50 protein-coding genes and 7 tRNA genes (2 of these 57 cut by a window edge) are annotated in these 56301 nt (G+C 64.8%); 35 read left to right on the top strand and 22 right to left on the bottom strand.

The features are described 5' to 3' along the window. From VL52_RS01205 to VL52_RS25650, 4 genes are all read right to left on the bottom strand, one after another. Positions 1 to 929: the 5' portion of a CV39L family lectin gene (locus VL52_RS01205; protein ID WP_144410138.1), read on the bottom strand. The gene continues 163 nt to the left of window position 1, outside the view; 929 of the gene's 1092 nt are visible here — the first part of the coding sequence; the start codon lies at positions 927 to 929; the stop codon falls past the left edge of the window. Positions 930 to 1007: 78 nt separating this feature from the next. After that, a complete protein-coding gene (locus tag VL52_RS01210; RefSeq protein WP_144410139.1) occupies positions 1008 to 1226 on the bottom strand; it encodes a hypothetical protein in 219 nt (72 codons plus the stop codon). Between the two features lie 215 nt (positions 1227 to 1441). Next, positions 1442 to 1945, bottom strand: coding sequence for a hypothetical protein (locus tag VL52_RS01215; protein WP_144408700.1), 504 nt, complete (start codon positions 1943 to 1945; stop codon positions 1442 to 1444). Between the two features lie 87 nt (positions 1946 to 2032). After that, entirely contained in the window at positions 2033 to 2212 is a 180-nt protein-coding gene (locus VL52_RS25650) for a double zinc ribbon domain-containing protein (protein WP_369094632.1), read from the bottom strand. Here VL52_RS25650 and VL52_RS25275 point away from each other — a divergent pair. The 3 genes from VL52_RS25275 (at position 2150) to VL52_RS01230 (ending at position 3848) form a co-directional block, all read left to right on the top strand. Next, positions 2150 to 2545, top strand: coding sequence for a hypothetical protein (locus VL52_RS25275; RefSeq protein ID WP_235429169.1), 396 nt, complete (start codon positions 2150 to 2152; stop codon positions 2543 to 2545). The two genes, VL52_RS25650 and VL52_RS25275, sit on opposite strands and share 63 nt — an antisense overlap. A 76-nt stretch (positions 2546 to 2621) precedes the next feature. Further along, on the top strand, positions 2622 to 3077 hold the full coding sequence (locus tag VL52_RS01225) for a GNAT family N-acetyltransferase (RefSeq protein WP_046155370.1): 456 nt from the start codon (positions 2622 to 2624) through the stop codon (positions 3075 to 3077). Between the two features lie 165 nt (positions 3078 to 3242). Beyond that, complete coding sequence (locus VL52_RS01230; protein WP_046155371.1) at positions 3243 to 3848, top strand: hypothetical protein; 606 nt, start codon at positions 3243 to 3245, stop codon at positions 3846 to 3848. Positions 3849 to 3880: 32 nt separating this feature from the next. On the opposite strand, the gene VL52_RS01235 is transcribed toward VL52_RS01230, so the two are convergent. Beyond that, complete coding sequence (locus VL52_RS01235) at positions 3881 to 4645, bottom strand: SDR family oxidoreductase (RefSeq protein ID WP_046155372.1); 765 nt, start codon at positions 4643 to 4645, stop codon at positions 3881 to 3883. A 369-nt stretch (positions 4646 to 5014) separates the two neighbouring features. Here VL52_RS01235 and VL52_RS01240 point away from each other — a divergent pair, with 369 nt between their 5' ends. The 3 genes from VL52_RS01240 (at position 5015) to VL52_RS01250 (ending at position 8408) form a co-directional block, all read left to right on the top strand. After that, complete coding sequence (locus tag VL52_RS01240; RefSeq protein ID WP_046155373.1) at positions 5015 to 5887, top strand: hypothetical protein; 873 nt, start codon at positions 5015 to 5017, stop codon at positions 5885 to 5887. Continuing rightward, positions 5884 to 7383, top strand: a complete 1500-nt coding sequence (locus VL52_RS01245; protein ID WP_046155374.1) for a choice-of-anchor X domain-containing protein — start codon at positions 5884 to 5886, stop codon at positions 7381 to 7383. The genes VL52_RS01240 and VL52_RS01245 overlap by 4 nt, the downstream gene beginning before the upstream one ends. 209 nt (positions 7384 to 7592) lie before the next feature. Then, positions 7593 to 8408 carry a DUF2076 domain-containing protein gene (locus VL52_RS01250; protein WP_046155375.1) on the top strand — a complete coding sequence of 272 codons (816 nt, stop codon included), beginning with the start codon at positions 7593 to 7595 and terminating at the stop codon, positions 8406 to 8408. Between the two features lie 119 nt (positions 8409 to 8527). Here the strand turns inward: VL52_RS01250 and VL52_RS01255 are convergent, their stop codons facing one another. From VL52_RS01255 to VL52_RS01270, 4 genes are all read right to left on the bottom strand, one after another. Then, entirely contained in the window at positions 8528 to 9955 is a 1428-nt protein-coding gene (locus VL52_RS01255; protein WP_046155376.1) for a carbohydrate-binding protein, read from the bottom strand. Positions 9956 to 10059: 104 nt separating this feature from the next. Then, the gene (locus VL52_RS01260) at positions 10060 to 11337 is read right to left on the bottom strand and encodes an alanine racemase (protein ID WP_046155377.1); all 1278 of its coding nucleotides are present in this window, start codon (positions 11335 to 11337) and stop codon (positions 10060 to 10062) included. Next, positions 11334 to 12725: a D-arabinono-1,4-lactone oxidase gene (locus VL52_RS01265; protein WP_046155378.1), complete on the bottom strand. Its 1392-nt coding sequence runs from the start codon at positions 12723 to 12725 to the stop codon at positions 11334 to 11336. The genes VL52_RS01260 and VL52_RS01265 overlap by 4 nt, the downstream gene beginning before the upstream one ends. Beyond that, positions 12722 to 13120 (bottom strand): c-type cytochrome, encoded by a 399-nt coding sequence (locus VL52_RS01270; protein WP_046155379.1) that lies wholly within the window; start codon positions 13118 to 13120, stop codon positions 12722 to 12724. Before VL52_RS01270 ends, VL52_RS01265 begins: the two co-directional genes overlap by 4 nt. Positions 13121 to 13465: 345 nt before the next feature. Between VL52_RS01270 and VL52_RS01275 the strand changes: the two genes are divergently transcribed. Next, positions 13466 to 13897 (top strand): hypothetical protein, encoded by a 432-nt coding sequence (locus VL52_RS01275; RefSeq protein WP_046155380.1) that lies wholly within the window; start codon positions 13466 to 13468, stop codon positions 13895 to 13897. A 9-nt stretch (positions 13898 to 13906) separates the two neighbouring features. Here VL52_RS01275 and VL52_RS23040 read toward each other — a convergent pair whose 3' ends face one another. Beyond that, a complete protein-coding gene (locus tag VL52_RS23040; RefSeq protein WP_160298903.1) occupies positions 13907 to 17842 on the bottom strand; it encodes a bifunctional diguanylate cyclase/phosphodiesterase in 3936 nt (1311 codons plus the stop codon). A gap of 193 nt (positions 17843 to 18035) precedes the next feature. Then, the gene (locus VL52_RS01285) at positions 18036 to 20846 is read right to left on the bottom strand and encodes an EAL domain-containing protein (RefSeq protein ID WP_046155381.1); all 2811 of its coding nucleotides are present in this window, start codon (positions 20844 to 20846) and stop codon (positions 18036 to 18038) included. A 263-nt stretch (positions 20847 to 21109) separates the two neighbouring features. Between VL52_RS01285 and VL52_RS01290 the strand changes: the two genes are divergently transcribed. The 3 genes from VL52_RS01290 (at position 21110) to VL52_RS01300 (ending at position 24130) form a co-directional block, all read left to right on the top strand. Further along, positions 21110 to 22429, top strand: a complete 1320-nt coding sequence (locus tag VL52_RS01290; protein WP_046155382.1) for a TRZ/ATZ family hydrolase — start codon at positions 21110 to 21112, stop codon at positions 22427 to 22429. Between the two features lie 4 nt (positions 22430 to 22433). Further along, positions 22434 to 23132 (top strand): bifunctional 2-polyprenyl-6-hydroxyphenol methylase/3-demethylubiquinol 3-O-methyltransferase UbiG, encoded by a 699-nt coding sequence (gene ubiG, locus VL52_RS01295; RefSeq protein ID WP_046155383.1) that lies wholly within the window; start codon positions 22434 to 22436, stop codon positions 23130 to 23132. Positions 23133 to 23461: 329 nt separating this feature from the next. Then, the gene (locus tag VL52_RS01300; RefSeq protein WP_021477708.1) at positions 23462 to 24130 is read left to right on the top strand and encodes a GntR family transcriptional regulator; all 669 of its coding nucleotides are present in this window, start codon (positions 23462 to 23464) and stop codon (positions 24128 to 24130) included. Positions 24131 to 24192: 62 nt separating this feature from the next. Here VL52_RS01300 and VL52_RS01305 read toward each other — a convergent pair whose 3' ends face one another. Both VL52_RS01305 and VL52_RS01310 read right to left on the bottom strand, forming a co-directional pair. Then, positions 24193 to 24684 (bottom strand): dihydrofolate reductase, encoded by a 492-nt coding sequence (locus tag VL52_RS01305; RefSeq protein WP_046155384.1) that lies wholly within the window; start codon positions 24682 to 24684, stop codon positions 24193 to 24195. Continuing rightward, a complete protein-coding gene (locus VL52_RS01310; protein ID WP_046155385.1) occupies positions 24681 to 25475 on the bottom strand; it encodes a thymidylate synthase in 795 nt (264 codons plus the stop codon). Before VL52_RS01310 ends, VL52_RS01305 begins: the two co-directional genes overlap by 4 nt. Before the next feature lie 139 nt (positions 25476 to 25614). Between VL52_RS01310 and flhB the strand changes: the two genes are divergently transcribed. The 7 genes from flhB to VL52_RS01345 all read left to right on the top strand — a co-directional run bounded on the left by flhB (position 25615) and on the right by VL52_RS01345 (position 33261). Continuing rightward, the gene (flhB, locus tag VL52_RS01315; protein WP_046155386.1) at positions 25615 to 26781 is read left to right on the top strand and encodes a flagellar biosynthesis protein FlhB; all 1167 of its coding nucleotides are present in this window, start codon (positions 25615 to 25617) and stop codon (positions 26779 to 26781) included. Positions 26782 to 26787: 6 nt separating this feature from the next. Then, positions 26788 to 28872, top strand: coding sequence for a flagellar biosynthesis protein FlhA (gene flhA / locus VL52_RS01320; protein WP_046155387.1), 2085 nt, complete (start codon positions 26788 to 26790; stop codon positions 28870 to 28872). A gap of 13 nt (positions 28873 to 28885) precedes the next feature. Then, positions 28886 to 30322: a flagellar biosynthesis GTPase FlhF gene (gene flhF / locus VL52_RS01325; protein WP_046155388.1), complete on the top strand. Its 1437-nt coding sequence runs from the start codon at positions 28886 to 28888 to the stop codon at positions 30320 to 30322. Further along, a complete protein-coding gene (locus VL52_RS01330; RefSeq protein ID WP_186009441.1) occupies positions 30313 to 31197 on the top strand; it encodes a MinD/ParA family ATP-binding protein in 885 nt (294 codons plus the stop codon). The genes flhF and VL52_RS01330 overlap by 10 nt, the downstream gene beginning before the upstream one ends. Beyond that, positions 31194 to 31940, top strand: coding sequence for an RNA polymerase sigma factor FliA (locus VL52_RS01335; protein WP_046155389.1), 747 nt, complete (start codon positions 31194 to 31196; stop codon positions 31938 to 31940). The genes VL52_RS01330 and VL52_RS01335 overlap by 4 nt, the downstream gene beginning before the upstream one ends. 50 nt (positions 31941 to 31990) lie before the next feature. Continuing rightward, positions 31991 to 32740, top strand: coding sequence for a flagellar motor protein (locus VL52_RS01340; protein ID WP_021475887.1), 750 nt, complete (start codon positions 31991 to 31993; stop codon positions 32738 to 32740). Positions 32741 to 32817: 77 nt separating this feature from the next. Next, the gene (locus VL52_RS01345; RefSeq protein WP_046155390.1) at positions 32818 to 33261 is read left to right on the top strand and encodes a DUF2846 domain-containing protein; all 444 of its coding nucleotides are present in this window, start codon (positions 32818 to 32820) and stop codon (positions 33259 to 33261) included. Positions 33262 to 33325: 64 nt separating this feature from the next. Here the strand turns inward: VL52_RS01345 and VL52_RS01350 are convergent, their stop codons facing one another. Continuing rightward, positions 33326 to 34732, bottom strand: coding sequence for an exonuclease domain-containing protein (locus tag VL52_RS01350; RefSeq protein ID WP_235429170.1), 1407 nt, complete (start codon positions 34730 to 34732; stop codon positions 33326 to 33328). A gap of 190 nt (positions 34733 to 34922) precedes the next feature. Here VL52_RS01350 and VL52_RS01355 point away from each other — a divergent pair. From VL52_RS01355 to VL52_RS01375, 5 genes are all read left to right on the top strand, one after another. Beyond that, positions 34923 to 34999, top strand: a tRNA-Arg gene (locus VL52_RS01355). A 9-nt stretch (positions 35000 to 35008) separates the two neighbouring features. Then, positions 35009 to 35083: transfer RNA gene (locus VL52_RS01360), tRNA-Glu, on the top strand. 5 nt (positions 35084 to 35088) lie between these two features. Beyond that, positions 35089 to 35165: transfer RNA gene (locus tag VL52_RS01365), tRNA-Arg, on the top strand. 4 nt (positions 35166 to 35169) lie between these two features. Continuing rightward, positions 35170 to 35244: transfer RNA gene (locus VL52_RS01370), tRNA-Glu, on the top strand. A 180-nt stretch (positions 35245 to 35424) separates the two neighbouring features. Next, the gene (locus VL52_RS01375; protein ID WP_052729049.1) at positions 35425 to 38109 is read left to right on the top strand and encodes a TonB-dependent receptor plug domain-containing protein; all 2685 of its coding nucleotides are present in this window, start codon (positions 35425 to 35427) and stop codon (positions 38107 to 38109) included. Between the two features lie 116 nt (positions 38110 to 38225). Here the strand turns inward: VL52_RS01375 and VL52_RS01380 are convergent. From VL52_RS01380 to VL52_RS01395, 4 genes are all read right to left on the bottom strand, one after another. Beyond that, positions 38226 to 38300 (bottom strand) — tRNA-Glu (locus tag VL52_RS01380). Positions 38301 to 38304: 4 nt separating this feature from the next. Continuing rightward, positions 38305 to 38381: transfer RNA gene (locus VL52_RS01385), tRNA-Arg, on the bottom strand. Positions 38382 to 38387: 6 nt separating this feature from the next. Further along, positions 38388 to 38481 (bottom strand) — tRNA-Ser (locus VL52_RS01390). Positions 38482 to 38543: 62 nt separating this feature from the next. Further along, positions 38544 to 39770, bottom strand: coding sequence for an aspartate kinase (locus VL52_RS01395; RefSeq protein ID WP_021475890.1), 1227 nt, complete (start codon positions 39768 to 39770; stop codon positions 38544 to 38546). Between the two features lie 196 nt (positions 39771 to 39966). On the opposite strand from VL52_RS01395, the gene VL52_RS01400 reads away from it, so the two are divergent. The 10 genes from VL52_RS01400 to VL52_RS01445 are packed head-to-tail and all read left to right on the top strand — an operon-like array spanning position 39967 to position 50539. Beyond that, complete coding sequence (locus VL52_RS01400) at positions 39967 to 40866, top strand: hypothetical protein (RefSeq protein ID WP_046155391.1); 900 nt, start codon at positions 39967 to 39969, stop codon at positions 40864 to 40866. 18 nt (positions 40867 to 40884) lie between these two features. Further along, positions 40885 to 41253 (top strand): response regulator, encoded by a 369-nt coding sequence (locus VL52_RS01405; protein WP_046155392.1) that lies wholly within the window; start codon positions 40885 to 40887, stop codon positions 41251 to 41253. Between the two features lie 26 nt (positions 41254 to 41279). Beyond that, positions 41280 to 41576, top strand: a complete 297-nt coding sequence (locus VL52_RS23045; protein ID WP_052729050.1) for an STAS domain-containing protein — start codon at positions 41280 to 41282, stop codon at positions 41574 to 41576. Continuing rightward, positions 41566 to 43782: a chemotaxis protein CheA gene (locus VL52_RS01415; protein WP_046155393.1), complete on the top strand. Its 2217-nt coding sequence runs from the start codon at positions 41566 to 41568 to the stop codon at positions 43780 to 43782. The genes VL52_RS23045 and VL52_RS01415 overlap by 11 nt, the downstream gene beginning before the upstream one ends. Continuing rightward, on the top strand, positions 43779 to 45374 hold the full coding sequence (locus VL52_RS01420) for a methyl-accepting chemotaxis protein (RefSeq protein ID WP_082106992.1): 1596 nt from the start codon (positions 43779 to 43781) through the stop codon (positions 45372 to 45374). Before VL52_RS01415 ends, VL52_RS01420 begins: the two co-directional genes overlap by 4 nt. A 21-nt stretch (positions 45375 to 45395) precedes the next feature. Next, positions 45396 to 45941, top strand: a complete 546-nt coding sequence (locus tag VL52_RS01425; RefSeq protein ID WP_021475896.1) for a chemotaxis protein CheW — start codon at positions 45396 to 45398, stop codon at positions 45939 to 45941. A gap of 40 nt (positions 45942 to 45981) precedes the next feature. Beyond that, positions 45982 to 47601 carry a methyl-accepting chemotaxis protein gene (locus tag VL52_RS25165; protein ID WP_046155394.1) on the top strand — a complete coding sequence of 540 codons (1620 nt, stop codon included), beginning with the start codon at positions 45982 to 45984 and terminating at the stop codon, positions 47599 to 47601. A gap of 25 nt (positions 47602 to 47626) precedes the next feature. Next, complete coding sequence (locus tag VL52_RS01435; protein WP_231153066.1) at positions 47627 to 48256, top strand: chemotaxis protein CheD; 630 nt, start codon at positions 47627 to 47629, stop codon at positions 48254 to 48256. Then, complete coding sequence (locus VL52_RS01440) at positions 48253 to 49326, top strand: protein-glutamate methylesterase/protein-glutamine glutaminase (RefSeq protein WP_046155395.1); 1074 nt, start codon at positions 48253 to 48255, stop codon at positions 49324 to 49326. Before VL52_RS01435 ends, VL52_RS01440 begins: the two co-directional genes overlap by 4 nt. Before the next feature lie 19 nt (positions 49327 to 49345). Then, positions 49346 to 50539 carry an EAL domain-containing response regulator gene (locus VL52_RS01445; protein ID WP_046155396.1) on the top strand — a complete coding sequence of 398 codons (1194 nt, stop codon included), beginning with the start codon at positions 49346 to 49348 and terminating at the stop codon, positions 50537 to 50539. A 4-nt stretch (positions 50540 to 50543) separates the two neighbouring features. On the opposite strand, the gene VL52_RS01450 is transcribed toward VL52_RS01445, so the two are convergent. Beyond that, positions 50544 to 51533, bottom strand: a complete 990-nt coding sequence (locus tag VL52_RS01450) for a serine/threonine protein kinase (protein WP_046155397.1) — start codon at positions 51531 to 51533, stop codon at positions 50544 to 50546. A 107-nt stretch (positions 51534 to 51640) separates the two neighbouring features. On the opposite strand from VL52_RS01450, the gene VL52_RS01455 reads away from it, so the two are divergent. The 3 genes from VL52_RS01455 (at position 51641) to VL52_RS01465 (ending at position 53411) form a co-directional block, all read left to right on the top strand. After that, positions 51641 to 51895, top strand: a complete 255-nt coding sequence (locus tag VL52_RS01455) for a hypothetical protein (protein ID WP_046155398.1) — start codon at positions 51641 to 51643, stop codon at positions 51893 to 51895. Positions 51896 to 52086: 191 nt separating this feature from the next. Further along, the gene (locus VL52_RS01460) at positions 52087 to 53025 is read left to right on the top strand and encodes a cation diffusion facilitator family transporter (protein ID WP_046155399.1); all 939 of its coding nucleotides are present in this window, start codon (positions 52087 to 52089) and stop codon (positions 53023 to 53025) included. A 104-nt stretch (positions 53026 to 53129) separates the two neighbouring features. Then, the gene (locus VL52_RS01465) at positions 53130 to 53411 is read left to right on the top strand and encodes a hypothetical protein (protein ID WP_046155400.1); all 282 of its coding nucleotides are present in this window, start codon (positions 53130 to 53132) and stop codon (positions 53409 to 53411) included. A gap of 64 nt (positions 53412 to 53475) precedes the next feature. Here VL52_RS01465 and VL52_RS01470 read toward each other — a convergent pair whose 3' ends face one another. From VL52_RS01470 to VL52_RS01480, 3 genes are all read right to left on the bottom strand, one after another. Further along, a complete protein-coding gene (locus VL52_RS01470) occupies positions 53476 to 53754 on the bottom strand; it encodes a hypothetical protein (protein WP_144410140.1) in 279 nt (92 codons plus the stop codon). Between the two features lie 107 nt (positions 53755 to 53861). Then, positions 53862 to 55235: a DEAD/DEAH box helicase gene (locus VL52_RS01475; protein WP_046155402.1), complete on the bottom strand. Its 1374-nt coding sequence runs from the start codon at positions 55233 to 55235 to the stop codon at positions 53862 to 53864. Positions 55236 to 55414: 179 nt separating this feature from the next. Beyond that, positions 55415 to 56301 carry the 3' portion of a CobD/CbiB family protein gene (locus VL52_RS01480; protein ID WP_046155403.1) on the bottom strand. The gene runs 34 nt beyond the window's last position, so 887 of the gene's 921 nt are visible here — the last part of the coding sequence; its start codon lies beyond the right edge, outside the window — the gene reads right to left on this strand; the stop codon is at positions 55415 to 55417.

The raw sequence follows: 56301 nt of genomic DNA on the forward strand, positions 1-56301 counted from the left end.
GGTTGCGGCAGCGTCAGGCCGCCATGCCAGTTTCCGCCGCTATCCTGCCACGAAACCAGGTAGGCCACGCCATTGCTGCCGATGCCGAATACTTGCAGGTAGTTGCTGTTGCCGATGCCGGTGACCAGCTTGGCGAAAGTGCCGTTGTAGCCGCTGGGCTTGGGCAGCGCGAAGCCGGGGTGCCAGTTGCCGCCGTTATCCTGCCAGGCGACCAGGTAGGCGTTGCCGTCGGTGCCGATGCCCAGCACTTGCAGGAAGTTGCTGTTGCCGACACCGGTGGCCAGCTGCGTGAAGGTGCCGCTGTAGCCGCTGGGCTTGGGAAGCGCGAAGCCCGGGCTCCACTGGCCCTGGGCGTTTTGCCAAGTCACCAGGTAAGCGTTGCCGTCATTGCCCACCCCCACGACTTGCAGGAAATGGTCGTTGCCGTTGCCGGTCGCCAGTTGCTGGAAACCGCCCGCGTAACCGCTGGGATTCGGCAGCGGCATGCCGGCATGCCAGTTGCCGCCATTGTCCTGCCAAGCCACCAGATACGGCGAGGATTCCACTCTGGCGCCGATCACCTGCAAGTAATTGCTGTTGCCGATCCCGGTCACCAGGGGGCCGCCGCTGTAGCCGCTCGGCTTGGGAAGCGGCATGCCGCCGTGCCATTTGCCGCTGCCGTCCTGCCACGAAACCAGGTAGGGATTGCCATCCTCGCCCGCGCCCAGCACCTGCAGATAATTGCTGTTGCCGACGCCGGTGGCCAGTTGGAAGAAATGCCCTTTCGGATAGTCGGACGGAACCGGCAGCGCGAAACCCGCGTGCCAGTTGCCGCCGGAGTCTTGCCAGTCGGTCAGATAAGCGGTGTCCGTGATGTTGGAGAGTCCCAATACCTGAAGATAATTGCTGTTGCCGTTTCCAATAGCCAAACCATGAAATTGCGATGACATATTGCTCACTCCTTGAGTTGAAACATGCATGCGACCTGGCAGCTCAGGGCTCGACGGCCATGACCGAGCCCCGCCACTCTAGGCCGGAAAATAGTGCTCAACCCCATGCTTTAGAACTAAAAGGCAAGCAAACGCCATAATCCTGCGGTTTTCACTTAGCTGACCCAGCGCATCCATCGAAGAAAAAACAACATGCTGCGGCAGCGCATGGCTCTCCTTTTCCATGCCAAGCGGAGCGCCCATCCATTCAGGCTGTAGGCGCGCGGAGCCCAAGCGCTGCGCGAGCATCCCGTACATGCCGCCAGTCGGCATGAGACATCGGACCAGCCCCGCGGGAAGCATCCGTGGCCGGATGGCCAGCCGGACACCCTGGTATCCACTCCGCTCCCCTGAGCTCGACGAGCGGTCGCAGAGGGAATGGGCAAGCCTCCCTCACGCATGAAAAACAGCCAGTCCGCCGAAGGGCGGGGCTGGCTGTTTTGCGCCGCCATCCATGGCGGCATGGCGCATCTTCAGACGGACTCAGCCTCCAGCTGATACGCCTGCATCACCTCCAGGCCATGCGCCAACGACTGCACCTGATCCCAGCAGCCCATGTTTTTGCCGCTTTCCATGGCTCGGCAAGCTTCCGCCATCAAATCGAAGCGCTCGGGGATCGGGTCGCCATAACGGATGTTGAGCGTCCTGACATCCATCGCCAACTTCAGGCTGCGGCTTTCTTCGCGGTTGATCCGGCCAGCTTTCAGCAGCGCGCAGATCGCGGCCCTGCCTTCAGCGACGGTGATATTGCCCAAATCGAGTTTGCCAGGCACAAGCGGCGCCTCCGCACGGGCATCCGCCCTCTTCAAGCCGGTGAAAACGGCGCGCACGCGCTCAAGAATGGGCACGCGCTCAACGGTTTGATGCGATGGCTGGATGGAAAAAATCGACATGGCGACACTCCTGAGCTTGGCTGCCCGGCGGAGCTTGCCGCTTTCATGCGGCAAGGAATTCACGCCAGGCAATGCAATCATCATAACAAGTCCAGCATAGGCTCGGCCATGCTTATCTTCAATTGGTTAATATACCTATTAGAAAGTTAAATAAATATCAACCCTCTATCCCTATCGGCCAATCTCGTTTCGGCCCAATCCTGCGCCGCAGTGGGAACAGAACTTCGCCGCGGCGACAGCTTCTTGCCCGCATGATCCGCAGCGGCGCGGAACCAGCCCGGCGCCGCAATGCTGGCAGAACCGCGCGGCAGGATCATTCCCCCGCCGGCAACTCGGGCAGCTTGCCGACAGCGTCTGCGCAGGCTGTGGAGCGGAGTGGCCTTCGCGGCGGCCATGGTGCTCATCGCGGCCGTGATGGCGGCCAAACAGTTTTCCGAAATGACCCATTGCCTGTCTCCCTTTGATGTAGATAGCGCCATGAAAACGCCTGTAGCCGCTAGAGGGTCAAGGGCCTGGCTGCTCCACTCTCCATTTCCCGCGCTTCAAGCAATGTCCAACCCCATCGCAGCCCCATGGGAGCGGCCGGTAAAGCGCAACGCCGGCGCTGGCGGCGGTAAGAGCCTGCTCATCCCGCGCGCGGCTTCCCTTATCAAGCAACTGACTCGAACTATCCATTTTGAATGAGAGCTGGCATGCTATCCCTAGCCTCCGGCTACATCTCCCCCTTGGCAGAAATGAATAAAACACGGATTGAGCAAACATGATTATCAGACCTGTTGACCGAAACGACTACCAAGCCTGGCGGCCGCTATGGGATGGCTATAACGCGTTTTACGGACGCGCCGGGGAAACAGCGCTGCCGGAGAACATCACTCGGCAGACCTGGGCGCGCTTTCTTGATGACCGGGAGCCGGTAGACGCGCTGGTAGCGGAGCTTGATGGAAAAATCGTCGGCCTGGCCCATACGGTCATTCACCGCAGCACCACTCGCCTGGCCGATGTGTGCTACCTGCAGGATTTGTTCACCGCGCCGGAAGCCAGGGGCCAAGGCGTGGCGCGAGCCTTGATCGACGCCGCCAAGCAGATGGCCGCAGCCGCCCGGTGCAACCGCCTCTACTGGCAAACGCACCAGACCAACCAAACGGCCCGCGCGCTGTACGACAAGGTGGCCGAGCATCAGGGCTTCATCGTTTACGGCAGCGATGTGCCGGCCTGACGACCCCGCCTCTCCCCAGCCTCCAACAACCCCGCCCGGCCGCATCTCGCCATCCTTGCAAAAGCAACGGCCCGATACATGCCATTGTCAAATTGATCAGCTATAAGCACTGACGCGCCCCGGCTCCACGCCGGCGGGCGCCAATTTGATATCGGGATAATCCACATGAAGCTATCGTTTACCAAATGGCCGGCGCTGATCGCGCTGCTGCTGTCCATCCCCGCTCATGCCGCCACCGAAACCATCGTGCTGCTCCGCCATGGCGAGAAACCCGCCCAGGGGCTAGGGCAAATCACCTGCCAGGGACTGAACCGCGCGCTGGCGCTGCCGCAGGTGCTGACCAGCGCCTTCGGCGCGCCGGACGCGATCTTCGCGCCCGATCCCGCCATCCAGGTATCGGACTCGGGCAACAACTATTACTACGTGCGCCCGCTGGCCACGATAGAACCCACCGCCATCCGCCTGGGCATGCCGGTCAACACCGGCTACGGCTTCACCCAGACATCGGACCTGGCCGCCAAGCTGCTGGACTCGGACTACGCCGGGGCCACCATTTTCGTCGCCTGGGAACACAAGAAGATCGTCACGCTGGCCAAGCAGATCTTCTCCAACCTCAAGCAATCGGCCAATATCCCCTCTTGGTCCGACTCCGACTACGACAGCCTCTACGTCATCACCATCAATGGCTCCGGCAGCCATCGCGCCGCCTCGTTCGCCATCCGGACGCAGGGCCTCAACGGACAAAGCACGGTTTGCCCGGGACCAAACTGAGCTTGAAGCGCCTCAAACCGGCTTCGCCGCAGCTAGCCCCGCTGGATCGACACTCCGCCGTCGGCCAGCATCGCGCTGCCGGTGACGAAGCTGGCCGCGTCGGACGCCAGGAACAAGGCGGCGCGGGCGATTTCCTCCGGCCGCGCCAGCCGCTTCAAGGCATGCAGCCCCTCGACGAAGCCGCGCGCCTCCGGCGTGGGCGCGGCGGCGCGGCCCATCTCGGTGTCGGTGCCTCCCGGCAACAGCGCATTGGCGCGGATGCCGCGCGCGCCGTATTCGGCGGCGATCACCTGGGTCAGGCCGATCAGCCCGGCCTTGCCGGCGGCATAGGCGCCCATGCCGGGAAAACCGGCGGTATGCCCCACAAAGGTGGACGTGAAGATGAGAGAGCCGCCGCCCCGCGCCAGCATCGCCGGAATCTGGCGGCGCGCGGCCAGAAAGGCGCTGGTCAGATTGGTATCCAGCGCGAAACGCCAGGCCTCGGGCGTGATCTCGTGGACCGGCGCGGCCTCGCCCACCGCGCCGACGTTGTTGAAGGCGATGTCCAAACCGCCGAAGCGCCGGACCGCCTCCTCCACCGCCTGCCGCGCGGTGGACTCCTCGCGCGCGTCGCCGGCCACGACGGCGATCTCCCCGCCCTCCCGCCGGACGGACGCCGCCAGCCGCTCCAGCTCATGCGCCCGCCGCGCCACCGCGACCACCCGCGCGCCCTCGCGCGCGAACAAGCAGGCCGCCTCATAACCGATGCCGGCGCTGGCGCCGGTCACAATCGCCACTTTTCCCGCAAGCTGTTCCATTTTTCCTCCGCGTTTTCCAGAACACGCGCCCAGTCTGGAACAGCGCGCCCCGCGCGGCGACCCGATTCTTGCCAACCCGCCCCGACCGTCCGACGAATCAAGTGTGGCGTCTTTCCCTCCGCAAAAACCACTACAGCCGCATAATCCAATTACATCAAAAAACAAATGGTCTAAATTACTAACCACTACATACAAGGGAACACCCGCGTCCCTTGCCCTGACCGCACCGGCGCCTACAGACGCCGGGCGCATCTTAAACGGGCGGCCGACCCAAGCCCCCGTCCATGCCGTGATGGGCTGACGCGTTCCTTTGCGCGCCGACTTCATAGGGGATGTTTCCATCCATCTCTTGAGCGCGAAAGGACAACCATGTCTGCTCATATCCTGATACGGGACGGTTCGCCGCACTGGTGGCTCAGCGCAAACGTCTGGGCCGTTCCCGGCAACGATCCCAACGGCGCGCCCGGCACGCCGGTCTCCGGCCAGAAAGCCTATGTCTGGGCCCATGTGGACAATATCGGCGACGCGGACGCGCAGAACGTCCGCATCGATTTCTACTGGGCCAATCCAGCCGGGCAAATGACGGCCGGCGCGGTAAATTACATCGGTTCCGGCTACGCCGATCTGCCGGCGGACCCGAAGGAGGCGATGGGCCAGGACGTGCTGTGCCTGGTGCCCTGGGCAGTGCAGATCGTCAACGACGGCCACGAATGCCTGCTGGCCGTCGCGCATGGCCCGGGCGACAGCAACCCGATTCCCGACCCGCTGCCGGCCTCCTACAGCTTCGACCCGCCGGCCCACGACCAGATCGCCCAACGCAATCTGACGGTGCTGGACGCCAGCAAGATGGCGTCCATGCTGCGCATCGCCGTCAATGGCCTGCCTCGGCAGGACAGGCGGGTGAGGCTGACCGCCGAGTTCGGCGGCGAGCTGGACGAACGCCAGCTGCAACGCCTGGGACTCGCCCGGCTGCAACTGCGGCCCGCGCCCAAGCCCGAAGTGCAGGTCCGGCTGAGCCTGGAGCCGCACTGCGGCGGCCAGAGCGACGGGGAGAAAGCGCCCAGCCTGGCCGTGAGCGTGCCCCGCGGCGAAACGGTGCCGGTATACCTCGATATCCAGGCCGGCCAGCTACATCCCGACCACTACCAGCTGCTGCACATCGTCGAGCACGACGACGCCGGCAAGCCGTTGGGCGGGGTCAGCTATGTGGTCATTCCGCAAGGCAAGGAGAACAGACTATGAACACGCCGCTCCAGGTGCTCACGCGCCCGTTCGCGATCGAACCGGTGAGCAGCATCATGCTGCCCGACGGCATCTTCGACAACGCGATCTACCAGCTGCGCATCGCCGCGCATTTCACCAATACCTCGGCCAGTCCGCTGAGCAACGTCACCGTCTATCTGGAAAGCGTCGGCGATCCCGGCATCGCGCCCACCGCGCACACCTTCACCTTCCCCACCATCCCCGCCGGCGGCACCGTGCTGCTGGCCTGGGACGCGGACTTCCAGCACGCGACGCCGGGCAAGCCGCTGGTGAGCTTCGTCGCCCGCGCCGACGGCTTCGCCGCCCAGCGCTCCATCCAACAGATCTTCGTGTCGCAGACTCGCTTCGACAGCGCCAGCAACACCTATACCTGCACGGTGGAGGAAGGCACGCTGACCATCTCCAACATCCAGGGCCACGCGCCGGGCAAGGCCTGGGGCGAGCCGACGGACAACGGCAAGGAATGCCGCTGCCCGCCCCGCTTCGGCCCGACGGTGCCCACCGGCCTGACCATGGCCTGGAAGCCGAACCCGGCCTACGCCGGCACCCATGCCGAGCTGCCGTTCTCCGACCCCTGGTGGAAGGTGCTGGCCATCATCGTCGCCGTGATCGCCGCGCTGGTGGCCGGGATCGCCGCCGCCGCCGGCGCGGGCAAGGCCAACTTCAGCGTCGGCGGCTCGGTGGAGGAGACAGACCCCAGCGTCCACTGCTGTTCGCTGAAGGGCGCGGCATCGGGAAAACCCGAATTCACCGTCGCCGGCGTGGCCTCGGCCATCGCCTCCGGGGCGATCGCGGTGGCGTGCTCGGACGAGGCCGATCCGTTCTGGCGCGGCCAGGCGGCCACGCCGCCGGCGGCCGGCGAGACCACGGTGGCCGAGCGGGTGGTGGCCAAGTGGAAGATGCTGGAAGCGCCGGTGGCGGGCAAGGCCTACAAAACCGATGTGTCCTGGACCTACGAGCGCTTCACCACCGGCAAGACCTATCACTACGCGGTGACGGAAACCCAGGTCAACGTGCATGCCGCCGGCCCGGTGAAAGTGGAAACGCCCGACGTGGTCCACGCGTTCGCGCCCTTATGGGTGAGGGCTAGCTTCCAGCGCCAGGACGGCACGCTGTTCAAGGGCAGCGACCTGTACTCCTTCGCCCTGTTCGAAGCGCCGCAGGGGCTGTATTTCGTCGCGCCGCTGACCGACGACGGCCTGGGCTTCGATCCGGCCGCCAACGACGGCACCTATGCCGGCAGCCTGGACCTGGAGCGCACCTACCGGCTGCTGCTGCAGCAGCACCAGGACGTGCGCGGCATCTGGCGGGTGTTCGTGTTCGCCCAGGACGTGAATCTGACCAAGCCCGGCACCCCGCCGCATATCGCCGCCCAGCACATCGGCGGCTTCTTCGTGGCCAGCGCGATCGAGATCACCTTCGACGACAGCCTGCCCTGCCCGCTCAAAGCCCAGTCGACGATCACCGTTGTCTAAGGACGCGCCGGCCGGGCATCGCCCGACCGCCCCATGCCGGCAACTGAGGAGCGGCCCACCCAGGCCGCCCTTTTCATTCATGCTTTGGCCATGCGACCTTCCCCGATCAATCCAAACGCATATACAATTCGTTTACAAACTAAATCGGCATGCTCAACTGAGATGGACGCCAGCCGCGCCATCTCTACCCTTCCCCGGAAAAGCAAGATATGACCCCGCAAGAAACCCAAGCGCTGCAAAACTTCCTGAATCAACTGGTACAAGTCCGCGGCATGGCCAAGGACCCGCAAGCCAATGCCACCATCATGCAGGCCGCGGCCCAACAGCCGGACGCCATCTACCTGCTGGTGTTGCGCTGCATGCAACAGGACCAGGCGCTGAACGCCGCCAACGCCCAAATCGCCAAACTGCAATCGGACCTGCAAGCCGCGCGCAGCGCGCCGGTCCCCGCCGGCGCGCCCGGCACCTTCCTTGATCCCAACGCCGGTTCCGCGGCCTGGAGCAGCGCACCCGCGGCGCCCGCCTTCGCCGCTCCGCGCCAGGCTGCACCGGCTGCCGCTTATCAACAGCCCGCACCCGCCTACCAAGCGGCGCCTCCGGCCTATCCGCCGGCAGCGCCCGCCTATCAGCAAGCCGCGCCGGTCTACCAGCAACCCGCCCCTGCGCCGCGCCAAGGCTTTTTCGGCGGCGGCAGCGCCGGCGGTTTCACCAGCGGCGTGGGCAGCTTCCTCGGCAATGTGGCCACCACCGCCGCCGGCGTCGCCGCCGGCACCTTCCTGGTCCAGGGCATAGAAAGCCTGTTCAGCGACGACAAGCCCAACCATGAAAGCGGACAAGGCCATGCCGGTTATGAGGCGGAACAGCCGGTGGAGCAACACATCACCATCAACAACTACTACGAGTCCGACGGCCAGGACGACGCCGGCTACCGGGAAGATGCGCTCCCGCGCGACGACTACCAGACCGTGGCCGACTCCGACTACGCCAGCGACGAGTACAGCGAAGACGACAACGCTTCCGCCTAAGCCCTGTTCGGAGGCCCGGGCCGATATCGCCTGCGGTATCGGGAAAACCAGCCACAAGCCCGAGACCATATGGAAAACCGCCGCATGCCGCGGCGGTTTTCTTGCGCGCGCCGATCAGGCTAGGCCGGCTGCCACAAGGTAATGGCCTCATCCGGCGTCCAGCCGGGATTGGACACATGGGCCTGCAGGCAGCGGTAACGCTTTCCCTGATAGCCGGCGCCGTCTCCCACCAAGTATTGGATGCCGTTCTGCCATTCCGGATAATCCGGCTCGCCATCGCCGTCGGTGCGCACTAGAACGCCGTTGCCTGGCAGGGATTCCCGGCCGGCGTCGTCCAGCGCGGTCGCATGGTACCGATAATCGCCGCCAGGGCGCAGGCCGACGTCGCGGAAATCGGCGGCGGTGGTCAGACCCACTTGCTGCCCATCGCGATACACCCGGTATTCCACGATAGGAAAATCGCCGCCGGCCGGCGCGTCCCAAGCCAGGGCGACGAAATCCCGCCCGATCTCGCCGGCGCGCAGATTGCCGGGCGCCGGCGGGCGATCGCCCCCGGCTCCGCCCTCCAGCAGCGGGGCGTAGTCGCGGATGAAGCTCCAGTCGTAGCCGCGGCCGGCCACGTCGCGGCCATCGTCCCAGTTCACCGACCAGGTCATCAGGCCGCGGATGGGGTTGCCCGCCTCCTCCAGCCGGCGGAAGGCGTTGAACACCGCGTCCGGATCGCGGACGAAACCGGTGGCGGCGGCATCGGCATTGGCCGGCAAGCCGATGGCGAGCTTGTCGGCCGGAATCCGCAGATAGCCGCGCGTGCCGTGGATCAGACTGTCGGTCAGGTAATAGAGAAAGTCCTCTTTCCTGACCTCGTCATCCTGCGACAGCCAGGCGTTCAACTCGTCCACCCACACGCCGTCGCCGCCCTGGTTGTAGTACTGCGGCGCGATGAAGTCATAATAGCCGTCCAGCGCCGCGATATAGGCCGCGTAGTGTCCATCCGGCTTCAGGTAAGGGAATTCCGGCGCCATGCTGATGATGAAATGCTGGCCTTGCGCCAGGTAGTAGTCCTTCACCATCTTCAACGCGGCCGGAATCACCGTCTGGTTGTCGCCCGCCGCGATCGCGCTCTGCTCCAGGTCGATGTCCAGCCCATCGAAGCCGTAAAGCTCCGCCAAGCGGACGATCTCTCCCGCCAGCGCGTCCTCTTGGCCGGCCTTGAGTTCGATGTGGGCATCGGCTCCGCCCAAGGAAACCAGCACCGCGCGGCCCTGCTCGTTCAGCGCGTCCACCTGGGCGCGGAAAGCCTCGTCGCTCAGGTTCCAGGGCTTGAAGGTGGGGATGCCGGCGCCTTTCATGAAGGCTACCGCCACCACGGCGTAGTCCTCCGGCACATCGTCCAGCGCGATGTCGGCCGACGTGCCGCGCTGATAACCATTGCCGGCCGAGGACGGCCAGTTGTGCCAGAAGCCCATGATGAAACGGTCGGGAAGCGGCGGCATGGCCGCGGTGTCGGCGGTCCGCGCGCCGCGGTCCGGTTTGGCGAATGGGTTCATGCATGCCCCTTGCTGAAGATGGATGAACGGCGCCGGCTCAGCGCCGATGCCCCGGCCATGGTAGGCCGCCCCTCCCCATAGGGCTGCTGGCCGTTCAGCCAGCCTCAGCCGGTGGCCGGCAATACCGGCCACCTGTCGACGATGCGGCCGCCCTCGTACACGGCGATATCGCCGAACTGCTGCAGCACCGCCTCGCTCTGGCGCGGGCGGAAGAACACCGTGTCGTCCACCGCCAGCGCCTGCAAGCCGGAACCGACCAGCAGTTGCTGATTGGATGAATGCCCGTACAGTCCGCTGCCCGCCAGGCCGGCGGGCGACACCGGGTCGGCCTGCCAGTTGCCGCCGTAGATGAAATAGCCGCGCCGCGCGTTGGCGTCCCAGCCGCCCGCCAGCCCGCCCAGCCACTCCACGCCGTAAGGCAGTTCGAAGCGCGGCAATGCCTTCAGCACCGGCGTGGCGATAAAGCAGGCCGGCAGCAGCTCATCCAGCAGCGGCAGATCGAAATCGCTAGGCTTGACCATGGCCGAGCCCACCGCCACCTCGTTTTCCGGACCATCGCCGGGATAGAGCCGGTAAGTGGGCGAGCCGGCGGCGTTGAAGCACGGCTCGGAGATTCTTCCCGCCGGATGCGCCCGCGCAATGGCGGCGAAGGCGGCGTAGCTTGCGCGGGCGTGGCGCAAAGCCTTGTCCCTCAGTCCGGGAAGATCCGGAATCTTGGCCACGTGCGCGTCGTAACCCATCAGGCCGGACCACTGCAGCCGCGGCTCCACGGCCACCATGTCCAGCATTCGCCGCAGCGTGGCGGCGTCGGCGATGCCGCCGCGGTGCAGGCCGACGTCGATCTCGAAATTGAGCTTCAAATGCAGATTTTGCCCGCGCGCCAGCTCGCGGTACTGCGCCAGCCGCTCCGGCGTGTCCACCAGCCATTGCAGTTGCCGCTCCGGCTGGAAATCCATGTCGAAAAACTGGCGGTAAAACGCCAGCGCGGCGGCGGCCGGCAATGGCTTGCCCAGCAGGATGTCCCGGCCGCCCTTCGCCATCGCCTCCAGCTGCGGCAGGCTGAACAGCATCTGCCGCCGGGTGCCGGCCAGCGCAGCCGCCTCGGCCAGCAAGGCCGGGCACGGCAGCGACTTCACCACCACCCTGAGCGCCATCTTGCCGGCCAGATGACCCGCGATCCGCCGGATATTGGCGCGCAGGCGCTCGCGGTCCAACACCAGCGTCGGCTCGGCGATGCCGGCCTGGCGCAGCGCCGCCTGCAACCCGCGGAAATAAGCGTCGTGCGGCGCCCCGCGCGCGGAGGGCCGCGCCAGCCAGACTGCCGCCCCGCCCGCGCCCAAAGCTGCCAGCAAGCGGCGCCGGCCGCGCGACGGCCCGCTCATGCCGCCACGCCGAACACGCGGCGCAGATGGGAATTGAGCAGCACGCCCTTGGGATCCAGCTCCCGCCTCAGCTTCAGGAAGTCGTTCCAGCGCGGGTAAAGTGCGGCCAGCTCCGCCGCGCCGTACGGATGCAGCTTGCCCCAGTGCGGCCGGCCCTCGTATTTGCGGAAAACCGGCGCCAGTTCGGTCAGCAGATAATCATGCGGCTCGCCGGCGGCGGCATGGACGGCGATCGAGCAGGAGTCGCGGCGGTAGAAAGGGCTGAGCCAGGCGTCGTCGGCCTTGACGAAGCGGAACTCCAGCGGGAAGAACACATCGTTGCGCCGCTCCAGCCGTTCGATCACCTCGCGCACGCAGGCGATGCCGGCCTCCCGCGGCACATGCCACTCGCTCTCGTTGAAGCGGGTGGACCGCGCGGTGGACAGCAGCCGCCAGGACTTGTCGAAGGCCTGCTCGCTCAGATCGGGATCGATCAGTTTCTGCGCGGTCCAGCTCCGCAGCGCCGGCATGCCTCCCAGCCAATCGCGCAGCCGGCGCAGCTCTTGCAGCATCTCCTCATCGCCGGACTCCGGCCGCGACGCCGGTCCCGGCGGGCGGATGTCGTGGGTGATCGCCGCGGCGTAGCCGGTGAACGGCAGATAGTAGAACTCGAAATGCCGGTGCCGGCGCGCCAGCTCCGGCGCGGCGTCCAGCATCTGTCCCGCCGGCAGCAGCCATAATTTTCGCTGCAGATAATAGGCCGGCAGCGTCGCCACGGTGGCGCGGGCGATCACGCCCAGGCTGCCCAGCGACACTCTCGCCGCCTGCAGCAGATCCTCGTCGCGGCCCTTGCCGCAGTCCAGGGTCAGTCCCGATGGCGTCAGCAGCCGCAGCGCGCGCGCGTCGGCGTGCAGGGCCGGCAGGCCGGCGCCGGTGCCGTGGGTGGCGGTGCTGATCGCGCCGGCGAAGGATTGGACATCCACGTCCGGCTGGTTGCGCAGCGCCAGTCCCTGCGCGTCCAGCAAGCGCGCCAGCTGGCCGATGCGGGTGCCGGCCAGCAAGGTGGCTTCGCCGGCGGCCGCGTCATGCGCCAGCAGGCCGGACATCCGGTCCAGCGACACGATCTTGCCGGGCGTGGGCACCAGCGGGGTGAAGGAATGGCCGGCGCCGACGCAGCGCAGCGGCGTGCCGGTCTGCGCCGCTTCGCGCAGCAGTCGCGCCAGTTCGGCCTCGTCGCCGGGCGTGGCCAGCGCCTGCGCGGCGCAGCTCTGCAGGCCGCTCCAGTTACGCCAGCGATAACCGCCGGCGGACGCGGCGGCCCGCGGTCCGGCCGCTTGAGCGGCCCAGGCGCCCAGCAGCGCGCCGCCGCCCAGTTGCAGCAAGGCCCGACGATTCAGTGCCGGCCTCATCGCGCGCCTCCTGGCCCGCCGTCAGCCATGAAGGCGATCAGCCGGGTGAACTCCTGATCGCTGCAATCATTGCAATAACCTCGCGCCGGCATCGCGTTCAGGCCATCGCGGACATGGGTCAGCAACAGCGGCATGCCCTTCTCCAGCCTGGCCTCCCAGGCCGGCGCGAAGCCGGCCAGCGGCGCCTGGCTGGCCTGGTTGCCATGGCAGATCAGACAGGAGCGCTCGTACTTGCGCGCCAGCTGCGCATCCATCGGCCGCAGCGTCTCCGCCCGCTGCAGATCGGCCGCCTGCGGCTTGGCCTCTCCCCTCCCGCAACCGGCCAAAACCACCAGTCCGGCCAAGACCATGCCCTGCCAATGCCGGCCAGCCATCGTCTTCCTGCCTGCCTCCATGCCGTCTCCTCGGATATCGGGATGTTGCAATGGCGCGCCCGCGGCGCCTCAAGCGCAAGCGGCCGGACAATCCGGCCGCTTGATGACAATGGCTTTAATATACATTCAACACACCATTAATGTCATTTTCATTTCCCGTCTTTTCCCCCTCAGGAAGCGCCGCCGCGCGGCAGGCGCGCCGCGGCCGCCGTTGATGCCGCATGCCGCTGCTGTACACATTGTTACGGTTATGAACAGATACAAATCGCAATCAGTGGCTATCTTTCCTTTGCGATTGCGAAACAAACCGACGCCATAGTGAAAGCATGCGCAATACGCGTCCGCAACGTAAAAGGAAGACTTGCCATGAAACACGTGATGACCGCGGCGGTGCTGATCGCCGCCTCCCTGACCAGCCTGCCCAGCCAGGCCGGCGTCTCAATCAGCGTCGGCGAACCCGGCTTCTACGGCCAGATCGACATCGGCGGCTACCCGCCGCCCCAGCTGATCAGCCCGCAACCGATAATCGTGCAGCCGGTGCCGGTGGCCGCGCCGCCGATCTACCTGCGCGTGCCGCCGGGCCACATGAAGCATTGGGACCGATACTGCCGGCAGTACGGCGCCTGTGGCCGCCGGGTCTATTTCGTCCGCGACGACTGGTACAACCGCGTCTACGTGCCGCACTACCGCGAATACCATCATGACAACGGCCGCCACGAGGGATGGAAACGCGACCACCGCGACGACCGCCATGACGACCACCGCGACGAGTGGCATGGCGACCATCGCGACCATTAATCCTCGCGCTCACTGGCCGGCGTTCAGTCCGGCCAGCGCGGTCCCGCCGGCCAGCCTGGCCGCCAACGCGTCTGCCGGCATGGGCCGGCTCAGCCAGTAGCCTTGCAGCGCGTCGCATCCCAGCTCCGCCAGCACCGCGGCTTGCGCCTCCGTCTCCACACCCTCGGCCACCACATCCAGGCCCATCGAGTGGGCAAGGGAAATGATCATTTCCACCAGCGTCATCGCGTCTTTTTCCTCCAGCATGCGACAGACAAAGGACTGATCGATCTTCAAGGTCTGAACCGGCAGCTGCGCAAGGTAAGCCAACGAGGAATAACCGGTCCCGAAATCATCTAGCGAGATGCCGATGCCCAGCTCCCTCACCTCGCGCAGAGTGGCGACGCTTCTATCGATGTCTCGCATCAGACGGCTTTCTACAATCTCGATATCGATGCCGGCATCCTGAGGATTCATGGCAAGCGCCGCGATCAGCGATGGAACAAAATCCGGACGCTGAAGCTGCAGCGGCGAGACATTGACAGCGATGCGGGGGGCGGGCAGGCCGGCGGAACGCCAGCGCTGATAGTCGCGCGCAGCCTGCCGCAGCACCCAGTTTCCCACCTCCGCGATCAATCCCAACTCTTCCAGCATCGGCACGAACTGGGCGGGCGGCACCATGCCCTGTCCCGGACAATGCCAGCGCAACAAGGCCTCCACACCCACGACGGCATGCCCGCGCACCGCGCACTTGGGCTGGTAGTACAGCTCGAACTGTTCCAGCTCCAACGCCTGCCGCAGACGATTGCCCAATTCCAGCGCCGCCGCGGCCCGGGCTGTCATTTCCTCGCGATAGAACAAGAATTTCTCATTCCCGGCCTTGGCTCGCTTCAATGCCGATTCGGCCCGCTCCAACAACTCCGTCGCGGTAGAGCCGTCCTCTGGATGCATGGCGATGCCGAACTTGGCCGCCAGGCACAGATCCCTCCCATCCAGCGGAATCGGCGGATCCAGGCAATCCTGCCTAAGTTGCTCCATCCCAAGCACCGCCTCATCCTCGCCGGCAGCCTGCGGCAAGGCCAGCGCAAATTGGTCCGCGCCTATCCGCGCCAATAGCGAGGCATCCTGGACATGCCGCGACAGCCTTTCGGTCATCCTCTTCAGCAGCTGATCGCCCTCGCCCCTGCCAAACACATCGTTGATGGATTTGAAATTCTCGATATCAAGCACCACGACCGAGAAGCGCCGCTCCTGCTGCGCGGCGTCCGCCACGCGCTGCGCCAAACGCTCAAGCAGCAGGCTGCGGTTGGCGAGGCCGGTCAGGCTGTCGTAATAGGCCAGGTAGTCGAGGCGTTGTTCCTGTCGGATATGGTCCAGCGCATAGCCGATATCGCTGGCGAGCTCGCGCAGCAGCGCCATCTCCTGGCTATCGAAAGCGCCGACTTCGCAGGAGAACAGGGCCAGCACCGCAATCGCGCCGCCCTCCTCCACGATGGGCAGGCTGGCGATGGAACGCACACCGGTGCCGAGCAAAGACGGCGCCAGTTCCGTCATCGACGGATCGTTCTGCACATCGTTGCACACCACGATTTCCTTCAAGCGCACGGCCCGACAGGCCGGGCGGTCGCGATGCGGCGAGTCTTCCTTCGCGCTCAGGCGGATTTGCCGAAAATAATTGCTGTCCTCACCGCGGAAGGCGGCCACCGCGCCGTTCTGCGTTTCCGGATCGATCACGCCCGCCCAGGCCATTTTGTAAGTTCCGACCTCCACCGCGATCCGGCAGATGCCATCGAACAGCTCCTCCATCTGATGGCAGCGGACAACCAGCGCATTGACCCGGCTCTGCACCTCATGCACCCGCCCCAGGCGCGCCACCCGCTGCCGCAACAGGGACTGCTGCAGGCAAACCGCCAAATGGCGGGCGTACGCCTGAGCCACTTCCCGCTGGGCATCGCCGAAGGCTCCGACCACGTCTGAGCCCATATTCAACATGCCCAGCAATCGTCCCTCTGCTATCAGCGGGATGCGGACATAGGAGCGCATGCCTTGCCGGTACAGGCGCTCCAACGTCGGCGCGCGCCACTGCAGGGCGCCCAGATCCTTCTCCAGGCAGACCTCTCCCCTCTTCAGGCACACAAGATCATCCATGCCGTAACTGGCCAGGGGCAATTGCCGGCCGGGATCATAATGGGAGCCTACCGCGCGCTCCACGGCCAGCACCCTGGCGTATTCCGCCTCCCAGTCGATCAGCATCACCGTCGCGCCCCAGAATGGCACCAGTTTCCGCAGATTGCGCAAGCCTATCTGCGCGATCTGCTCGGCGCCGGCATCTTCCAGGATGGCGCGGCTCAAATCATTCAGCGCCTCCAGTTGCCGCATATGCCGCAAAATTTCCAACTGGCTCCGCTCGCGTTCGGAAATATCGCGCAGGATCGCCGTATAGCCGCGCTGTCCGTCGATGTCCTGCGAAGAGATGGACGCTTCCAGCTCGAACAACGTCCCATCCGCGCGCGCGCCCTGGACTTTGCCGAGCTGCCCCATCCGCCGCGGACTGGCGCCGACGTCGCCGAAGCGCTGCACCAGCCGGCCATGCTCCGCGCGCAAGGCAGTTGGCAGCAGCATATCCAGGGGCTGGCCCAGCATGGCCTGCGCCGACCTGCCGAACATCTGCTCCGCCGCCGCGTTGAACATCGAGATGCGCAGCCTGCTATCCAGCATCACGATGCCGTCCATCGCCGACCGCACCATGCCCGCCAGCCGCGCCTCGCTCTCCCTCAACGCCATCTGGGCGCGGTGCCTATCCGTCACATCCAGCACCACGCCGTGCACGTGGGATTCGCCCTCAAAATGGATCAGACGGAACGACAGCAGCACCTGAGCGGTCGTCCCATCGCTCCGCAGCAGGGCTACCGGAACGCCCATCACCTCGCCTTCGCGCCGCAACGTCTCGATCAGCTGGCGTCTATCCGCGGCGTCTTTCCAAATGCCCAGATCAAGCGTCGTACGGCCCAACACCCGCTCCCGTTCAAGTTGCAGCAGATCCAGGAAGGCCTGATTCACTTCTTCCAGCACGCCGTCCGCCATCCTCGAAATCGCCATCGCCACCGGACTGTCGGCGAACAGCGCGCGGAAACGCTCGTCGCTGTGCCTCAAGGCCTCCAGCGCCGCTTGCCGTCGCTCCAATGCCATGGCCAACCTGGCGCGGGCGCGCAACTGCACCTCGCTCATCACACTGAATAACACGCCGATCAGCACCAGCAGGCTGAGCGACAGCAATTGCGAAGCCGGGCCTGCGGGCACGCCGGAAAAGGAGGAAAGCGACAAAGCCGCGACAATGGAGGAAATCAAGACGATGGACAACAGTCCCGGCCCCAGCCCCCCAAGCAAGGCACTCAGGCCGATCGGAATCAGAAACAGCAACATCAGGTGATGCTGGGATTTCAATTGAAACCGCAAATCCAACACCAATAGAGAGCCGCAAGCCGCGAAAAGATAGGCCAACAACTGACCATACCTGGGTTGCAGCAGCACACAGTCGTCGTTCAGTTGATCCAGGCACAACTTCAACAATACGGCACAACCCAGAATGAACGCCGCATCCCATCCGGCGACCAGCCAGGCATACGTCCGCGGATTCGCCAGATGAATCAAGGACACATCCGGCACGGCCATCGCCGCCAGCACGGCCAACAGATACAGCAACACCAGCCAGCCCATATCCCGTCGGGCCAGCGCCAGCAGGCCGCGCCCCAAACGCCCGAATTTGTGCAAGCCCGCCAGCCGTTCCGGCCCCATGCCGCTCAGCAACAGATATAAAAAAGCTGAAGAGACGAAAGCAAACAAACCATCCCACCCCATGCCGCCGATGGGGTTGTCCGACGAGCCCCACTGCCCCATCAGCAAATCCGGCACAATGATCCAGACCGATGCGATCAGCGCGTACGCCGACACGATGATCCAATGCAAACGCCGCCTATCTGCCTCCATGCGCCCCCCGCGGAGAACTCCTCCACAACTCGATGCGGATATTGTCTTTCCCTATGTTTCTTCAGTATGGCCGGCGATCGCGGCATGTCGAGCCGATCTTGGCCGGCCATGCCGGCCGCCAAGCAAAAAGCCCGCGCTCGGCGGGCTTTCGGGATGAAACGGTCTTGGGGCTTCAACTCTGGGGCAGCAGGCTGTCCTTGTGCAACAGCTTGGCGAAGTCGTCGGCCGGCAGCGGCTTGGCGATCAGGTAGCCCTGGACGAAGTCGCAGCCCTCCTGCTCCAGGAACTGCCATTGCTCCATCGTCTCCACGCCCTCGGCCACCACCTGCATGTTCAGGTTCTTGGCCATATTGATGATGGCGCGGGCGATGGCGCTGTCGTCGGCGTCATGCGGGATGTCGCGGACGAAGGAGCGGTCGATCTTCAGCTTGTCGGCCTTGAAGCGCTTGAGATAGGACAAGCTGGAGTAGCCGGTGCCAAAGTCGTCGATCGACAGCCTGAGGCCCATGTTCTTCATATTGTCTATGGTCTGGATCGTGGCCTGGGCGTCTTCCATGATGATGCTCTCGGTCACCTCGATGTCCAGCGCGTGGCCGGGCAGGCCGCTGGATTCCAGCGCCTGCTTCACCTGCAACGCCAGATCCGGCTGGCGGAACTGCAGCGCCGACAGGTTGATCGCCAGCGTCAGCTCCGGCAGCCCCTCCTGGCGCCAGGCCACCAGCTGGCGCGTCGCCTCGCTGATCACCCAGTTGCCGATCTGCACGATGAAGCCGCGCTCCTCGGCGACCTGGATGAAGCGCACCGGCCCCAGCAGGCCCAGAGACGGATGGTTCCAGCGGATCAGCGCCTCGGCGCCGACGATGCGGCCGCTTTCCATCTCCACCTGCGGCTGGTAGTGCAGCACGAACTCGTCGCGCTCCAGCGCGAAGCGCAGCTGGCTCTCGATCGCCAGGATTTCGCGGGCGCGGGCGTTGAGGTCGGCGGTGTAGAACTTGTAGCTGTTGCGGCCCGACGATTTGGCGTGGTACATCGCCGCGTCGGCGTTGCGCACCAGGGTCTCGTAGTCGCGGCCATCGTCCGGGTAGACGCTGATGCCGATGGACGGGGTGATGGTCAGCACGTGGTTGTGCAGCTCGATCGGGTTGGCGAACACGTCGCGCACCCGTTCCGCCGCCAGCGCGGCCTCGCCCGGGTCGGAAATCACCGGCAGCAGGATGATGAACTCGTCGCCGCCCTGGCGCGCCAGCATCTCGCCCGGCGCCAGCGCCGACCGGATGCGGTCGGCGGCCACCTGCAGCAAGGTGTCGCCGGCGGAGTGGCCCAGCGACTCGTTGACGGTCTTGAAACGGTCCAGGTCCAGCAGCAGCAGCGCCAGCCGCTGGTTGTCGCGCACGACGTTGTGAATGGCCAGCTCGACGCGATCCTGCATGTGGATGCGGTTGGGCAGGCTGGTGAGCACGTCGAAATGGGCCAGGAACTGGATGCGCTCGTCGGCGGCCTTGCGCTCGGTCAGGTCGCTGAAGATCGCCACATAATGGGTGATCTCGCCCAGGCTGTTGCGCACGGCGTTGATCGCCAGCCATTCCGGATACACCTCGCCGTTCTTGCGGCGGTTCCACAGTTCGCCCTGCCAGGAGCCCTGCTCGGAGATGGACTGCCACATCTGCTCGTAGAACGGCTCGTCGTGGCGGCCGGACGACAGGATGCTGGTCTTCTGGCCCAGCACCTCGTGCTGGGTGTAGCCGGTGATTTCGGTGAACGCGCGGTTGACGCTGCGGATGCGGCGATCGGCGTCGGTGATCATGATGCCCTCGACGGTGTTCTCGAACACCTTGGCTGCCAGCTGCACCCGCTCTTCGGCCGCGCGCTTCTCGGAGATGTCGCGCACCATCCGCCACACCGCGTTGATGCGGCCGAAGGCGTCGCGCATCGCCACCGTCTTGACGCTGACCGGCACCTGGTTGTCGAAACGGTTCAGATACGTGGCTTCGAACTCGTCGCAATAGCCGAATCGCAGCACCTTGTTGTCGAGATTGAAACGCTCCAGCGCCTCGCTCTCCTCGGCCACCAGGCTCCAGAAATTCTGTTGCTTCAACTGGTCCAGGCTGTAGCACATCAGGTTGAGGAAGGCCGGGTTGGCGTCTATCACCTGGCCGTCCAGCGAGCTGATGACGATGCCGTCCAGATTGGACCAGAACAGCTCGCGGTACTTGTTTTCCGAGCGGCGCAGCGCGTCCTCGACCTCGCGGCGGCGGGCGATGTCTGCCTCCAGCGCCAGCGTCTTGGCCCTGAGCTCGTCCACCAGGCGCTTCAGCTCGGAACGGGTCCACTCCAGGTGGGTGCCGAGGCGGCCCAGCTCGTCGCGGCGCGACCACTCGAACGGCGAATCCAGCTTCAACTCGGCCAGCAGCCGCGCCTGCTCGGTCAGCAGCCGCATCGGGCTGAGGAAGCGCGAATGCAGGATGCTCATGATCAGCATGATGGACAGCACCAGCTGCGCCGCCAGGATCATCAGGATGTTCTTCACCTGGTTGCTGAGCGCGATGGCCAGGTTTTCGTTGTCGAACTCCATCGTCACCTGGCCGATGGCCTCGCCGCGGTAAATCACCGGCTTTTCCACGTAGGACACGCTGCCGATGCGGCGTTCGCTGCGAACCGCGGACAGGAATACCTGATTGGACTGGGTGTCGGTGACGCGGATGGAAATCACGCGCGGATCTTCCATCACCGATGCGATCAATGGATTGCCGGCCTGCCGGCTGAGATTCCACAACGGCTCCTGCATGCCCAGCGCGACGATATCCAATAAACGCCGCTGGTCGGTTTCCAGCTGCGTGGTCAGGTTATCCTTCTGAATATTGAAGCTGAGATAGCTGATGATGGAGGCGGGAATCAACAAGCCGAGTATTACGGCGATGAGAAACACATCCCTCAGATTCAGGCCAGTGCTGGCAGTGGATTTTTCGTCTGCTTGTTGAGCCATGTCGCGCTAGTCTTTGGTTCGCCGCGAGTCGCGGAAGATCGAATGCCTGAGTTCCATAATTCACAAGTGCAATCAGCAGTATACACCGGCGGCCAGCGGCTTTTCGCTGGAATATTCACCAGTCATCCGCCCTTATCATTTTCAAGCATATCTACAGCACAAATCAGCCAAATATAAAGAGGCCACAGCAGCTCATTGCCTTGTCGCAATCGCAGGGCCTAAAATCGCACGACACTTTGCAACGGATCATCAGGATATCAGCCATGCCGCAGTCCCGTTATGAAAAGATTATCTCCGCCCGCTGGATCATCACCGTGGAAACTGACGGCGAAGTCCTGGAAAACCACGCCGTCGCCATCCGGGACGGCAAGATAGCCGCCATTATTCCAGCAGCCGACGCCGCCGGGCTAGAGGCAGACGAAAGACTGGAGCTGCCCGACCACGTGCTGATGCCGGGCCTGATCAATCTGCACGGCCATTCGGCGATGTCGCTGCTGCGCGGCCTGGCCGACGACAAGGTGCTGATGGACTGGCTGACCAACTACATCTGGCCCACCGAAGGCAAGCACGTCCACGACGATTTCGTGTTCGACGGCTCGCTGCTGGCGATGGGCGAAATGATCCGCGGCGGCACCACCACCATCAACGACATGTACTTCTACAACGCCGCCGTCGCGCGCGCGGGCCTGGCTTCCGGCATGCGCACCTTCGTCGGCTGTTCGATTCTGGAATTCCCGACCAATTACGCCAGCAACGCCGACGACTACATCGCCAAGGGCATGGCCGAGCGCAGCCAGTTTCTGGGCGAGGACCTGCTCACCTTCACGCTGGCGCCGCACGCGCCCTATACCGTGTCGGACGACACCTTCCGCAAGGTCGTGACGCTGGCCGAGCAGGAGGACATGCTGATCCACTGCCACATCCACGAAACCGCCGAGGAAGTGAGCAACAGCCTCAAGGAGCACGGCCAACGCCCGCTGGCCCGCCTGCAGCAACTGGGACTGCTGTCGCCGCGGCTGATCGCCGCGCACATGGTGCATTTGAACGACGCCGAGATCGAGCTGGCGGCCAGGCACGGCATCTCCACCGCCCACAACCCGGCCTCCAACATGAAGCTGGCCTCCGGCATCTCGCCGGTGAGCAAGCTGTTGGCCGCCGGCGTATCGGTGGGCATCGGCACCGACGGCGCCGCGTCCAACAACAAGCTCGACATGCTGGCCGAAACCCGCCTGGCCGCGCTGCTGGCCAAGGTGGGCACGCTGGATCCCACCTCGGTGCCGGCCGCCGCCGCCATCCGCATGGCCACGCTGAACGGCGCCCGCGCGCTGGGCATCGCCGACAAGGTGGGCTCGGTCAAGGTGGGCAAGCAGGCCGACCTGATCGCCATCAACTTCGCCGAGCTGGAAACCGCCCCGGCATTCGACCCGATCTCGCATGTGGTGTACGCTGCCGGTCGCGAGCAGGTCAGCCACGTCTGGGTCAAGGGCCGCGCGTTGATGCGCGAGCGCAAGCTGACCACCCTGGACGAGAGCGATCTGAAGGCCCGCGCCGGCGACTGGCGCAACCGCATCCTGGCAAAGTAAGAGCATGAGCAACGTAGACGAACACGAAATCGACAAATTCAGCCAGCTGGCGCACAAGTGGTGGGACAAGGACAGCGAATTCAAGCCGCTGCACGAGATCAACCCGCTGCGCCTGGACTTCATCGACCGCCATGCGTCCATCGCCGGCAAAAAGGTGCTGGACGTCGGCTGCGGCGGCGGCATCCTGGCCGAGAGCATGGCGCTGAGGGGCGCGCAGGTGACCGGCATCGACCTGGCGAAAAAATCGCTGAAGGTGGCGCAGCTGCACAGCCTGGAGTCCGGCGTGCCCATCGACTACCGCTGCGTGCCGGTGGAAGAGCTGGCGGCCGAGATGCCGGCCAGCTTCGACGTGGTCACCTGCATGGAAATGCTGGAGCATGTGCCGGACCCGGAAAGCGTGGTCCGCGCCTGCGCCACGCTGGTGAAGCCGGGCGGCTGGGTGTTCTTCTCCACGTTGAACCGCAACGCCAAGGCCTATCTGCTGGCCGTGGTCGGCGCCGAATACGTGCTCAACATGTTGCCGCGCGGCACCCACGAGTACGCGCGCTTCCTCAAGCCGTCCGAGCTGAGCCGCATGGCCCGCCACGCCGGCCTCGGCCTGCAGACGCTGAGCGGCATGGGCTACAATCCCGTCACTCGCATCTACTCGCTGAACGACGATACCGACGTCAATTACCTGATGGCGACCCGCCGCTCCGCCTGAGCGCGACGCGTCCAACAAGGCCCGGCCCAGCCGGGCCTTTCGTTTTTCCGCACGCTTGTTTCGGCCGCCTTGTGAAAAATGGCAGAAAACGCCCACGCCACAAGTCAACACAACAAGAAAACATGCGTTTTAATCATCTGGTTGATATCATAGCCGCCCTCAACGCCAACGCGCATAATGCGCGCAACCGGCGCGGCATGGCAGTGCCGCGCCACGCGCGCCCGGGCTGGATACAAACAGGCAGACAGACAGGATACTGCCGGACAATCCGGCAGGATGCCGTACAATATCAAGAGAACGAGAAAATCAATTTCCGGAGATGATGATTCATGACATTCAAGGCCAATGACCTCTTGACCGAGCAGATCGCCCAATACCTAGGCAGGCAGATAATCCAGGGCGAGATGAAGCCGGGCGAGCGGATCCAGGAGTTGCGCATCGCTTCCGAGCTGGAAGTGAGCCGCGGCTCGGTGCGCGAGGCCTTGCTGATTTTGCAGCGCCGCCACCTGGTGGACATCTTCCCGCGCCGCGGCGCGATGGTGTCCAGCATCAGCGCGCGCGACGTGCGCGACTTCTTCGACCTGTGGTTCCTGCTGCTGGACCGCGTGGTGCAGAACCTGGCCGCCGGCTGGCAGAACGACGACCTGGCGCGCTTCATCGAGCTGATGGCGCTGCTGGAGGAAGACAACCGCCGCGACGACCTGCAGGCCTTCTACGAGCACGGCATCGAATTCCTGTCGGCGCTGTACCGCCACGCCGACAACCGCTATCTGACCGACACGCTGATCGACATGCTGCCGCTGACCCAGCGCTGCCTGTACGCCATCCTGCGCGCCGGCAAGAGCCAGATGGACCGCACCCACCAATTCCTGGAAAGCCTGCTGAAAACGCTGATCGCGCGCGACACCGGCCGCCTGAAGCAGATGATCATCGAATTCGGCCGCGACTACAGCCAGCTCGCGCAAAGCGCGGCGGAGGCGCTGGAAGGCGGCGTCTGACATCCGCCCGATCGAATGAAAAAAGGCTGCCGACGGCAGCCTTTGCTTTGCGCGCCCCAGCGTCAGCGGCGGCGGTATTCTACAAAGGCGTAAGGCAACCCGTCGGCGCTGACCGCGCCCTCGCGCGACGCCTCGCGCCAGTCGTCCGGGTCGAACTCCGGGAAGTGGGCGTCGCCGTCGTAGTCGCGGGCGATTTCGGTCAGGCACAGCCGGTCGGCCAGTGCCAGAGCCTGGCGGTACAGGTCGGCTCCGCCGATCAGGCAGGCCTCGTCCACCGCGCCGGCCAGCGCCAGCGCCTCCTCCAGAGAATGAGCGGTTTCCGCGCCGTCCGCCCTCCAGTCCGCCTGGCGGGTAACCACGATATTGCGGCGGCCCGGCAGCGGCCGGCCGATCGAGTCCCAGGTCTTTCGGCCCATGATCACCGGCTTGCCCAGCGTGGTCGCCTTGAAATGCTTCAGATCCTCCGGCAGACGCCAGGGCAGCTGGTTGTCTATGCCGATGGTGCGATTGGCGGCCATCGCGGCCACCAGCGTCAGCGTCGGTTTCCGGCTCATACCGCCACCTGCGCCTTGATGTGCGGGTGCGGGTCGTAGCCTTCCAGCGCGAAGTCTTCGAATTTGAACGCGAACAGGTCTTTCACCTCGGGATTCAGCTTCATCGTCGGCAGCGGGCGCGGTTCGCGCGTTAATTGCAATTGCGCCTGTTCCAGATGGTTGCTGTACAGATGGGCGTCGCCCAGCGTGTGGACGAAGTCGCCCGGCCGCAGGCCGCATACCTGGGCCACCATCATCGTCAGCAGCGCGTAGCTGGCGATGTTGAACGGCACGCCGAGGAAGATGTCGGCCGAGCGCTGATACAGCTGGCAGGACAGCCTGCCGTCGGCGACGTAGAACTGGAACAGGCTGTGGCAAGGCGGCAGCGCCATCTGGTCCACCAGCGCCGGGTTCCAGGCCGACACGATCAGCCGGCGCGAATCGGGGTTCTTTTTGATCATGTCCAGCAACTGGCTGATCTGGTCGATGTGGCGGCCGTCCGGCGCCGGCCAGCTGCGCCACTGGTAGCCGTAGACCGGGCCGAGATCGCCGTTCTCGTCGGCCCAATCGTCCCAGATCGACACGCCGTTTTCCTTCAGATAGCGGATATTGGTATCGCCGGACAGGAACCACAGCAGTTCGTGGATGATGGAGCGCAGATGGCATTTCTTGGTGGTGATCAGCGGAAAACCGTCCGCCAGATCGAAGCGCATCTGGTAGCCGAACACCGAGCGGGTGCCGGTTCCGGTGCGGTCTGCCTTGTCGTGTCCATGTTCCAGCACATGGCGCATCAGGTCGAGGTACTGTTGCATGTGGGCGATTCCGTCAATAATCAGATTATTGTACCGCTAGCGGCGCTGCCGCGCGAGGCGCGGGGCTGGCCGAGACCGGCCGGCATACGCTACCATTCAGTTTAAAATCAAGACAAAAGCATTTATCTAAAGCGAGCCCATGGCAGAAGACTCAGACCTCGAACGCACCGAACCCGCGTCAGCCAAACGGCTGTCGATGGCCCGTGAGGATGGCAACATCCCCCGGTCGCGGGAGCTGTCGACCTTCGCCGTCACCATGACCGGAGTCGCGCTGCTGATGGCGATGGGCGGCCAGCTAGGCCATGCGCTCGGCGAAATCATGCGCCACTTGCTCACCTTCGACCAAGCCGCGGTGCAGCACACCGAGCCCGCGCTGATCCGGTTCAAGGAAAGCCTGTTCCAGGCGCTGACCGCGCTGGCTCCGTTCTTCGTCGGGCTGGCGCTGGCGGCGCTGTGCGCGCCGCTGCTGGTCGGCGGCTGGAACATGACCTTCAAGGCGCTGGAGCCCAATTTCGGCAAACTGAACCCCTTTCCGGGCATGAAGCGCATCATCTCGCTGAACGCGGTCAACGAAGGCTTGAAGGCGATACTGAAAAGCCTGCTGATCGGCGGCATCGCCACCTGGTACATCTGGAAGGAGCGCGGCGAGATCATCGGCCTGCTGTCCATGCCGCTGGAAGCCGGCATCCTGAAGATGACCGACCTGATGATCCGCACCTTCTTCATCGTCACCGCCGCGCTGATCCTGCTGGTGGCGCTGGACGTGCCCTACCAGCTATGGAGCTACTACAAGAAGCTCAGGATGACCAAGGAAGAGGTCAAGCAGGAATACAAGGAAGCGGAAGGCTCCCCCGAGGTCAAGGGCCGCATCCGCCAGATGCAGCGCGAAGCCGCTCGCAAGCGGATGATGCAGGAGGTGCCCAAGGCCAACGTGATCGTCACCAACCCGACCCACTTCGCGGTGGCGCTGAAATACGACGACACCATGCGCGCGCCGCAGGTGGTGGCCAAGGGTTCGCTGAAACTGGCGGAAAAGATCATCGACACCGGCAAGGACAGCCGCGTGCCCATCATGCGCTCGCCCCCCTTCGCCCGGGCGCTGTATTTCCACGGAGAACTGGGCCAGGACATCCCGGCCCAGCTGTACGCGGCGGCGGCCCAGGTGCTGGCCTATGTGTTCCAGCTGCAGCAGTATCAATCCATCGGCGGCGTGGCCCCGACCTTCCCGGATCAACTGGACGTGCCCGACGAGCTTGACCCGTACAGCAAACGTCCGCAAGATTCGGCGCCAGAAGAAAGCCGATAAGCCAGCATGGACTCCATCCTCCAGATATTGCGCAAAATGAAGATCGCCCAGCTCGCGGGGCCGCTGCTCATCATCCTGATCCTGACGATGATGATCCTGCCGTTGCCGCCGGTGCTGCTGGACATCTTCTTCACCTTCAACATCGCGGTGTCGGTGATCGTGCTGCTGGTCGGCATCAATGTGCGCAAGCCGCTGGACTTCTCGTCCTTTCCCTCGGTGCTGCTGATCACCACCATGCTGCGGCTGTCGCTGAACGTCGCCTCCAGCCGGGTGGTGCTGCTGGAGGGCCATACCGGCCCGGACGCCGCCGGCAAGGTGATCGAATCGTTCTCCCACTTCCTGGTGGGCGGCAACGTCGCCATCGGCATCGTGGTGTTCATCATCATCACCATCATCAACTTCGTGGTGATCACCAAGGGCGCCGGCCGGATCGCCGAAGTGTCGGCCCGCTTCACCCTGGACGCGATGCCGGGCAAGCAGATGGCGATCGACGCCGACCTCAACGCCGGCCTGATCGGCGAGGACGATGCCCGCAAGCGCCGCTCCACCATCGCCGAGGAAGCCAACTTCTTCGGCGCGATGGACGGCGCGTCCAAATACGTGCGCGGCGACGCGATGGCCGGCATCATGATCATCCTGATCAACGTGATCGGCGGCCTGATCGTCGGCGTGGTCCAGCACGACCTGCCGGTGGGCCAGGCGGCGGAAACCTACACCCTGCTGAGCATTGGCGACGGCCTGGTCGCGCAGATTCCGGCGCTGATCATCTCCACCGCGGCCGGTATCGTGGTGACGCGCGTCGGCACCGACCAGGACATGTCGGAGCAGTTCCTGGGCCAGCTGTTCACCAAGCCGCAGGTGCTGTACATCACCGCGTCGGTGATCGGCATGATAGGCCTGATCCCCAACATGCCCCATTTCTCCTTCCTGCTGATCGCCGGCGGCCTGTTGGCGCTGGCCAGGACGATGGAGCAGCGCGGCAAGCAAAAGCTGGCCCGGGAACTGCAGGCGGCCGCGCAGCCGACGGCGGCGCCGGAGCAGCAGGCGGCCGAAGTGGGCTGGCACGACGTCCAGCACGTCGACCAGCTGGGCATGGAGGTCGGCTACCGGCTGATCCCGCTGGTGGACCGCACCCAGGACGGCGAGCTGCTGCGCCGCATCCGCGGCATCCGCAAAAAGATCGCCCAAGACCTGGGCTTTCTGGTGCCGCCGGTCCACATCCGCGACAATCTGGAAATCAAGCCCAACGCCTACCGCATCTTGCTGAAGGGCGTGGAGCTGGGCAAGGGCGAGGCCTTCATCGGCCAGTTCCTGGCCATCAATCCGGGCATGGTCAGCAAGGAGATCGCCGGCGCGGCCACCACCGACCCGGCCTTCGGCCTGCCGGCGGTGTGGATAGACGCCGGCAAGCGCGAGGAAGCGCAGAGCCTGGGCTATACCGTGGTGGACGCCAGCACCGTGGTGGCCACCCACATCTCCAACCTGCTGCAGACCCACTCCGCCGAGCTGCTGGGACGCGAAGAGGTCCAGGCGCTGATCGACCACCAGGCCAAGGAATCTCCGAAACTGATCGAGGATCTGGTGCCCAAGGTGGTGCCGGTGAGCATACTGCAGAAGGTGCTGCAGCAACTGCTGTCGGAGGGCATACACATCCGCGACTTCCGCACCATCGTCGAAACTCTGGCCGACCACGTGCCTCAAAACCAGGACGTCGACGAGCTGACCAGCGCCGTGCGCACCGCGCTGTCGCGGGTGATCGTCCAGCAACTGTTCCCGGGCGAGGCCGAGCTGCCGCTGATGACGCTGGAGCCGCAGCTGGAAAACGTGCTGATGCAGGCGGTGCAATCGAAAGCCGGCGGCGGACTGGAGCCGGGACTGGCCGAGAATCTGCTGTCAAGCGCGGCCCAACAGACCGAACAAGTGGAGATCCAGGGGTATAATCCGGTGCTGCTGACGGCGCCGGGCCTGCGGCCGCTGCTCGCGCGTTTCCTGCGCCGGGCATTGCCGCAATTGCGTGTGATTTCGCATAATGAGATTCCGGACAATAAATCCATTCGTATAATTGCGGTAATCGGCGGCAGCAAGGGCTAAGGGCTAAACAATAATGGTGGTGAAAAAGTTCTTCGGGAAAACCACTCGAGACGCACTCAGGCAAGTTCGCGAAGAACTGGGCGCGGATGCCCTTATTTTGTCCAATCGCCCGACGATGGGCGGCGGCGTGGAAATCATGGCGGTGGCCGACGCGGACGTCGCCAACCTGGCCAGCACGCTGTCCACCTCCAGCAGCAAGCATCCGCCGCGCAACGCGCCGCCCGCGGTCAACCGGCCGCAGCAACCCGCGCCGATCCCGCCCGCCAACGGCAGCGCGATGAACCGCGCCATCGCCCGCACCTACGCGATGCCGGTGGAGCCGCTGGAAAGCCCCGCCCCGCCACGGCTGGAAACGGCGCCGCCGCGGATGGAGCCGACCTTTACCCCGCCGCAGCCCGCCGCCCAGCCCATGATGCAGCCGGCGGCGCAATCTCCCCCGCGCGCCGCGCAGCGGCCGCAGCCGGCGCCTGCCGCGCCGCAGGTCAACGGCGAGGAGCAGGAACAAATGGCCCAGGAACTCAGGCAGATCGGCGACGAGATCAAACTGCTCAGAAGCCTGCTGCAAAGCCAGCTGGCCAGCTTCGCCTGGTCGGACATGGAGGGCAAGGCGCCCAACCGGCTGGAGCTGTTCAAGCACCTGCTGGCCATGGGTTTTTCCGCCCAGCTGATCCGCCAGCTGATCGAGAAGATGCCGGCTCAGTACCAGGCCGAGGTCGCGGTGAAATGGGCGCGCTCGGCGCTGGCGCACAATCTGAAATGCGCGGACGCCGACCGCGAGGTGATGGACCGCGGCGGCATCTTCGCGCTGGTCGGCCCCACCGGCGTCGGCAAGACCACCACCGTGGCCAAGCTGGCCGCCCGCGCGACGATGCGCTTCGGCGCCCAGCACGTGGCGCTGATCACCACCGACAGCTACCGGATCGGCGCGCAAGACCAGTTGCGCATCTACGGCAAGATCCTGGGCGTGCCGGTGTTCTCCATCCAGAACGAGGGCGATCTGCAGCTGACGCTGGCCGACCTGTCCAACCGCCACATCGTGTTCATCGACACCGTGGGCATGGGCCAGCGCGACGCGCGCGTGCTGGCGCAGATCGACATGCTGCGCACCGCCGGCCGGCCGATCGAGCGGCTGCTGCTGCTGGCCGCCAACACCGACGGCCATACGCTGGAGGATGTGGTGAAACGCTACCGCGGCGACGGCCTGTCCGGCTGCATCCTGTCGAAGATAGACGAGGCGGTGGCCCAGGGCCCCAGCCTGGACGTGATCATCCGCAACCGGCTCAAGCTTTACTACGTCACCAACGGCCAGCGGGTGCCGGAAGACCTGCATTCGGCCAACGCCGCCTTCCTGGTCGACCGCGCGATGCGCGCGCAGCAGATCGCCTCCCCGTTCGCGCTGCAGGCCGATGAAATGTCCATCATGCAGGCGGCTCAGGCCGGATGGCTATGAACGCCATGCAGGACCAGGCCGCCAGCCTCCGTCTGCTCGCCGCCCAGCGGCAGCGCGCGCCCAGCTTCGCCTTCATCGGCTCCGAACACTCAGGCACCAGCACCGTGGTGACCGAGCTCGCGCTGGGCCTCGCCTACGCCGGCCTGCGCCCCATCATGGTGGACTGCTGCCTGGGCCAGGTGCAGACCCGCCGCCTGGGCGTGCCCTCCACCGCCACGCTGGAAAGCCAGGTGGTCAGCGTGGGCGGTCTGGACGAAATGATGGTAGTGTCGCGGCAAGGCGTTCAGTTGATCAATCTCTATGCGCAGCCCGAGCAACGCGCGTTATTCTCCACCCAGCTGTGGCTGCGGCTGGGCAGCGAATTCGGCGCGCAGGAGCGCGACGCTTCGGCGCTGCTGATCGACGCGCCCGACCCGGTTCGCGACCCGATCCCGGCCTGCGTGGCCGACAACCTGGTCTTGGTGCTGACGCCGGCAGCCGATTCGCTGACCGCCGCCTACGCTAATATCAAGCGCCTGGCCAGCCGTTACGGCCGCCAGCGCTTCAACGTGCTGGTCAACCGCGCGCGGCATCTGGAAGAGGCGCACGAGCTGTTCACCCGGCTGTCGGCGGTCACCAGCGAATTCCTGACCGTTTCGCTGCGCTGGGTGGGCTTCGTGCCGCAGGACAACGCGGTGCGCCGCAGCCAGACGCTGCGCCGGCCGCTGATGGAGGCGTTCCCGGACAGCGAGGCGGCGATGGCCTTCTCGCAGCTGTCGGCGGTGCTGCCGCAGTGGGACGCGCCGGAAACCAGCCGCGACAGTACCGGATACATGGACTTGCTGATTGCCGCCTCGCGCGATTGGGCCGAGGCAGATGGAGCCAAACCCTTATGACCTTTCCGTCCTTCCGCCGATCGGGCTATGCCGCAGCAGCCCCCAGCGTCGAGATCGACGTGGAGGCCTATACCCCGCTGGTGCGCAAGCTGGCCAGCATCATGATCGCCCGGCTGCCGGCGTCGGTGGAGCTGGGCGATCTGATTCAGGTCGGCATGATCGGCCTGATCGAGGCCGCCCGCCAGTTCGATCCCGCCCAGGGCGTGCAGTTCGAAACCTTCGCCAGCCAACGCATCCGCGGCTCGATGCTGGACGAACTCCGGCGCGAGGACTGGCTGCCGCGCCAGGCGCGCCGCAACTCCCGCCAGATAGAGGAAGCGATCTCCAAGCTGGAGCAACGGCTGGGCCGCACGCCGCTGGAATCGGAAATCGCCGTTGAGATGGGCCTGGAACTGGAGCAATACCAGGACATGCTCGGCGATTGCAAAGGCACCACCCTGCTGCATTTCGAGGACTTCGGCGGCGGCGACGACGAAAGCAGCCACAATCCGGTGACCAATGTCGCCGACGAAGACTCGCCCGACCCGCTGGCCACCTTCTCCGACGACAGCTTCCGCCAACAGCTGATCAGCGCGATCAAATTCCTGCCCGAGCGCGACCAGCTGGTGATGGCGCTTTACTACGAACAAGAGCTGAACCTGAAGGAAATCGGCGCGGTGCTGGGCGTCACCGAATCCCGCGTCTGCCAATTGCACAGCCAGGCCATCGCCCGTCTGCGCGCAAAATTGAAAGACTGGCTGTAAGCGAAGACCCCGAGCCGGGTCTCAGACCAGATCGATAACGGAACCTTTTTGTGGACAAGATCAGTCTTATCGCCATTGTAATGGGCTTGACCGCCATCATCGCCGGCCAGGCCATCGAAGGGGGCAGCATCGGCTCGCTGATGCAGCTGACCGCCTTCATGATCGTCATCGGCGGCACCACCAGCGCGGTGATGCTGCAAAGCACGCCCAAACAGTTCATGGCCGGCCTGCGCATGCTGCGCTGGATATTCCGCCCGCCCAACTTCGACCACGAAAAAATGATCCGCGAGGTCATCAACTGGAGCCAGACCTCGCGCAAGGGCGGCCTCTTGGCGCTGGAGGGCCTGATCGCCACCCAGCGCGATCCGTTCACCAAGAAGGCGATGCAGATGCTGGTGGACGGCACCGAGCCGGACACGCTGCGCGCGGTGATGGAAGTGGAAATCAGCATGTTCGAGCACGCCCGCAAGCAGGCGGCCCGCATCTGGGAGTCGGCTGGCGGCTACGCGCCGACCATGGGCATTCTGGGCGCGGTGCTGGGCCTGATCCACGTGATGGAAAATCTGTCCGACCCGGCCAAGCTGGGCGGCGGCATCGCGGTGGCCTTCGTCGCCACCGTGTATGGCGTCGGCTCGGCCAACCTGTTTTTCCTGCCCATGGCCAACAAGCTCAAACACCTGGTGGCATCCGAGGTGGCCATGAAGGAGCTAGTGGTCGAGGGCGTAGTGGCGATCGCCAACGGCGAGAACCCGCGCATCATCGAAAGCCGGCTGCGCGGCTATCTGGCGATGCACGAGTAAGGCCGCCGCCCAGCACACAAAAATTCACATGGATTTACAATTTGCCGTTATCATGTCGCGCCTTATCGCAACCACTGATGACGACTATGCGTATTCTGATCGCTGCCGCGCTGGTTGCAGGCCTGAGCGCCTGCGCCAGCACTCCCATGGCCTCCAAGGAAGCGGACGCCGCCGCCAAAGAATTCAAGATTCCCGCCGCCGATGCCGCCCGCGTCTACATCTATCGCAACGAGAACTTCGGCGCCGCGGTGAAGCTGCCGGTCGCCATCGACAACGCGATGGCCGGCGATACCGTGGCCCATAGCTACATCATGAAGGACCTGCCGGCCGGCAAACATACGATCACCGGCAAGGGCGAGAACGATTCCAGCATCACCCTGGACGCCGTCGCCGGCAAAATCTATTACATCTGGCAAGAAGTGAAGATGGGCCTGTTCGCTCCCCGCAACCAGCTGCAGGAAGTCGACGAGAAAACCGGCCAGGATGGCGTGAAGGAATCCTCGCTGATCGCCCCGCTCTAAAGCCCCCCGGAATCGAAAAAGGCAAGCGACGCTTGCCTTTTTTCATGTCCGGAGCCATGCCGGCTTACTGCGGCGACACGCCCCTCTCCGGTTTGCGCAGCTCGCTCTCCAGCAGCTTGTAGTAATCGATGTCGAAAGCCGGCTCGCCCTCCAGCGCGCCGCCATTGCGGCGGCTGCCCAGATAGCACCAGCGGTCGAACAGGTGCTCCACCACATCGCCGCACACCTCGTCGCGCTCCGCCACCGCCACCGCGCCCTCGAACGGCCACGGTTTGACCTTGAGCCGCTGCAGCGCCGCCAGCAACCTGGCGTTGTGGCTGTCGGCGCCCTCGTCGCCGACGCAGGCGCCGCGGCAGCGGCGGATCCGGTAGGCGGCGCAAGGCGCGCCCTTGCGGCTGGTCACCTGCTCCACCCCCAGCACCGACTGGCATAGCCCCTGAGCCAGCGCGATCTGCGCCAGCGCCTTGCGCGCCTCGCGCGCGTGGCGGAACAAGCCGTAGAGATCGGCGGTGCGGGTGAAGTCGATGTCGCGGGCGGATACCGGGACCGGCCGCGAAAAAGCGTCGTCGCCGGCTTGCAGCTGCAGCGTGCACACCTCGCCCATCATCCTGGCCCGCGGGTTATGGAGCGGCTGCAAGCGGCCAAGCCACTGCAACTCCAGCAAACGGGCGCCGAACTCGCTCAAACTTTCGCGCCACTCCACCCTCGCCACCGGCTCGTCTATCCGCACCTCATGGCTCTTGTGCCCGGGCTTGCGTTCGGCGAAGTGGCCCAACGCCTTGCGGTACAGATTGGTCGCGCGGCCGATGTACAGCGCGCGGCCATCCTCGCCGAACATCGCGTAGACGCCGGCCGAATCCGGCATATCCTCCACCTGCTGCTGCAGCTCCGCCGGCAGGCTGGACAGTTCGGCCGGTTGCGACAATAGTTGCGCGGCCTCATGCGCCACCTTGTCCTCGCCCAGCTCCGCGCCGGCGATCTGAATGAAGCGGTAGACCGCCTCAGCGTCGGCCAGCGCGCGGTGGCGCTCCGGCATTTCTATGCCGTGGCGGGCGATCAGGCTGTCCAGGCTGTGCTTGAAATGCTGTGGATACAGTCGGCGCGACAGCTTGACCGTGCACAGCGCGCGCGCCTGGAAGCGCAGGCCATGGCGGCGGAATTCATTTCTGAGGAAGCCATAGTCGAAGCGGGCGTTGTGCGCCAGCAGCAGGCGGCCTCGCAGCGTGGCCAGCAGCTCGTCGGCCAGTTCGGCGAACGGCGGCGCGCCGGCCACCATCTCGTTGCTGATGCCCGTCATGTTTTCAATGAAGGGCGGGATGGGCTGGCCGGGATTGACCAGCCAGGACAGGCGCTCGACGCGTTCGCCGTCAATCAGCACCACGCCGACTTCGGTGATGCGGTCGCGCGCGATGTTGCCGCCGGTGGTTTCCAGGTCGATGATGGCGCAAGGCTGCGCAAACAGGGTATTCAATCTCGCTTCGCTTTCGTGTCTTGCGGCCACGCCGCCAACATGTCAAATGATTGAAGATGTTGGCCCGCCGCGACAGGGACAGCTGCCGAGTTTACCGGCTTTGCAAAAAAAATCCTACGAAGTGTTGACAGAGAAAACCCCTCTCTGTAATATCCGGTCTCTCGCAAGACACAACGTCTCGCGAGACAGTGCACCCGTAGCTCAGTTGGATAGAGTATCTGGCTACGAACCAGAGGGTCGGGCGTTCGAATCGCTCCGGGTGCACCACAAATCAGCGTCCCTATAGTTTAGCGGTTAGAACACCGCCCTTTCACGGCGGTAGCCGGGGTTCGATTCCCCGTGGGGACGCCAAATACGCACCCGTAGCTCAGTTGGATAGAGTATCTGGCTACGAACCAGAGGGTCGGGCGTTCGAATCGCTCCGGGTGCACCAAAACGTCCCTATAGTTTAGCGGTTAGAACACCGCCCTTTCACGGCGGTAGCCGGGGTTCGATTCCCCGTGGGGACGCCAGGATTCAGAAAAAAGCCTCGCATGGAAATGCGGGGCTTTTTTCATTCCAGCGGCCAGATGGCTCCGCCCCGATCTCCCAATATGCCGCTGCGTCATTTGCATTGCCGTTTTTCTTCGCACAACAAAAATGACATGGAGATATCCTGTTCTTCCTGATACCCATACAAGAACAGGCCCGCCGTGCATTCCGCGAAAACTCCGCCCCACCCCAGGCTGCTATCCGCCCTGCTGCTTCTCTCCGCCTGGCCAGCCCTGGCCGACACGCCGCCGGCCGACTCGCTGGAACGCGTGACCGTCACCGGCTCGCGCATCGCCCGCTCCGCCAAAGAGGGCCCGACCAGCGTCACCGTCATCAGCGGCGACGACATCGAAAAACAGGGCTACACCAATGTCTACGACGCCCTGAACAACCTGACGCAGAACACCGGCTTCACCCAGGGCGCCGACTTCGGCAATACCTTCACGCCGGCCGCCAACGCCATCAGCCTGCGCGGCCTCGGACCGAATCACACGCTGACGCTGATCAACGGCCGCCGCATGGCCGACTATCCGATCGCCTACGAGGGCCAGGTCAACTTCGTCAACCTGGCCAACATCCCCGCCGCGCTGATAGACCGCATCGAAATCCTGAACGGCGGCGCCTCCGCCATCTACGGCTCCGACGCCATCGCCGGTGTGGTCAACATCATCCTGAAAAAGAAAACCGACGGCGCCGCCGTCAACGTCAAGATCGGCTCCACCGAGCATCACGGCGGCGAAAACGCCAGGCTGCAGCTGACCGGCGGCAAAAGCTGGGATCAGCTCAGCGCGGTCTACGGCCTGGAATTGAGCAAACGCAACGCGATCTGGTCGCGCCAGCGGGGCTTCATGTCCGACTCCACCGCCCTCGGAGAAGCCCCCTCCGCCATCCTGTCGCGACGCATCGCCGGCGGCGCCTATCTCGACGCCGGCAGCGCCTGCGGCAATTTCGCCGGCATGTTCGCCGGCAGCGTCACCACCGTGGGCAACAGCCAAAAAGGATATTGCGCCAGCGGCCTGCTGAAACCATCGTACTGGACGATACAGACGGCCACCCAAAGCCAGAGCGGATTCCTCAGCCTCAACTACCAGATCAATTCGCATGCCGAGCTGTTCAGCGACGCCATGCTGGGCGTCACTCACACCGAAAACAACACCCGCGGCCCCAACTGGACCGCGGCCGCCGGCCAGGGCGGCTACTTCCTGAACCAGAACAGCGGCAATTACGAAGTCTGGAACAAGCGCTTCACCCCCGAAGAGCTGGGCGGAACCAGCAATTACAACCGCAAGTGGGACGACCTGGCGGCCAACCTGACGCTGGGCGTGCGCGGCGACCTGACCGGCAGCTGGAATTACGAGGCGGCCTACAACGCCTCAGTCTACACCAGCCGCACCACCACCCCGATGCTGCTCTCCGGCGTCAACGCTTACTTCCTCGGCTCGCAGCTCGGGACCGACGGCAGCGGCGTTCCGATCTACGCCCCCAACACCAGCCGCTTCTACCGGCCGCTGACGCCGACGCAAGCCTCCAGCCTGATCGGCGACAGCACCGGCAACAACAAATCCTGGCTGCAGGTGCTCAGCCTGAGCGCCAGCGGAGAGGCCTTCCAATTGCCGGCCGGCCCCGCCAAATTGGCGGGCCTGCTGGAATGGGGCAGCCAAGGCTTCAGCAACGACCCCGACCAAAGCCTGAACCAGGGCGTGTACTACAACGCCAGCCCCGCGATCCGAGCCAGCGGCTCCCGCTCGCGCGAGGCGGCCGGCGCCGAACTGCTGCTGCCGTTGGCCAAACCGGTCAACCTGACCCTGTCCGGCCGCTACGACCGCTACCAGACCTCCGCCAACAGCGAAGGCAAGCTCACCTACGGCGCCGGCCTGGAATACCGCCCCACCGGAAGCCTGCTGCTGCGCAGCAACTACGCCACCAGCTTCCGCGCTCCGGACATGAGCTACCTGTTCCAGACCCAGACCCGAGGCTACTACTCGTCCACCACCGACTACTGGCGCTGCGCGCAAGCCGGCCAGCCGCTGGCCAACTGCCAATACGCCGGCGTCTCGCCCGGCTCCAACTACATCAGCAACGGCAACGCCGGCCTGAAGCCGGAAAGCGGAAAATCGTATGGACTAGGCTTCGTCTGGTCGCCCAGCCGCGACGCCGACATCTCGCTGGACTACTGGAACATCACCATCGACGACCTGGTCACCACCCTCAGCGCCGACAAGCTGCTGCGCGACGAGGCGCTGTGCCGCGGCGGCCAGTTGAACGCCAGCTCCACCCAGTGCCAGGACGCGCTCCGTCGCGTGATGCGCAATCCGAACAATGCAGTGGTAGACCCCGGCGCGATCAACACCATCGTCGTCAATCCGATCAACGCCGCCAGCGAACGCACCAGCGGCATCGACCTCAGCGGCAAATACCGCCTGCGCACCGCCAAGCTGGGCGATTTCCTGTTCAAAGCCACCTATACCAAGGTCCTGACCCACACCTACCAACAATTCGCCGGCGACCCGGCCCAGAACGAGTTGACCGACATGAGCAACACCGACTGGCCGGACAAGCTGGACTTCACCACCACCTGGAACATCGGCGACTGGTCGTCCACGCTGCTGCTGACTCGCTACGGCAAGATCCCCAACGGCGCCGGCAATGGCTACCTGACGCCGACCGTGCTCGCCAACCTGAGCGTCACCCGCCAGCTGAACAAGAAGACATCGATTGGGCTGATCGTCAACAACGTCCAGGATTTCCTCAAGAAGGACTACACCGGCGGCTGGCCCTACTACCCAGTAGGCAGTTACGCGCCATACGGCCGCCAGGCCTGGCTGGAGCTGAACCACAAGTTCTAAGGCGGAGACGAGAAAGGGATGCCGCAAGGCATCCCTTTGTTACGCGATCCGGCACGAAAATGAATAAAGAAATGAAAAAAGCCCCGCATTTTCATGCGAGGCTTTTTTCTGAATCCTGGCGTCCCCACGGGGAATCGAACCCCGGCTACCGCCGTGAAAGGGCGGTGTTCTAACCGCTAAACTATAGGGACGTCTTGGTGCACCCGGAGCGATTCGAACGCCCGACCCTCTGGTTCGTAGCCAGATACTCTATCCAACTGAGCTACGGGTGCAGTTTCTGGCGGAGAAAGAGGGATTCGAACCCTCGATACAGGTTTAAGCCCGTATGCTTCCTTAGCAGGGAAGTGCCTTCGACCACTCGGCCATTTCTCCGTTCAGAGAGCGCCATATTAATTAGCGGCGCCCCCTCTGTCAAGCAAGCTGCGCAAAAATATTTACGCCGCCTGATCCAGGCCGAAAACTTTATGCAAAACGCGAACCGCCAGTTCCAGGTACTTCTCATCCACCAGCACCGACACCTTGATTTCCGAGGTGGAAATCATCTGGATATTGATGCCCTCTTCCGCCAGCGTGCGGAACATGGTGGACGCGATGCCGCAATGCGAGCGCATGCCGACGCCGACGATGGAGATCTTGGCCACCTTGTCGTCGGCGTCGATCTTGGCGGCGCCGATGTGGGTCTGCACTTCGCGCAGGATGGCCAGCGCGCGGTTGAATTCGCCGCGCGGCACGGTGAACGAGAAATCGGTGGTGCCGTTCTCGCCGACATTCTGGATGATCATGTCCACTTCGATGTTGGCATCCGCGATCGGGCCCAGGATCTGGTAGGCGATGCCCGGCTTGTCCGGCACGCCCTTCACATTGATGCGGGCTTCGTTGCGATCGAACGCGATGCCTGCCACTACCGCCTTTTCCATGCTCTCATCTTCCTCAAACGTAATCAGGGTGCCCTCGCCTTCGTCCTCGAAGCTGGAGAGCACGCGCAAGCGCACCTTGTACTTGCCGGCGAATTCCACCGAACGGATCTGCAATACCTTGGAGCCCAGCGACGCCATTTCGATCATTTCTTCGAAAGTGACCGTCTTCAGGCGGCGCGCCTCCGGCACCACGCGCGGATCGGTGGTGTAGACGCCGTCGACGTCGGTGTAGATCTGGCACTCGTCGGCCTTGAGCGCGGCGGCCAGCGCCACCGCCGAGGTATCCGAGCCGCCGCGGCCCAGCGTGGTGATGTTGCCTTCCTCGTCCACCCCCTGAAAGCCGGCGACGATCACCACGCGGCCTTCCTTCAGGTCGGCGCGCATCACGCCCTCGTCTATCGACTGGATGCGGGCCTTGGTGTGGGCCTGGTCGGTCACCACCTTCACCTGCCAGCCGCAATAGCTCTTGGCCGGCACGCCGATTTCCTTCAGCGCCATCGCCAACAGGCCAATGGTGACCTGCTCGCCGGTGGAGACGATCACGTCCAGCTCGCGCGGGTCCGGATAGTCCTGAATGTCCTTGGCCAGGGCGATCAGGCGATTGGTTTCGCCGCTCATCGCGGAAACCACCACCACCACATCATGCCCCTGGGCCTTCCACTTGGCGACGCGACGGGCCACATTCTTGATGCGCTCGGTTGTCCCGACCGAGGTGCCGCCGTACTTCTGTACGATGAGTGCCATACGTGCTTCTTGTTTCAAAATGGTTGAAATGTCGAACTTCGATTCTGACCACAGAATGTCGATAAATGCAAGGCGGAATTGGGCTTCCGCGCCCGGCGCCGGCGGTTTACGACAATTGACTGCCTGTTTGCATCCCCACATCGCAGCGGCTACAAATCAGTAGGAAGAATACGCATCCGACCGACAGGACCCTTGCATGATCGCCCCTGTTCAACCCTGGCGCTGGATCCGGCTGCAAATCGGCCTGGCCGTCAACGGGGGAATCCAATACACGCTGCTGATCAACCATCCCTTGTTCTGGCCCGCTCTGGGCCTGACTTCGTTGTTGATCGCGCTTTTGCTGCTGTGGCCGATCCCGGTCGCCTCCTCTGCCCACCGGCCAGTCTCCGGCGGCGGCAACGAGAGCTACTGGCGAGACTACGCCAGCCACGTCTATGCGCTGCTGCCGCTGTGGGCCGGACACATCGCGCTCAGCCGCGAACAAATAGACGAGGCCGCCGGCCACCTGACCGACCGTTTCGACAGCATGCTGCGCCTGCTCGGCCACCAGCCGGCAGAGCATGACGGTCTGGATTCGATAGACGCGGCCGAAATCCCCGCCGCCGACGCACGCGACGCGCAGTGGCCGCCCGCCGAGCTGCAGCGCAGGCTCTCGACCGAACTGCGGCAGTTGCGCCAGTCCAGCTTGAAGCTGGACGAGCTGGCCCAGTCCGGCGGCGGCGCGGCCCACGCGACGACAATCGCCGGAGAGGCCCGCACGCTGGCGCAGCGGCTGCACGCGCTGGACCAGCAGATCGCCGCCGGCTTCCGGGCCGACGGCTTCGACCTGCCCGCCACCGTGGAAGACATCCTGACCCATCTCCAATTTCAAGACCGGGTCAGCCAGATACTGTCCCACGTGCAAAACGACATCTGGCAACTGGAGGCCTCGCTGCATGAAGCCTTGAACTGCGAAGGCGAATTGCCGACTCCGCCGGACACCGAAGCCTGGCTGTCCGCGCTGAAGAACAGCTACACCACCCACGAGCAACGCGCGCTTCACGGCCGGGAAGGCAATGACAAGGCGCCGGGGCCCAGCGATATCACTTTTTTCTGAATGACGGGGTAGTCGCAGATGGGCAAAACCATATTGATCGTCGACGACTCCACCACCTTGCGGCAGGTGGTGCGCATGACGCTGGCCGGCGCCGGCTACGAAGTGCTGGAGGCCGGCAATGGCAAGGAAGCGCTGGACATTCTGGACGGCCGCAAGATCCATCTGATCATCTCGGACGTCAATATGCCGCAGATGGACGGCATCAGCCTGCTGAAAAACATCAAGCAGCTGCCCCACTACAAGTTCACGCCGGTGATCATGCTGACGACGGAGTCGGCGGATGAGAAAAAACGCGAGGGCAAGGAGGCTGGCGCCAAGGCCTGGGTGGTCAAGCCGTTCCAGCCCCCGGTGCTGCTGACCGCGGTGTCCAAGCTGATCCTGCCCTGAACCGGCCAACGAACCCTGGAGCGGACATGGCGCTTTCGATCGTCGCCGGACACGAACAGACCATCTACCAGGCCGCGCAATGGCGGACGGAGCTGGAGGCCGCCCTGCGAAGCAGCGAGGACATCCTGCTCGACCTGTCCTCGATAGAGGAGATCGACTGCGCCGGCGCCCAAGTGCTGCTGTGGCTGCAGCGCGAGGCCGCCAGGCTGGACAGGCGGATGGGCTTGCTCGACCCCAGCCGTCCGCTGGATGAATTCCTCCGCCAGATGGGCATGGAGGGCGAACTGGCATTCAGGCGCAGCGGAGCCGGCGATGGATCTTGAACAGGCTATGCAGACTTTCCTGGAAGAGTCCCGCGAGCTGCTGGACGAGATGGAAAGCATCCTGCTGGACGTCGAGGCCGAGCAGACCAGCTCGGAGCAGCTGAACGCGCTGTTCCGCACCATGCACACCATCAAGGGCTCGGCCGGGCTGTTCGGCCTGGACCCCATCATCCGCTTCAGCCATCAGGCCGAGAATCTGCTGGACCAGCTGCGCGACGGCAAGCTGAAGCTGGATGACGAGCTGGTCGGCCTGCTGCTGCGCTGTCACGATCACGTCAAGCTGCTGATCCAGGCGCTGGCGGCCGGCGACTCGCTGGAGGCGCTGAGCGACGAGGCGCTGGAAGCCGCGCTGCTAGGCTATCTGACCGTGCCGCAGGCGATGCAGCCTCCCGTCCGGGAAGCGCCTCCCCCCGCGGCATCCCGGCCGGAGCGCTGGGTGCTGTCGCTGCGCTTCGGCCCAGACGTGCTGCGCAATGGCCTCGACCCTTCATCCTTCATCCGCTATCTGGCGACGCTGGGCACCGTGGAGGGCATCCGCGCGATCGCCTGCCGGCTGCCCGCCGGCGCCGATTTCGACGCGGAAAGCAATTACCTGCGCTTCGAGCTGCTGTACCACTCGGACATCGACGAGAAATCGCTGCATGAAGTCTTCGAATTCATCCGCGAGGACAGCGAGCTATTCATCTGGCCGCTGAAGATCGCCGCCGCCCATTTGCATGAATCCTGCGCCAGCGCGACGCCGGACGAGGCGCGGGAAGTGGAGGAGGCCTGGCGGCGGTTCGGCGCGCTGGGCCAGGCGCAGCCGCTTGAGGAAGAGGCCCCCGCCGGCGTCGATCCCTTGCTGGAGCACCCACTGGCCGCGACAGCCGAGCCCTCTCCCGCCGAGCCGGCTCAGCCCGCCGCCCAGGCCGAGCCGCATGCGCCTCTCCCTCCGGAAACCCCGCCCACCCACGGCGAAGCCCGCGCCGGACGCGGTGGAGAGAGCCGCTTCATCAAGGTGGAGGCCGGCAAACTGGACAGCCTGATCAATCTGATAGGCGAACTGGTGATCGCCGGCTCGGCGGCCAACCTGATCGCGCGCCGCTCGCAGCAGCCGCAGTTGGTGGAGGCCACACTGGGCATCGCCAATCTGATCGAACAGATCCGCACCGGCACGCTGTCGATGCGCATGGTGCAGATAGGAGAAATCTTCCACCGCTTCCCGCGCGTGGTCCGCGACGTCTCGCGCGAACTGGGCAAGGACATCCAGCTGCGCATCGTCGGCGCGGAAACCGAACTGGACAAGTCGATGGTGGAAAAACTGGGCGACCCGCTGCTGCACATCGTGCGCAACGCCATAGACCACGGCATCGAGCCCACCGACGTCCGCCAGGCCCACGGCAAGCCCGCCCAAGGCAATCTCTGGCTCAACGCCTACCACGAATCCGGCAGCGTGGTGATCGAAGTGGCCGACGACGGCGGCGGCCTCGATCGCGGACGCATCCTGGCCAAGGCGCGCGAGCGCGGCCTGCTCGGCCTGGATGAGGAGCCGCCGGACAGCGTGGTGTTCCAGCAGATATTCGAGGCCGGCTTCTCCACCGCCGACCAAGTGACCAATCTGTCCGGGCGAGGCGTCGGCATGGACGTGGTCCGGCGCGGCATCGAGCAGCTGCATGGCAACATCGAGATCGACAGCGAAGCCGGCCAGGGCACCACCTTCCGCATCCGGCTGCCGCTGACGCTGGCCATCATCGACGGTTTTCTGGTGGAGGTGGCCGCATCCACCTTCGTGCTGCCGCTGGAGGCCGTGATCGAGTGCATAGAACTGCCGGCCGGCCTGCCCGAAAACGGCGTGCACGACTGCATCAACCTGCGCGGCGAGCTGCTGCCCCTGCTGCACCTCGACAGCTTCTTCGAGCTGCCGCCCGCCGCGACTCTCCGCCGCAACGTGGTGGTGGTGCAATACGGAGAGCGCAAGGCCGGCCTGGTGGTGGACGCGCTGCAGGGCGAATTCCAGACCGTGATCAAGCCGCTGGGCGCGCTGTTCAACACGCTGAAAGCGATCAGCGGCTCCACCATACTCGGCACCGGCGAAGTCGCGTTGATTCTGGATGTCCCCTCGCTGATACAGCGCGCCTGCCGACGCGAGTCCGAGCGCTTCGCGCTGCCGCCGCGCGCCGACGCCGTTCCCCGCCCCGGCACACCCTTGCAAGGAAACACGCCATGACAGCCCTATCAGGCATGCGCATTCAAACCAAGCAGGCATTGGGCTACGGCGCCATCATCGCCCTGCTGCTGCTGTGCGTGGCGGCCGCCCTACATGGCTTCTCCAGCACCAGCGGCATCATCCACGACATCACCCAGGTCAACAATGTAGAGGGGCGGCTGGCCCACCAGTTGCTGGAACAAAACCAGCAGATCCGCATCGAGATCCGCAACGGCCTGCTGGCCGCCAGCCCCGAAGAGGCCGCGCGCACGGTCCAGGCCCTGCAGGACTCGCTGCGCCGCTACCAGGACACCGAGCAGCAACTGGCGCAGATGTTCCAGCGCGAATCCGGCACCCAGCCCCGCGAGAGGGAATTGATAAACGCCATCCAGAACGGCAGCCGCGTCGTCCATCAAGACTACCTTCAGGCGCTGGCGCTGATGGCCAGGCAGCAAGGCAAAGAAGCAGCCCAGCTGCTGACCGGAAAGGGCGGTCAGCTGAACGAAACCATTACTGCGCTCGCCGCCTATGAGGACAAGCTGAACGACGATCTCGCCCATCAAGGGGAGGAAACCTACATCGACAGCCGCAACCGCCTGCTGCTGCTGGCGGGAATCGCGCTGCTCGCCAGCCTGGCGATCGGGCTGCTGATCCGCCGCGACCTGCTGCGCACGCTGGGAGGCGAGCCACGGCAGGTCGCGGAGCTGATGCGCCAGGTGGCCGGCGGCAACCTGAACGGCCAGATTCCGCTGCGCGCCGGCGACCAGAGCAGCCTGGCCGCCTCCATCATGCAAACGATACAAACGCTGGGCGCCATCCTGGGCGAGGTGAAGAACGGCTCGGAAAACCTGTCCGTCGCCGCGCAGCACATCCACTCTACCTCGCAGATGATCGCGCAATCGGCCAGCCAGCAGGCGTCCGGACTGGAAGAGACGTCGGCCTCGGTCCAGCAGATGTCCAATTCGATCAACCAGACCAACGACAACGCGCGTCTGACCGAGAGCATGGCCGAGAAGGCGTCCGGCGAAGCCGCCGAGGGAGGCCAGGCGGTGCAACAGACGATACGGGCGATGCGCGAGATCGCCGACAAGATCAGCATCATCGACGACATCGCCTACCAGACCAACCTGCTGGCGCTGAACGCCGCGATCGAGGCCGCGCGCGCCGGCGAGCACGGCAAGGGCTTCGCCGTGGTGGCCGCCGAAGTGCGCAAGCTGGCCGAGCGCAGCCAGGTGGCCGCTCAGGAAATCAGCGGCCTCGCCCGCAGCAGCGTCGACCTGGTGGACGGCGCCGGCAGCCTGCTGGAGGAAATCGTCCGCTCCAGCCGCCGCACCTCGGACCTGGTGCAGGAGATCGCCGCCGCCTCCAAGGAACAGTCCGGCGGCGTCGGCCAGATCAGCCTGGCGGTGCAGCAGCTGAATCAGACCACCCAGCAGAACGCCAGCGCCAGCGAAGAGCTGGCCGCCACGGCGGAGGAAATGAACCGCCAGGCGGAAAACCTGCACGACCTGATAGGCTTTTTCCACCTGGGATCGCTGCATGCCGCCACCCCGTCCGATACCGCCCGCAGGCCGCCGCCGGCGCCGGATCCACACGGCCTGATGCAGTTCTGACCCGGCAGGAGAGACACAGACATGGCCGCACTCAATATTCTCCGCCGCAGCGAAACCGCCCCTGAGCCTGGCGCCCAGGCCGAGGTGAGGCAATTCCTGACCTTCCAGCTCGCCGGCGAAACCTTCGCCATCGGCATTCTGCGGATACGGGAAATCCTGGAATACATCAAACCCACTTCGGTGCCGTTGATGCCGCCCTTCATCCGCGGGGTGATGAACCTGCGCGGCGCCGTGGTGCCGGTGATCGACCTGTCGCTGCGCTTCGGCCGCGACGAAACCGCGATCAACCGCCGCACCTGCATCGTCATCATCGAAATGGAATACGACGAACAGTGGCAGCTGATCGGCGTGCTGGTGGACACCGTGCACGAAGTGCTGGCCATTCCCGACAGCGAGATCGAGCCGCCGCCGCAGTTCGGCAGCAAGATACGCGTCGACTTCATCTCCGGCATGGCCAGGATAGACAACCGCTTCGTGGTGATGCTGGACGTGGACAAGGTGCTGTCGGTGGGCGAGATGTCGCTGCTGTCCGAACTGAGCCGGCAGGAAGAGGCGCAGGAAGAATGACCCCGCACCGCAGCCCGAAACCAGACCGCCTGGAACCAAGATGAAAACATTCACCGTCCGCCGGCAATTCATCCTGCTGGCCGCCTGCGTGCTGCTGGGCCTGGGAGGGCTGACCCTCACCTCCTGGCAGGGCCTGCGCACCGTGATGATCAATGGAGCCATGTACCACCAGGTGGTGATAGGCAAGGATTTCATCAACGATCTGGATCCTCCCACCCAGCAGCTGATCTCCAGCTTCCTGCTGGCCAACCAGCTGCGCAACACCAACGATCCCTCGATACGCCAGCAATTGACCAACCAGCTGCAGAAACAGCGCGCCATCTTCTACGACGGCCAGAAAAAATGGGGCAACAGCGAACTGCCGCAAGAACTGCGCGACCTGCTGACGCAGCAGGTGCGGCAATCGGCCGACGCCTTCTTCCAGGAAATCGACAGCCGCTACCTGCCGGCGCTGGAATCCCATGACCAGCTGGCGATCAACCAGTCGTTCGACCGCCTGTCGGCGCAATACGACCGCAACGACCAGGCGATGCAGCCGCTGATCGCCAAGACCATGGACCGGCAGGCGCGGATGGAGGGCGAAGCGCAGCGCATCACCGCGCAAACCTTCGCCGCCGTGGCGGCGGTCAGCGTGCTGGTGCTGGTGCTGCTGGTCGGATCGCTGGTCATGATCTACCGCCAGCTGATCCGCGGACTGGGCGGCGAGCCGCACGAGGTGGCGCGAATCGCCGGCGAGGTGGCGATCGGCCGGCTGGACGTCGAAATGCCGCCCGCGCCGGCCGGCAGCCTGTCCGACTCGGTGCAGCAGATGTGCCGGCAACTGCTCGCCATCATCGCCGAAGTCAAGAACAGCTCGGACGGCATCGCCTGCGCCGCGCAGCAAGTCAGCTCGACGGCGATGGCGCTGTCCCAGGGCGCCAGCACCTCGGCCGCCGGCCTGCAGCAGAGCTCGGCCTCGATCGAGCAGGTGTCGGCGTCGATCAACCAGACCAGCGACAACTCCCGCACCACAGAAGCCATCGCGGAAAAAGCCTCCGCCGAGGCCACCGAAGGCGGCGAGGCGGTGCTGCAGACGGTGGCGGCGATGCGGCAGATCGCCGAAAAGATCGGCATCATCGACGACATCGCCTACCAGACCAATCTCTTGGCGCTGAACGCCGCCATCGAGGCCGCGCGCGCCGGCAAGCACGGCGCGGGTTTCGCCGTGGTGGCCGCCGAAGTGCGCAAGCTGGCCGAGCGCAGCCAGGTGGCCGCCCAGGAAATCGGCGAGCTGGCCGAGCGCAGCGTCACCGTTTCCGAACAAGCCGGCAAGCTGCTGAAGGAAATCGTGCGCTCCAGCGGCCGCACCGCGGACTTGGTGCAGGAGATCGCCGCCGCCACCCGGGAACAGGCCGGCGGCATCGGCCAGATCAGCCACGCGGTCCAGCATCTGAACCACGCGACCCAACAAAACGCGGCCGCCAGCGAACAACTGGCCTCCACCGCGGAGGAAATGAGCCACCAGGCCGAGCGGCTGCAGCAGGCGATGGCCTTCTTCAAACTGGGCCCCGCGGCGGCGCGAGACCTGCCGCGCCGCGCGCTCCCGGCCGCGGCGCCGATGACGGGCGCGCGCCCCCTCGCCGGGGAGGCCAACGAACTGGAAGACATGTTCCGCTTCTGACAACGCGCTGTACTAGATTGAAACCATGACGACACCAACGGCTGCAAAGCCGCGCACCTGGAAGGCCAGCACCATGCCGCACACTCCGCCGGCGCGTCCGGCGGCTCCCGCCGATCCTCGCTCGCCCCCCTCTCCGACCGCAGAGCCGGCGGGCGAGGCGGTATTCCTGCATCCGGGCGACTGGCATTTCGGCGACAGCCAGACCCGCATCCGCACCCTGCTGGGCTCCTGCGTGTCGATCACGCTGTGGCACCCGCAAGCCAGGGTCGGCGGCATGTGCCACTACCTGCTCGCCCAGCGCACGCCCCACCGCGGCGAATCGCTGTCCGGCCGCTACGGCGACGAAGCGATGCTGCTGCTGCTGCGCGAGATCCTGGCCACCGGCCTGCCGCTGCTGGAATTCCAGGCCAGGCTGATAGGCGGCGCTTCGATGCTGCTGAGCCGGGAACGCAAGCTCAGCCACGACGTGCCCTCCCGCAATATTCAGCAGGCGCGTTCGATGGTGAAGCAGCTCGGCCTGAAGCTGCTGGCCGAGGACCTGGGCGGCAACTGCCCGCGCCTGGTGCTGTTCGACGTCTCCAGCGGCAACGTCTGGATCAAGCAATCGCAAGAAGCCGAGCTGGAGCAGGCTCCCAACACGAGGACGCGCAAATGAGCATCAAGGTTTTGATCGTCGACGATTCCGCCGTAGTCCGCCAGGTGTTGAGCCAGGTTTTCACCGCCGCCAACGGCATCGAGGTGATGGACGTCGCCAACGACCCCTATATGGCGATGGACAAGATGAAGGCGCACTGGCCGGACGTGATCGTGCTGGACGTGGAGATGCCGCGAATGGACGGCATCACCTTCCTGAAGCAGCTGATGGCCAGCCGGCCGACGCCGGTAGTGATCTGTTCGTCGCTGACGCAGAAAGGCACCGACATCAGCATGCAGGCGATGGCCGCCGGCGCGGTGGAGGTCATCGCCAAGCCGGTCTCCGGCGTCAAGGGCTTTCTCGAGGAGAGCTCGCACGAGCTGGTGATGGCGGTGCGCTGCGCCGCCGCCGCGCGGATGAACCGGGTGCGGGTGATGCCGTCGGCCAACGGCGGCAACCCGCTGGAAACCCGTCCCAAGCTGTCGGCCGACGCCATCCTGTCCGCCCCCACCGGCAGCAATGTGTTCGCCACCACCGAGCGCATCATCGCCATCGGCACCTCCACCGGCGGCACCCAGGCGCTGGAGGCGGTGCTGACCCAGTTGCCGCGGACCTGCCCCGGCCTGGCCATCGTCCAGCACATGCCGGAAAAATTCACCCGCTCCTTCGCCGACCGGCTGAACAGCTTGTCCCAGATCGAGGTGAAGGAAGCCGACAACGGCGACCGCATCCTGCCCGGCCGCGCGCTGATCGCCCCCGGCGGCAAGCACATGATGGTCAAGCGCAGCGGCGCCTATTACCAGGTGGAAGTGGTGGACGGCCCGCTGGTGAGCCGCCACAAGCCATCGGTCGACGTGCTGTTCCGCTCCGCCGCCAAGTTCGCCGGCAAGAACGCGCTGGGCATCATCATGACCGGCATGGGGGACGACGGCGCCAAGGGGCTGAAGGAAATGCACGATTGCGGCGCCAAGACCATCGCCCAGGACGAAGAAAGCTGCGTGGTGTTCGGCATGCCCAAGGAAGCGATCAAACTGGGGGCCGCCGACGAGGTGATGTCGCTGGAACTGATTGCCAAAGCCATCTGCCGCTGAACAGGACGAATCCCGACGCATGGACATCCACGACATCCTGATCATCGACGACAGCCGGGTGCAACGCCAGCACGCGACGGACCTCTGCCGCCAACTCGGCATCGCCAGCGTGCGGGAGGCGCCGGACGGCGAGCGCGGCCTGACCCTGATGCGGGTGCAGATGCCCGACCTGCTGCTGCTGGACCTGGAAATGCCCAAACAGGACGGCGTGCAAGTGATGCAGGAGATGGCCCGCTCCGGCCTGAGCCCGCCCGTCATCATCACCTCGGGCAAGGATTACCTGCTGATCTCCACCGTGGAGCTGATGGGCCGCGAGCTGGGCCTGCCGGTGCTGGGCTGCCTGCAAAAGCCGCTGCAGCTGCCCGCCCTGCTCGACCTGATGCACCGCGTCTGGACGCCCAAGGCAGAGCGGTCCGACGATTCTCAGCTAGCCGCGGACGAAGTCCGCGTCGCGCTGGAGAAAGGCCAGATCATCCCCTACTACCAGCCCAAGGTGAATCTGGCCGACGGCAGGGTCAAGGGCGCCGAGATGCTGGCGCGCTGGCAGCATCCCGACCAGGGACTGATCCCGCCCAGCCGCTTCATCCCGGTGATAGAGGAAAGCGGCTGGGCCACCGAGCTGACCATGCTGATGCTGCGCCAGGGTCTGACGCAATGGCAGGAATGGGCGCGCCATGGCCTGCGGCTGCCGCTGTCGGTCAACCTGTCCGCGCTGTCGCTGCGCGGCGACGATCTGGTGGACGAGATCGAGTGCTATGTGCGCGGCAGCCACGTGCCGCCGCGTTTCATCATATTCGAGGTGACGGAAACCGCCATCGTCGACAACCTGGCGCAGGCGATAGGCTGCGCGGTCCGATTGCGGCTGGCGGGACTGGGCCTGTCGATCGACGATTTCGGCACCGGTTTCGCCACCCTGCAGCAGCTGACCCGCTTCCCCTTCACCGAGCTGAAAATCGACCAGTCCCTGGTCACCGGCATCTCAGACAAGCCCCACCTTCAAGCCGTCTTCAACAGCATCATCGAAATGGCCCGCCGGCTGCAGCTGTCCACGGTCGCCGAAGGCATAGAAACCGCGGAAGACTACCGGCTGATGTCGGAACGCGGCTGCCAGCTGGGCCAGGGCTATTACTTCGCCCGGCCGCTGCCCGCCGCCGCCTTCCTGGAATGGACCCGGCAGCCGCCGGTGCTGCCCACCGCCGGCGCCGCGAGCTGAGCGCTCAGCACGACCACAGCGGCGGCTCGTCCATCAGCGCGATCTGCTCGCGCAAGGCCAGGATCTGCTCCTCCCAGTAACGCTGCGCGCCGAACCAGGGAAAGGCCGCCGGGAAGGCCGGATCATGCCAGCGGCGCGCCAGCCAGGCGCTGTAATGCATCAGCCGCAGGGTGCGCAGTGCCTCCAGCAAATTGAGTTCGCGCTGGTCGAATTCGCAGAAGTCCTCATAGCCGGCCAACACCTCGCCCAGCTGGCGCGACTGGTCTGCCCGATCGCCGGACAGCAGCATCCACAGATCCTGCACCGCCGGGCCGGTGCGGCTGTCGTCGAAGTCGACGAAATGCGGCCCCGCGTCGGTCCACAGCAGATTGCCGACATGGCAGTCGCCGTGCAGCCTGAGCTGCGCCACCGCGCCGGCCCACTCGAAGCAGCGCGCCACGCCCTGCAGCGCCTGCTCCGCCACGCCGCGGTAAACCTCCTCCAGCTCCGGCGGCAACAAGCGGCCATTCAGCAGGAAATCCACCGAATCGCGGCCGAAGCTCCGGATGTCCAGCGTCGGACGGTGGCGATAGGCCTCGGTCCGGCCCACCGCGTGGATGCGGCCCAGAAAGCGCCCGACCCATTGCAGCGTCTCGTCCCGGTCCAGCTCCGGCACCCGTCCGCCGCGCCGGGCGAACAGCGCGAAGCGGAAGCCGCCATGGCTGTGCAAGGTGCGGCCATCGAACACCAGCGGCGGCACCGCCGGAATCTCGCGCTCGGCCAGTTGCAGGGAGAACGCGTGCTCCTCCAGAATGGCCTCGTCGCTCCAGCGCGCCGGGCGGTAGAACTTGGCCACCAACGGCGCTTCGTCGTCCAGGCCCACCTGGTAGACGCGGTTTTCATAGCTGTTGAGCGCCAGCAGGCTGCCGCTGGCGCGCAGGCCCAGGCTTTCCACGGCATCGAGAATGGCATCCGGCGTCAGGCCGGCGAATGGGGGAGTGTGTGCGTTGTCCATCCGCGGATTATAGCGGCAGTCGCCTCCGCGACGCGGGGTTTCAACGGCGCGGCGGGTCCTGATCTGCTAATTTCAAAGAGAGTGGGTTCCAGGCCCGGAGCCAAGCCATGAAACTGTTATTCCCGCCCCACGGCCTCCATCCTGACCGCGCCAAGCTGCGGCGCGGCGTCGAACGCTGGGCCGACATCACCCTTCAGGGCTGGCTATTGTTGTTCCACCGCGCCGCCAGGCGGCGGGCATGGACACTCGCCCGCCGCCACGCTCCGTGGCAACTGCTCGAATGGCTGGCCTGCTGGCTCAGCGGCACGCTGGTGCTGCTGTCGCTGGCCTATCTGCTCTACCTGGCTTCGCAGCGTTTTTAGGAACGCAATCAACGCCGCCTTCCGGCCATTCCCCGCTCATCATCCGGCCTCAGGAGGTTAGACCATACTTGCTTAATGGTCTCTGCATCTCATTATCGTTTTCATTATCATTTACTTTATAAATCAAAATTTAATGACCGATAGAGAAAACAATTATAAAATACCGAGATAATCAGCCGATGCGAATCACCATGAGCCAAACCCGCACTTTTGCCCGCGACGAAGCCGACAACGCCGAACGCCGACAGGCCGCTCGCCGCAGCACGCTGGTCAGCGTCGCCGTCAACATCGTGCTGTCCACGCTGCAGATCGTGGCCGGCGCGTGGTCGCATTCCTCGGCGCTGATCGCAGACGGCGTGCACTCATTGTCCGACCTGTTCGCCGACTTCGTGGTCCTGCTGGCCGGCCGGCACAGCGGCAAGGAGCCGGACGATGACCACCATTACGGCCATCAGCGCTACGAAAACGCCGCGTCGCTGGTTCTCGGGCTGCTGCTGCTGGCCGTCGGCGGCGGCATGCTGTACTCGGCGGCAGCCAAGTTCCTGCATCCTGAAGACATTCCTTCGGTGCACTCGCTGGCATTGTGGATCGCCGCGCTGGCGCTGCTGGCCAAAGAAACGCTGTTCCGCTACATGCTGGCGGTGGCGCAGCGCGTGCGCTCCAGCATGCTGGTGGCCAACGCCTGGCACGCGCGCTCCGACGCGGCCTCTTCGCTGGTGGTCGCCGCCGGCGTGGCCGGCAATCTGATGGGCTACCCGATACTGGACCCGGTGGCGGCCCTGGTGGTCGGCCTGCTGGTGGGCAAAATGGGTTGGAACTTCGCCTGGGACGCGCTGCACGACCTGATGGACCGCGCGGCCAGCGAGGAAGACATCGCGGCCATACGCGACACCTTGCTGGACACGCCCGGCATTGTCGGCATCCACGACCTGCGCACCCGCAAGATGGGCGACCTGATCCTGGTGGACGTGCACCTGGAGGTGGATGGCCGCATCAATGTCTACCAGGCCCATGAAATCACCGAGCGCGCCCGCGGCCGCGTGCTGAATGAGCTGCCGGTTCTGGATGTGATGACCCACATCGATCCGGCCGGGCTGGAAGAACCGCGCGGCTTGGGCCGCATGGCCTGATCCAGGGCCTCAGGCGACACCCAGGCCGCAAACTATTCCATTTTCATTTCCATCCATATAATCCGTCAGGCAACTTTACCCTGGATGGACGGTCTATCCCCACCATGACCACACCTGTTTTCCATGCCTGGCGCCGCGGCGTGCCGACGCTGCTGATGCTGAGCCTGCTCTGGCAATTCGAGACCTACGCCGTCAACCACGCGCCACCCCAGTCGGCAGAGCCGATGATTGCCACCACCTGGAACGAATCCTGGCCGGCTGACACGCCCTTCCTGCTGGTGCAGGAAGTGCGCGATCAATTCCGCCACGCCGATGCCAAACGCGACGCCGGCACGCCGGTGCGCGACATCGCTACGCTGCCCTTGCGCCCCGGCGACAACGCCTGAACCGCAATCCTGAAAACAAAAACGCCGGCAGCGCTCCCGCAGCCGGCGTTTTTCGCGCCTCGCGTCAAAGCGGCGCCGATTGACGGCGCTGCGGATGGCAGATCGGACAATTGGGATCGTTGCAATGGATGGCGGCCTCGTGCACCAAAACCCGCAGCCTGTACAGCCGCGCCGCCTCCGCCGCGGAGCTGCCCCCTTGAAAAGGCGGGCCCAGAACCACGCCGCCACCGCCATGAGGCATCGGCTGCTCCGTCGGCACCGGCACAGCTCCTGCCTGGCAAGCCGCGGCCAGCAGCATCCCGCCTGCGCCGCAGGCGTAAATCCACCTTCTGTTCTTCGTCATCGACTTCCTCCCTAGGGAGAACCGTTTTCTTTTCCCAGCATACCGCCATTTCGCCGGAACCGCCGCCAAAACAAAACCCCGCCGCAGCGGGGTTTCGTTAACAGCCATTAACGGATGATTTCGACTTTGTAGCGCGGCGGCAGCAGCAAGGCCGGCACCTCGCGCTTTTCCTTGCGGTTGCGGCGGCCCGGGCGGGCTTGCTTCAGCCCTTCGCCCTTGCCAGCCGACAACACCGGCGTCGGCGACAGATCGCGCGACGATTCACGCATCGATTCACGCATCGGTTCGCGCATCGGTTCACGCATCGGCGTCAGCATCGGTTTCGGCCGCTGCTGACTGGACAATCCGAAACCATCGACGCTCTGCGGCGTCAAGGTCTGCTTGGTCAGTTTCTCGATCGCCTCATGCTGGCGCGTCTCCTCCGGCCCCATCAGCGAAATCGCCACGCCCTTGGCGCCGGCGCGACCGGTGCGGCCGATGCGGTGCACGTAGTCCTCCGGCGAATTGGGCATCTCGAAGTTCACCACATAAGGCAGCTCGGAAATGTCCAGGCCGCGCGCGGCGACGTCGGTGGCCACCAGCACGCGCAGCTTGCCTTCCTTGAAGGCGGCCAGCGTCTCCAGGCGCGTGCCTTGGGTCTTGTCGCCATGGATGGCTTCGGCATCCAGGCCGTCGCGCTTCAGATCGCGCGCCAGCTGGTCGGCGCTGATCTTGGTCTTGCAGAACACGATCACCTGGCTCATCTCGCGCGAACGGATCAAGTGGGCCAGCACCTGGCGCTTCTTGAAATTGTCCACCTTGAACACCAGTTGCTCGACCTGCTCGTTGGTGGCGTTCTGGCGCGCGACTTCCACAGTCTGCGGCGTATGCATGAAATCGGCGGCCAGGCGCTTGATTTCCGGCGCGAAGGTCGCGGAGAACAGCAGCGTCTGGCGTTCCTTCGGCAACATGCCCATGATCTTGCGGATATCCTGGATGAAACCCATGTCCAGCATGCGGTCGGCTTCGTCCAGCACCAGCACTTCCACCTTGTTCAGCTGCACGGTCTTCTGCTGGATGTGGTCCAGCAGGCGGCCCGGCGTCGCGATCAGGACTTCCACGCCGCGGCGCAGTTCCTGAGTCTGCGGGTCCATATTGACGCCGCCATAGACGGTGGTGGCGCGCAACGGCAGATATTTGGTATAGCTCTGCACATTGACGCCGATCTGGTCGGCCAGCTCGCGGGTCGGCGACAGCACCAGCGCGCGGATTGGATGCATCGCCGGCGACACGCTGGTATTGGCGAACTTCTTCAGCCTCTCCAGGATCGGCAACATGAAGGCTGCGGTCTTGCCGGTGCCGGTCTGGGCAGCGGCCAGCAGATCGCGGCCGGACAGCACCAGGGGAATCGCCTTCTCCTGGATCGGCGTCGGCTGGCTATAGCCCTGCTCGTCGATGGCGCGCAGGATTTCCGGCGACAAGCCGAGTTCGGAAAACAACATTCAACACACTCCTGCAATACGTAAGGGCACGTTGCGCCTTTCGCGCCAACGCGCCCCGATGTTCATCAATAACAGCTGCCAGACTCATAAGGCAACGCTCGGCTTCGGGCGCTTGCCATGCTGGCCGCTCTAAACCGGCGGCAGACAGAAACGCGCCGCCCTCAGGCGGCGACTCCAGATCAACCCATATGGCTGACCACGCTGATCAGCAGCGTCACGGCCAGCCACAGCAAGGCGGAACGCCACACCAAGCCAACCGCGCTTTTCAAGAAGCTGGGATCGGCTTCATCACCCAGGCCCAGTTCCGGCCGGTATTTCACCGAATAGTCCTGGCGCAGCGGGTCCCCCAGCTTGACGCCCAGCGCGCCGGCGGCGGACGCCAGCAGAATGCCGTTGGCGTAGTTGCCCCAGGTCCGCGCCTGAGAACGCCAGCAGTAGATCGCATCCTCGAAATCGCCCATGATCGCGAACGAAACCGCGGTCAGGCGCACCGGAATCCAATCCAGCCAGGCCGCGAAGCGGGCGGCGAACAGGCCGAACGGATCTTCGTCGGCATTCCGGCTGCCCCACTTCTGATTCAGCATAGAACACAAGCGGTACAACAAGGCACCGGACGGTCCCGGCAGCACCACGAACCAGAACATCGTGCCGAACACGTGGCGATAGCTGTCGACTACCCCCTGCTCTATCGCCAGGCGGGAAATCTCCTCCACCGACAACTCAGCGGTCGGCAGTCCGGTCCAACTGGCCAGCGCCACCCGGGCGTCGTATTCCCGCCCTTCGGCCAACGCTTGGGAAATCTCGGAAAAGGCGCTGGAGAAATGGCGAAAGCCCATAGTCAGGTACAACACCAGCACATTGAAGGCCAGTGCCAGAACGGGGCTCATCGCCTTCAGCGAATAGAACAGCAGCAGGCTCAACAGCAGAGCCGGCACGATGGCGGCAAGCCACGCCAGCACGCCATGGCGCTCGGCGCCGGCATTCAGGTTGCGCTCGAGATGATTGGCGTAGCGGGTGAACAGCAGCCACACCCGGTTGCGATTGCCTAGCGGACGCAATTGCTCCA

The organism is Chromobacterium vaccinii (assembly GCF_000971335.1).
GTDB lineage: Bacteria > Pseudomonadota > Gammaproteobacteria > Burkholderiales > Chromobacteriaceae > Chromobacterium > Chromobacterium vaccinii.

Excerpts from the sequence above, each read along its gene's own strand:
- VL52_RS01435 (WP_231153066.1), top strand. The coding sequence starts at position 47,627 with ATGACGACACCAACGGCTGCAAAGCCGCGCACCTGGAAGGCCAGCACC.
- VL52_RS01310 (WP_046155385.1), bottom strand. The coding sequence starts at position 25,475 with ATGCAACAGTACCTCGACCTGATGCGCCATGTGCTGGAACATGGACAC.
- flhA (WP_046155387.1), top strand. The coding sequence starts at position 26,788 with ATGGACTCCATCCTCCAGATATTGCGCAAAATGAAGATCGCCCAGCTC.
- VL52_RS01335 (WP_046155389.1), top strand. The coding sequence starts at position 31,194 with ATGACCTTTCCGTCCTTCCGCCGATCGGGCTATGCCGCAGCAGCCCCC.
- VL52_RS01250 (WP_046155375.1), top strand. The coding sequence starts at position 7,593 with ATGACCCCGCAAGAAACCCAAGCGCTGCAAAACTTCCTGAATCAACTG.
- VL52_RS01450 (WP_046155397.1), bottom strand. The coding sequence starts at position 51,533 with ATGGACAACGCACACACTCCCCCATTCGCCGGCCTGACGCCGGATGCC.
- VL52_RS01425 (WP_021475896.1), top strand. The coding sequence starts at position 45,396 with ATGGCCGCACTCAATATTCTCCGCCGCAGCGAAACCGCCCCTGAGCCT.
- VL52_RS01305 (WP_046155384.1), bottom strand. The coding sequence starts at position 24,684 with ATGAGCCGGAAACCGACGCTGACGCTGGTGGCCGCGATGGCCGCCAAT.
- VL52_RS01235 (WP_046155372.1), bottom strand. The coding sequence starts at position 4,645 with ATGGAACAGCTTGCGGGAAAAGTGGCGATTGTGACCGGCGCCAGCGCC.
- VL52_RS01445 (WP_046155396.1), top strand. The coding sequence starts at position 49,346 with ATGGACATCCACGACATCCTGATCATCGACGACAGCCGGGTGCAACGC.
- VL52_RS01215 (WP_144408700.1), bottom strand. The coding sequence starts at position 1,945 with ATGATGATTGCATTGCCTGGCGTGAATTCCTTGCCGCATGAAAGCGGC.
- VL52_RS01465 (WP_046155400.1), top strand. The coding sequence starts at position 53,130 with ATGACCACACCTGTTTTCCATGCCTGGCGCCGCGGCGTGCCGACGCTG.
- VL52_RS01225 (WP_046155370.1), top strand. The coding sequence starts at position 2,622 with ATGATTATCAGACCTGTTGACCGAAACGACTACCAAGCCTGGCGGCCG.
- VL52_RS01395 (WP_021475890.1), bottom strand. The coding sequence starts at position 39,770 with ATGGCACTCATCGTACAGAAGTACGGCGGCACCTCGGTCGGGACAACC.
- VL52_RS01275 (WP_046155380.1), top strand. The coding sequence starts at position 13,466 with ATGAAACACGTGATGACCGCGGCGGTGCTGATCGCCGCCTCCCTGACC.
- VL52_RS01330 (WP_186009441.1), top strand. The coding sequence starts at position 30,313 with ATGGCTATGAACGCCATGCAGGACCAGGCCGCCAGCCTCCGTCTGCTC.
- VL52_RS01240 (WP_046155373.1), top strand. The coding sequence starts at position 5,015 with ATGTCTGCTCATATCCTGATACGGGACGGTTCGCCGCACTGGTGGCTC.
- VL52_RS01345 (WP_046155390.1), top strand. The coding sequence starts at position 32,818 with ATGACGACTATGCGTATTCTGATCGCTGCCGCGCTGGTTGCAGGCCTG.
- VL52_RS01405 (WP_046155392.1), top strand. The coding sequence starts at position 40,885 with ATGGGCAAAACCATATTGATCGTCGACGACTCCACCACCTTGCGGCAG.
- flhF (WP_046155388.1), top strand. The coding sequence starts at position 28,886 with ATGGTGGTGAAAAAGTTCTTCGGGAAAACCACTCGAGACGCACTCAGG.
- VL52_RS23045 (WP_052729050.1), top strand. The coding sequence starts at position 41,280 with ATGGCGCTTTCGATCGTCGCCGGACACGAACAGACCATCTACCAGGCC.
- VL52_RS01455 (WP_046155398.1), top strand. The coding sequence starts at position 51,641 with ATGAAACTGTTATTCCCGCCCCACGGCCTCCATCCTGACCGCGCCAAG.
- VL52_RS01265 (WP_046155378.1), bottom strand. The coding sequence starts at position 12,725 with ATGAGGCCGGCACTGAATCGTCGGGCCTTGCTGCAACTGGGCGGCGGC.
- VL52_RS25165 (WP_046155394.1), top strand. The coding sequence starts at position 45,982 with ATGAAAACATTCACCGTCCGCCGGCAATTCATCCTGCTGGCCGCCTGC.
- flhB (WP_046155386.1), top strand. The coding sequence starts at position 25,615 with ATGGCAGAAGACTCAGACCTCGAACGCACCGAACCCGCGTCAGCCAAA.
- VL52_RS01400 (WP_046155391.1), top strand. The coding sequence starts at position 39,967 with ATGATCGCCCCTGTTCAACCCTGGCGCTGGATCCGGCTGCAAATCGGC.
- VL52_RS01260 (WP_046155377.1), bottom strand. The coding sequence starts at position 11,337 with ATGAGCGGGCCGTCGCGCGGCCGGCGCCGCTTGCTGGCAGCTTTGGGC.
- VL52_RS01290 (WP_046155382.1), top strand. The coding sequence starts at position 21,110 with ATGCCGCAGTCCCGTTATGAAAAGATTATCTCCGCCCGCTGGATCATC.
- VL52_RS01420 (WP_082106992.1), top strand. The coding sequence starts at position 43,779 with ATGACAGCCCTATCAGGCATGCGCATTCAAACCAAGCAGGCATTGGGC.
- VL52_RS01415 (WP_046155393.1), top strand. The coding sequence starts at position 41,566 with ATGGATCTTGAACAGGCTATGCAGACTTTCCTGGAAGAGTCCCGCGAG.
- VL52_RS01440 (WP_046155395.1), top strand. The coding sequence starts at position 48,253 with ATGAGCATCAAGGTTTTGATCGTCGACGATTCCGCCGTAGTCCGCCAG.
- VL52_RS01285 (WP_046155381.1), bottom strand. The coding sequence starts at position 20,846 with ATGGCTCAACAAGCAGACGAAAAATCCACTGCCAGCACTGGCCTGAAT.
- ubiG (WP_046155383.1), top strand. The coding sequence starts at position 22,434 with ATGAGCAACGTAGACGAACACGAAATCGACAAATTCAGCCAGCTGGCG.
- VL52_RS01460 (WP_046155399.1), top strand. The coding sequence starts at position 52,087 with ATGAGCCAAACCCGCACTTTTGCCCGCGACGAAGCCGACAACGCCGAA.
- VL52_RS01230 (WP_046155371.1), top strand. The coding sequence starts at position 3,243 with ATGAAGCTATCGTTTACCAAATGGCCGGCGCTGATCGCGCTGCTGCTG.
- VL52_RS01300 (WP_021477708.1), top strand. The coding sequence starts at position 23,462 with ATGACATTCAAGGCCAATGACCTCTTGACCGAGCAGATCGCCCAATAC.
- VL52_RS25275 (WP_235429169.1), top strand. The coding sequence starts at position 2,150 with ATGCTGGCAGAACCGCGCGGCAGGATCATTCCCCCGCCGGCAACTCGG.
- VL52_RS01255 (WP_046155376.1), bottom strand. The coding sequence starts at position 9,955 with ATGAACCCATTCGCCAAACCGGACCGCGGCGCGCGGACCGCCGACACC.
- VL52_RS01210 (WP_144410139.1), bottom strand. The coding sequence starts at position 1,226 with ATGTACGGGATGCTCGCGCAGCGCTTGGGCTCCGCGCGCCTACAGCCT.
- VL52_RS01475 (WP_046155402.1), bottom strand. The coding sequence starts at position 55,235 with ATGTTGTTTTCCGAACTCGGCTTGTCGCCGGAAATCCTGCGCGCCATC.
- VL52_RS01270 (WP_046155379.1), bottom strand. The coding sequence starts at position 13,120 with ATGGAGGCAGGCAGGAAGACGATGGCTGGCCGGCATTGGCAGGGCATG.
- VL52_RS01470 (WP_144410140.1), bottom strand. The coding sequence starts at position 53,754 with ATGACGAAGAACAGAAGGTGGATTTACGCCTGCGGCGCAGGCGGGATG.
- VL52_RS01245 (WP_046155374.1), top strand. The coding sequence starts at position 5,884 with ATGAACACGCCGCTCCAGGTGCTCACGCGCCCGTTCGCGATCGAACCG.